This is a genomic window from Legionella cherrii, assembly GCF_900635815.1.
In the GTDB taxonomy this organism is placed as follows: domain Bacteria; phylum Pseudomonadota; class Gammaproteobacteria; order Legionellales; family Legionellaceae; genus Legionella; species Legionella cherrii.
The window spans coordinates 2881418-2939088 of record NZ_LR134173.1; the positions used below are offsets into that span (position 1 = coordinate 2881418).

Below are 57671 nucleotides of genomic sequence, written 5' to 3' on the forward strand. Positions count from 1 at the left end.
AAAATCAGGCATGTGTAAATTGAATGTTAATTCTTTTGTATAATAAAAGGGGTTAGGTATATCGACCTCAATGGTCGCACCATTTGGGATTCGTGCTCCACTAGGAACATTTACGGTAACACTTGTACCATCGCTTCCCGCTGCACTTACCCCGGACACAATCACATTTCCTTGGGCCACTGCATAAACTCGCCCATCGGCTCCTTTCATTGGGGTCATCAATAAGGTGCCGCCTAATAAGCTTTTTGAATCACCAATAGAAGACACATTAACATCCATAGCTTGTCCCTTTTTCATAAAAGAGGACAAACTCGCAGTCACCATGACTGCGGCCATATTTTTTGAATTAAGCTTAGTTCCCGGTTGGATGTTTACACCTAATTGAGTGAGCAGGTTTGCAAAAGTATCTTCAGTATATCGTGTTCCGTTTTTATCTCCAGTACCATTTAAACCGACCACCAAACCATAACCAACTAATTGGTTGGTGCGTACACCAGCCAAAGTAGCAATATCTTTAATTCGTTCACCATAAACCTGATTTGCAATCAAGTTTATCGCCAACATCCATGTAATTATCAGCAATCGCCGCATTACAATTTTCCTTGTTAATTGATAACGGTTAAAAGCACCCTTCATGAGTCGCGCTGCTTTACCCCGGCTTTATCACTTGACCATTCCTGCTTAGGCAGGAATGGGATGATTTTTTCTACAAAGCCCTTTATCTCAGCTTAAGTTGGGAATAATGGACCCCACATAAACCGCGCCAGCCAGCCCTGTGCGTTTGTATTATTCACTTGGCCTGTGCCACCATAGGCAATACGCGCATTTGCTAAACGGTCTGAGGTGATGGAGTTATCCGCTCTGATATCCTGAGGACGAATAATTCCTGATAATCGCACATATTCTTCCCCTTGATCGATTTTAACCCACTTTTCACCCTGTACAACCATATTACCATTTGCCAACACTTGGGATACTGTAACTGAAATACTTCCCGCCAATTTATTATTCTGTACCGCTTGTGCAGAACCATTGAATTGTCGTTGATTGTTCAAGTCAAAATCCATGCTGTAGCCACTGCCAAAAGAAATAGGCCGTCCTAAAAAAAGTTTGTTCTTTACTACGTTGGTATCTGTTTTCATCTGCTGCAGTGTTGCGTTTTTTGATGCGTTAGTACTTTCAACTAAAAATACTGTAATTATATCCCCTTCGTGTCGCGCTCTTGGTGTTTCAAAGAGAGGTAAGGCAGTTTCCGCGCTATAAATCGCACCCGACTCTTTCCTTAATTCTTTGGGGTCAGGTGTTGTAGGATATGTAGGCGCAAACTCAGGATCCTTACCACGCTGAGGAGGATTTAAAAGTTCACACCCACTCAAAAGAATCGCAAAGGAACCTGCGACAAGCAAATTAAATAATTTCATCAATGAAATCTTCTTAAACAGTTTGATTTAAGTATTGCAGCATGTTATCCACAGTCTGGATCCCCTTTGCCGTAATCTCATAGCTTCTTTGTGCTTGAATCATATTGACTAGCTCTTCAACCACATTCACATTCGATGCTTCTAGAGAACCTTGTAACAAGGTACCAACACCTGAATTTCCGGGATTATTCAATGTTGCTGCACCGCTTGAAGCCGTCTCTGTAAACAGGTTTTGTCCTATAGGTTGAAGTCCTGCTGGGTTAGTAAAATTCGCTAATTGAATGGTTCCAAGAACCGTTGGAGTATTACTTCCAACTACTGTGGCACTCACCACCCCTTCCGTACTAATCGTTACACCTAAAGTCTGTGCAGGAATATTTATTGCGGGTTGCAATGGATACCCATTCATATCAACGAGCTGTCCTGTACTGTCCACTGTAAAAGTACCATCACGGGTATATGCTTGAGTACCGTCAGGCATCAATATCGTAAAGAAACCTTGACCTTGTATCATCAGGTCGTAGGGATTACGTGTATTTTGCGCACTTCCCTGTTCAAATATTTTTTCAGTAGCAGCTAAATGAACACCTGACCCTGCATTAATACCTGTTGGAATTAAAGAGTTCTCGGAAGATTGAGCACCCGCCTGGCTTGTATTTTGATACAGTAAATCCTGGAATATTGCTCTATCTTTTTTAAAGCCAGTTGTATTGACGTTTGCCAAGTTATTAGCAATCGTAGAAATATTTTTTTCTTGGGCTTCCAAGCCTGATTTACTTACCCATAATGCTGGTTCCATGGAGATCCCTCCGCAATTATTCTTACTTGTATACTAAAATGGCGTTATTCGTGCAATACTTGTGCCAATTTTAAAAAATTGTCTTCGACCGTAGACATTACTTTCATGTGTGCATCGTACTCACGCCCCGAGGTAATCATTTCTACCATCTGATCAATCGCGTTAACGTTCGAGCCTTCAATAGCACCACTTCGAACCTGGACACTTGCGTCAGCAGCTGCGGCAGTTCCACCGTTTTTTAATTGGTAAAGACCCTCTGAGCTTTTAACAATATTATTTTTATCCAGAGTAACGAGCTTAATTCTATCTAATACCGCGGCGCTATTGGGATCGCCACCGAGTGGCACAATTGTGATCGTACCATCAGCACCGATGTTTATTTCCTGAGCTGGAGGAATTGAAATAGGTCCTCCATTACCCAAAACAGGATGCCCAGAAGCAGTTGTTAATAACCCATTGACATCCAGGCGTAAATTTCCAGCCTTTGTATACCCTTCTTTGCCCTGTCCATTACCCACTGCAAACCAACCATTACCCTCAATTGCAATATCAAGGTTTCGTCCAGTTGTCGTAATATCGCCAGGGCTCAGATCCAGTCCATTTTCCTTTTGTATCGTAAAGGCTGCGCCACTGTCCGATCCACCCATATTTGCATACATGGTTTGAGCTTGATACATATCCGCTTTAAATCCAGGAGTGTTTACATTCGCCAAATTATTGGCGATTATTTCCTGACGCTTAAAACCTATTCGTCCGCCACCTGCAGCATTATATAAGATAGGATCCATGAGTTACCTCCTAACGCATATTAATAATTGTCTGTGTAATCGCATCCCCTGCACGAATCGACTGCGCATTCGCCTGGAAATCACGTTGTGCACTAATTAAATCGACTAGTTCACTGGTCAAATCCACATTTGATTGCTCCAACATACCCGATTTAATGGCACCTAATCCACCTGTTGTGCCCACTCCGATCAAAGGCTGACCTGAAGCCGAAGTTTGTGCCCAAGAAACATTTCCTACATTCTGTAAGCCTGTAGGATCAGCAAAATTAGCTAATTGAATCTGCCCCATAGCCAAGGACTGGCCATTGCTATAAATACCTAGAATTAGTCCGCTATCATCTATATTCAAGCTCGCCAAACTTCCAGTTGTATAACCATTTGATGAGGTCGATTGAACAGCAAAGGGGCTACCAAACTGCGTACTGTTTGTTAAATCAATACTTAAACTTAATGGATCAGCCCCATTATTTAGGTTAAATGCCAATGGAATGAGGTTATTAGCTATGGGAGCGCCTCCTGGACTTGCAACGCCCACAAAAGTTCCATCTGTATTAAAATTCATCTCAAACAGGTTCGCGGTATTGCCAGTACCTGTAATAGGAGGAACATCTTGATTGTCGATTTGGAATGCAACATACCATTGATTTTGTGTCCCTGGAGGAGTTGCAGCATTAGGTTGTCCTGATGCCGCAGCAGAATCAGCTTTGATAAAATACATACTCAATACGTGAGAATTTCCTAAGCTGTCGTAAATAGTCAAGGAAGTAGGATTATTATATGAGCTACTAAGCGGTGTTGCGCCACCAGTCCAGTCAACTGCTGGAGCTGTACTTTGCGAGTTCAAATTAACCCCGGTGGTCACTTTACTGCTTGCCTGAGGACTTATATTTGCTGTATTTATCTGTAATTTCCCTGATGTTCCAGTAATATTTCCTTTTCCATCCGTAAGTAGCCCAGTAAGATATTGTCCATTAGCATTGGTAATATAATTTTGGTTGTCCAAACTAAACTGACCAGCACGTGTATAGACTGTCCCGCCTCCTGGATTCTCCAAAATAAAAAATCCAGAACCATTCACTGCCAAATCCAGACTGTTTGTACTATTGGTCAAATTTCCTGATGCAAACTGTTGTTGAACCGAGGTTAACATCACCCCACCACCGATTGATGTACTGCCTGCACCAAAGCTACCGTAACCACCAAATGAGTAAATATCACCAAAATCTGCGCGCGATCCTTTAAATCCTACTGTAGAAGAGTTTGCGATATTATTTCCTATAACGTCCAAATTACTTGTTGCTGCCTGAAGTCCACTTAGCGCTGCGTCAAAAATCATTTTAGCCTCCTGCTTTAAACTGATATTTGTCTTACCTGATCCAATGATATTGGTCCAACTCCTGCAACATTTAATTTTAAGCCTTCACCATTTTGCCCAAGGCTTACACTATCAACATTTGCAGAGGTCATTGTTTTTAAAGACACCTCTTTCCCTCCATAAACTGCATGGACATCTACCTTATATTTACCTTCTTTCACGCGATTATTGTCTCCGCCGGTGCCATCCCAGCTGAATTGAAAAAATCCAGGTGTAGGTTGGCCCAAGGGAATTGTCTTTATAAGCTCTCCAGTTTCTGAGTAAATAGAGGCACTCAAATTACTGAGTCCTGGTGGGATATCCACTGCTGCCTTTGAATCACCCTCTGCACCCAATTGAAGAGTATTACTATTGACTAAAACCTTACGACCAACCAAGGCTGAAGCTTGTAAAGCCTGATTTGATTGGAGCGATGTAGCCATCTGCTGTAATGATTCCTGCATTTTAGCAACCCCATCATTGGTACTAAACTGAGCCAACTGGGATAAAAACTCACCGTTTACCTGAGGTTGCATGGGATCCTGATTTTGAATTTGAGCTACCATTAAGCGTAGAAAATCCTGTTGTCCCAGACTATTCTTTGCTGAAGAATCAATTTGATTATAAGGTAGATTCGATGTGTTCGTCCCATTAACCGAATTTGTTGTCATTCCTTTCCCTCCCTTTATTCACCCAGCTTTAAGGTACGCTGCATAAGCTGTTTTGTTGTATTAAGCAATTCAACATCCATTTGATATGACCTTGAAGCTGAAATTACGTTTGCCATTTCTTCAACATAATTTACATTCGGTGTATAAACAAAACCTTGTTTATCCGCTAAGGGATTATCAGGCGCATAACGCTTAATAGGGTCCGAAGTAGTCTCATAAGTACCTTTAAGCTGAACGCCTCCCGATATTTGTTCTCCCATCCATTGATTCGCATGTTCCTGAACTGCTTTGAAAATAGGATATTTTGCTTTATATACATCATTAGGATTACCTGACTCTACGTTAGCATTACTCATGTTCTCAGCGCTAGTAGTCAAACGAGCTGTCTCAGCTGTTAATGCGGAACCTGCAATATTAAAAATCGCGCTTAATGTCATGATTATTCTCCTTTCAACGCCAGCATCATGGATTTAATTTTATTATCAAGGAAACTCAGGCTAGCCTGATAGTTAAGCGAGTTATGTGCAAATTCTGTGGTTTCTAAATCTTTATCTACCGTATTGCCATCTAATGACATTTGCGAAGTCACTCGATATTTCAAATTCGCTGAAAAATCGGCATTCGTATTAATATGCTCTGGGGAGGTAACCTGCATTTTTTGAGCTCCACCAGCCATACTGGCAGCTAAAAACTCATTGAAATCGATATCTTGAGCTTTATAATTGGGCGTATTGGCATTAGCCAAATTGTTTGCCAACTGCGAAGCTCTATGTTCGCGTGCTACTAAGGCTTTAGCGTGTATTCCAAAATATGTATCAAGATCTAACGCCATAGTTCCCCCTCTTAAAGTAAGTACAACTAGAAAAGCAAACATTGTGCCAATTTCAAATAAGTGAGAAAATAAACAGGTTATAACCCTGGGGAGCTCAACCATGTCAAAAGACAACACCCTTCCTGAACATGCGATACAACAAGTAAAAACCTATCTGCTGCAATTACAAAATACAATTTGTTCGAGACTTGAAAATTTAGATGGCCAAGCTCAATTTATTGAAGATGCTTGGGAGCGTCCTTCTGGAGGTGGTGGAATTACCCGTGTTTTGGCTCAAGGTTCCGTTTTTGCAAAAGCAGGTGTCAATTTTTCCCACGTCTCTGGAGAAAAACTCCCTGCTTCAGCGAGCGCACACCGTCCCGAATTAGCAGGAAGAAACTTTAATGCGCTTGGTGTCTCTTTGGTCATTCACCCTGATAATCCTTATGTACCCACTTCACATGCAAATGTTCGTTTTTTTCTTGCAGAAAAAGAAGGGGCTGACCCTGTTTGGTGGTTTGGTGGTGGATTTGATTTAACTCCCTATTATGGATTTGAAGAAGATTGCATCCATTGGCATCAAACTGCATTACGTGCCTGCCAACCTTTTGGCCAATCGATTTATCCTAAATTCAAACAATGGTGTGATGATTATTTTTTCATCAAACATCGAAATGAAGCGCGTGGTATTGGTGGTTTATTTTTTGACGATTATAATGAAATAAGTTTTGATCATAGTTTTTCCTTGATGCAAAGCATAGGCAATCACTACATTGAAGCTTACGCCCCTATAGTGGAACGTCGCAAATCCCATCCCTTTGGTGAAAGAGAAAAAGCATTTCAGAATTATCGAAGAGGACGCTATGTAGAATTCAATTTAGTCTATGACCGCGGTACTTTATTTGGATTACAGTCAAACGGCAGAACCGAATCCATTTTAATGTCCTTACCCCCTGAAGTCACGTGGGAATACAACTGGCAGCCTGTTGCACAGAGTGCGGAAGCGAAACTTTATACCGATTTTCTGCCAGCACGTGATTGGTTAGCAGAGACACAAAAATTGTAATTGGATTAGGATGGGCTAAACTGGCTACAATACTGAATTCAATATAGGTAGAGCCTTGGCCCAACCTGCATTTTATTGATTCAGCCTTGTTTGTTTCATTTTATTTTTTTCTATCACATTTATGGCAAAGCCACCCTTCTTATATAAATGCGAGCAAGGGCTGCAGCTATTGCGTTGAATAGGCTTAAAATTAAAAAAATTTGTGGAATTGCCGCGCTAAAATGCAAGAGACCAATGACCATAAATGTGCCCACAACCATAAATAACGAGTTATAAATATTATTGGTAGCAATAATTCGTGCTCTAGAGTGAGGTGGACTCATGACCTGTAAATAAGTATACAGCGGCACAAGAAATAAACCTGAACTAAAGGCTAACATAAATAAGTCAAAAGCAATGCGCCAATGATTAAAGTGTGTAAAGAAGGTATCTAGAGATAGTAACGTATTTTGCTCCGTTGCATGAGGTGAGGCCCAATACAGATCCATTGAAAAACAAGTAAAGGCAAACATAGCCCAAGGAACCATAGTAAGATTAATCCGGCCTTGAAAAATATAATTAACCGTAAGAGAACCGAATGCAATGCCTAATGAAAACAATGCCAGGAATAGTGCAAAAACAGTATTATTTGCTCCTAAAACATAATTCGTGTAGTCAGGTAGTTTGGTAAGGATTACTGTCCCTAACAACCAAAACCAAGATAAAATTAGAATACATAATAAAATACCAAAATGCTCTGTAGCCATCTTCAACATTTGATAAGTGGCACGCCAAATCTGAATATCAACCTTAATAGATTCCGATGTCGAAGGAGCCCTGGGTATCAACATACTTGAAGTTAACCCAGCAAGAGCAACAATCACAGTTAAAAAAACTGCCATGTAAGGTCTAGGATTATTTGCTCCAATGGATAAGGTACCCATGGTAGTTCCTACTAAAATAGCGATAAAGGTACTCGCATCAATAAGACCTGTTGCACCTAATAAATCATTTTTGGGTAAATGATCGGGTAGAATGGCGTATTTTATGGGTCCAAAAAATGTTGAGTGAATGCCTAAACCCGTCAGGGTTATCATCATCAAGGAAATATTGCCAAAATATAGAGAAAAGCTACCAACAATCATTAAAAATAATTCTAATATTTTAATCACCCTGGTCACTAATGTTTTATCGTATTTATCCGCTAATTGTCCAGCAGTGGCTGAAAAAAGAAAAAAAGGCGTTATAAATAAAGCACCTGCTATTGCTTGATAAAATTCAGATTGAGCTTGGTCATGGGTTAAGTGATAGCTAATCAAAGTGAGCATCGCTAATTTGAATGCATTATCGTTAAAAGCGCCAAAAAACTGGGTAAGAAAAAAAGGCAAGAAAATTCGCTTTTTCAAAAGGTAAAAAACACCAAGGCCCATCAACATAACTCCAAAGTTTAAACGATAACCGTTCATTAATATTCATCATTAGGGATGCATACTACACTGAACGGTTATTTAATTCTGCATCTATGTTATCAACAAACAATTTGCAAGTCTGGACGACTCGTTTTTAATGCTGAGGGAAGAAGATCGTTATGCTTTAATATTAAGTCTTCAAGATGACTATGAGCTTCTGCCTCACGTACGAGCTGAGACAGACCTGTCTCTGAGATTTTATTATCTGATAAATCTACATATTTTAAATTATTATTAGATTTTAATGATTGTGCAATAAGCTCAGCACCAGCATCACCAATTTTATTACTTCTGACGTTCAAATGAGTCAGAGATCGTGATTCAGTGATCATAGCGGAAATTTCTTCAGCACATCGTTCATTCAAGTTGTTATAGGATATATCCAAAATTTTCAACGAAGGATGCTCCAATACAAAATAACGCAATGCTTTCATGCCATCCAAACCAAAATCATTACAGCTTAATACCAACTCATTTAATTCAGTATTTGCATCTATTGCATTGAGTAAACGCTGCACACCAATATCTCGCAACCAATTTAAAGATAAATCCAAAACAGCCAGTTTTTTAGTGTTTAAAAAAAGAGAAAAAATCACTAGAAATTTTATCGCCTATCCAATTGTCTGTGAATTTGACTTTATTGAGCTCCTTACTGGGCAAAGATTCAAATAAATAAGCAATGCGATCAGTATCAATATGATTCGCTTCAAATGAAATCTCATTAACTTTTGATGATAATTTCAAGATATCATGTAATGCAAAATAATCTTTATCATTCAAGCAAGAGTGATCTACACTAATTTTTTTGATTGATTTACATTGTTTTGAACCTTTTGACTGCAGATACTTCATAAGGTGAGGAATCGCTAAATGATGTTGTAAATGAACAAGCTCTATTGCTTCTAACGTTCCGCCATCATGTTTCAGTCTAATCGTCATATTACTTCCTCTGTAAATTGAACCATGATTAAGTGTAGATGATTTTTTTCATTTGGATATCACGAACTAGAGAATTTATCATTCACTCCTCTTCCGGTCATCCCGAGTGCCACGAGGGCTCTCTCAATTGTCACGTAGTGCATCCCTCGCTAGGTTGGGGACGACGGAAAATAAACAAAATACGCCCTCTTAGGGCGAATGAGGTATTCCTTTAAGACAATCAAATTTGCGCGGCCAAGCGAGTTAACACATTTCCGGGCCCCACTTCTATAAAAACTGTTTCGCCTTGATTCTTTAAATAGCGAATTGTTTCAGTCCAGCGTACTGGATGAGTAATTTGCTTCACCAAATTATCTTTCACCATATTGTCGGTATAAGGTTCCGATGAGACATTAGCAATCACTTGCGATTGGAGCGGCGAAAACTGAAAAGGAGCAATAAATTTTGCAAACTCATCAGCAGCTGATTGCATATAACGTGAATGGAAAGCGCCACTAACTTTTAAGGGCACACACATCAACGCTTCACTGGCAAGTAGTTCGTTCGCTTTGGCAATATCGACAGCAGGTCCTGAAAGGACTATTTGTTTCGGCGAGTTAAAATTAGCAAAATCTACAGAATCCAATCCATTAACTCTAAGTAAAAACTTGATTCGATCCTCAGTTAAATTAATTACAGCAAGCATTCCTCCCCCACTAGCCTGGGCCATCAACTCGCCTCGTTTTTGCACCAGTTTTAACCCAGTGACAAAATCAAAAGCACCCGCAGCAAATAATGCAGCATATTCTCCTAGACTATGTCCAATGAGATATTCTGGCATTGGTTCTTCCTCTGCTCTGGCTAAAAAAGAAAGGGCTTCAATAACATATAACGCAGGTTGAGTGTATTCGGTATGACTTAATTGCTGCTTTGGATCCTCTAAACATAATTCTTTAATGGAATATCCTAGAACCTCATCAGCTTGTTTTATTTGTTCAGGGAAATATGAAAATAATTCAATTCCCATTCCTTTTGCCTGGGAACCTTGCCCAGGAAACATATAGATAGTCATAGCGCTCCTTTTCTCACATGAACATTCCAAATACAACCCATAATAATTAGAACTCTATATAAAGTCATTAAATAAATGCGCTAGAACGTTAACCCGAGCGTAACACAGGGATGACTTGATAGCACAATAAAATCAATCATCCCGATTATTAGTTATCCTAAATAAGTAATGTTTCGCCAAAGAATTGACAGGGTCAATTTTAGGGTGAAGAAAATCCCCCTGTACATCTCGAATCATTCCAAGCTTTTCCATAACGCGTTGGGAACGTAAATTATCAGGAACTGTAAAGGCAACTATTTCTTTTAAATTTAAAATATTAAACGCGTAATTCAAAACAGCTTTGGCTCCCTCAGTTGCATAACCCCTACCCCAAAAAGAAAATGCCAAACGCCATCCGATTTCTACACAGGGTGTAAAATGTGCTTCCCAAACTGGACTATTTAAACCAATAAACCCCATGAATTGGTGTGTACTTTTTTCTTCAACAGCCCATAAAGTAAAATGGGCTTCAGCGAGTTGAGTATTCATGCGTTCTATAAATGAAGTCACCATCTCCATAGTCCATAGATTGGGCATGAATTCCATCACTTTAGGATCTTGATTCATAGAAAAAAATGGAGCGATATCCTCATCGCTCCAAGCTCTTAACAATAGCCTAGGTGTCTCGATAGTTTTCATGGCAAATAAATTGTACCTTGTAAATAAAGATGACTCGTTCCATAAAGAAAAACACGCCCTTCTTTAACTTCACACTGCAGCTTGCCCTGGCGGTTACCTCCTTGCATCGCTTTGATATGTGATTTACCCAGTTGTTCACACCAATAAGGTGCAATAACACAATGTGCAGAACCCGTCACTGGATCTTCTGGAACATTACATCCAGGATAAAAACAGCGTGAATAAACATCAGTATTGTTACCTGGGGCAGTTAAAATTAAACCTCTATAATCCAAACGGGCTACAGCATCCAAATCAGGCTGTGCATCTCTCACGTCGCTTTCATTTTCATAAACAAACATTAAATCAAACTGACTTTTAAGGACTTTCTGAGGTTTTTTTAAATTTAACAGTTGCAGCTCGGGAGAAAGTTCAATTGGATAATAAGGTAATGCTGGAAAATCCATCATTAATCCATCCCCTTGTTTGCGTACAATTAGCCTCCCACTCTTGCAATTAAATTTTATTTCTTTCCCCTTAAATCCTAATTGATTAAAAATGACATGCGCCGTAGCAAGCGTAGCATGGCCACATAATGCAACTTCTTCGTTGGGCGTGAACCATCTAATATAAAATCCCTCTTCTTCAGGAACAAAAAAAGCCGTTTCTGATAAATTATTTTCTGCAGCGATTTTTTGCATTTCATTTTCTGTGAGCCAATTATCTAAAGGACAAACTGCTGCTGGATTACCTTCGAAAAGACTGGATGCAAATGCGTCCACTTGATACATAGGTAAATTTTTCATACATACCCCTAAAACGATGATTCAATAACAAGAACGGTATATATGAAGATCTTTGTAGGAAATTCAAGAGTAATGATAGATTTTCTTTTTTGGTTATGTCTTTAGAATGAATTTTTAGACAATAAAACCACTTGATTAGTTTACCACATCCTTAGATTATACGTTCAGGCTCAGTAAAAGAATATGCCAGAACAATAATTCTGAGGTTGCAGCTATAACCAAAATTTAATTGCATGAAAAGCAAACCCAGGTTGTAGGAAATCCTTAGCCCAGGTTAAACTTAACACGCAGCGATAGCTGAGAATATTTGATTCGTTACTTTACTTATTCAGTAATAATTGTAACGTCTTGTGCCTTCAACCCTTTCGGTCCTTTATCAAGCACAAAGGAAACTGGATCATTTTCATGAAGAGTTTTGAATCCAACACCTTGGATATCTTTATAATGAACAAAAATGTCATCGCCATTTTCATTAATAATAAATCCAAATCCTTTTTTCTCATTGAACCATTTTACATGGCCCGTTTCTCTTTGCGACATTAGCTATCCCCTTTGTCTTAAGCTTTACTATCCAACTATTACAGATGTTTATTTTCAGTGTAAAAAATACTCATGATTAAAACACTGAGTTATAATAAACATTTACTCATGTAGGAAATAATTCACTACATATAGATTAGCATAGCAGTTTTTTATTGATTGTTAAGGATTTTTTAAAAAAAAATCGCGATCTTTAAATTTTTTTTCTCTACTGGAACTACATAATGAATCAGATGAAATCAGCTTTTATAAAATTAGCACTTGATTGCCAAGTATTAAAATTTGGTGAATTTACTTTAAAGTCAGGTCGGAGCAGTCCTTACTTTTTTAATGCAGGATTATTTTATCAAGGGAACGCTTTACGGCAGTTGGGACAATTTTATGCAAAGACGCTAACCGAACAAAAGGCTCAATTTGATCATTTGTTTGGACCAGCCTATAAAGGGTTACCTCTTGCTACCGCTACAGCAATAGCCCTAGCAGAATTCGGTCAAGAAACTACCGTTACTTTTAACCGTAAAGAGGTAAAAGATCATGGTGAAGGAGGTCAATTAATTGGTGCTCCATTAACTGGAAGAACGATTATCGTTGATGATGTCATTACTGCAGGTACTGCTTTTAGAGAGTCTCAAATTTTAATTAAAGAAAATGGAGGGCAATTAACTGGGGTTATCATAGCACTCGATCGCTGCGAACGAGGAGTATCTCAAAACTCAGCATTGGCTGAAATTAAAGCTCAAGGTATTGACGTTTATTCCATCATCACCTTATTTGATTTAATCGACTACTTAAAAAGTGTCAATCAAAACGAGCAGGTTAAAAAGCTTGAGGATTATCAAGCACTTTATGGTGTTAACCTATAAAATTTTGCGCATCAATCAACATAGTACATCGCTTTTCGATAACCTGAGTGGAGTGCAACAACATTGGTATTCCCTTCTCCTCAATAGGCAAGAAGGTGTCCATTAGGGCGGATAAGGGTATTCATTCTTTACCCGCTCCCTAGGCGCTCCATTGTAGGGCCAAGGCCCAACCAACATCTGTTAGTCTATCAATTGAGTTCATCGGCTTTACATTTATTTTTGGAGCCTGGATTCCGTGCAGCCCCCCCTCATTGCTCGGGGTGATGATCCCCAAAACCCGTGTCCGTATTGCTGCATCCAGGCTGAGGTTATGTTGAGTTCATCAAAGATTGATTCGTGCCATCATTTTTTATTGACAGTATTAAAAATAGACATTATTATCGAGTTAATGTTCTACTACATTAATACATTAACATGAAAACACATACTACGATAAAACATTCTGCTCTCCCTGATTTAATGCATGCCCTCAGCTTGCTTGAGAATAAAGAAGAAGCGTTACAGTTTTTTACTGACCTATGCACCCCAGCTGAATTGGAAGCAATGGCAGATCGTTGGCAGGTCGTTCCTCTATTGCGACAAGGTATCCCCTATCGCACCATTCATGAACAAACGGGGGTCAGTGTAACCACAATAACCCGTGTGGCGCGCTGTTTAAGTTTTGGTACAGGCGGTTATGAATTAATCGCGAAGAGATTGGAGTCATCGTGAAAAATCGTTTACGTTTAGCCTTGCAGAAGAAGGGGCGCTTATCAGAAGAATCTCTAAGTCTTTTACAGAGATGCGGTTTAAAATTTCGTATCAAACCGAATAGCTTGCTCACCCATGTTGATAACTTTCCTATTGATTTACTTTTTGTACGTGATGATGACATCCCTACCTTGGTATTCGATGGCCTATGTGATGGCGGCATCGTTGGTGAAAATGTCTTATTTGAAGCAGCTCTTGCGAATCCAACCAAATCATACAAAATTTCAGCCGCATTAGGCACTTGTACTTGCCGCTTATCTATAGCTGTCCCTGAATCCACAGATTATCGAGGACCGGGGAGTTTAGATGGTAAGCGAATTGCTACCAGCTATCCAAATTTGCTCAACCAATATTTGCGGAATAAAAAAATATGTGCGGAAAGCCTTGTATTATCAGGCTCCATTGAAGTTGCTCCACGCATGGGTATGGCCGATGCGATTTGTGACCTGGTTTCAAGCGGGCAAACCTTGGAAGATAACAAGCTCTATGAAGTGGATACCGTACTTTCCAGCCAAGCGGTATTGATTCAAAGTGATGAGAAGCCTTCCTGTATGTTTCAAGACTTGTTTGACATGCTCTCGCGAAGAATTCAATCCGTACAACAGGCACAAGAAAGAAAATACATTGTTTTTCATGCCCCAAAATCAGCCCTCGAAGCCATTGCAGAAAAACTACCTGGCGCTGAGTCACCCACCATTCTGCCTTTACCCGGAACTATGAATAAAGTGGCCGTTCATGTTGTTTCTAGTGAACGCGTATTTTGGAACACTTTAGAAACCATTCAAACCCTCGGAGCCAGTTCTATATTGGTGTTACCTATAGAAAAAATGTTGGAGTAATATGATGTTATCGATTAAAAATTGGCAATCCCTCTCGCAGACGGAAAAAAAACACTATCTTACTCGTCCCTTGCAAGCATCTTCCGCAAAAGACAAAGTGCAAGAGATTATTAAACAGGTGCGTACCTTTGGAGATGATGCATTATTTGCATTCACAGAACAGTTTGATGGCGCTCGTTTGCAAAGCCTACAAATTCCCAGACAGAAAATTGAAAATTCGTGCATCAGTAAGAAATCACTGACAGCCATCACTGAAGCCATAAAGACAATTACTCTGTATCACCAATCCCTTTTACCAGAAAACAAAAAAATTTGTACTGCTCATGGTGTGACAATTGACACCACCTATAGACCCATTCAACGGGTTGGTCTGTATATACCTGGTGGTAATAATACGCCGTTAGTTTCTTCATTATTAATGCAAGCTGTACCTGCAGTCGTAGCTGGATGTCCTATAAAAATATTATGCACACCACCTGATGCATCAGGTTCAATCAATGAACATCTTCTTGTAGCAGCACGTTTATGTGGCATAGATACTATTTATACCCTTGGGGGGGCACAAGCAATCGCAGCTATGGCTTATGGTACAGAAACAGTTACAAAAGTAGACAAAATTTTTGGGCCAGGTAATCGTTATGTTACTGAAGCCAAAACTCTAGTTGCCTCAGATCCATATGGTGCCGCTATAGATATGCCCGCCGGACCATCCGAAGTCATGATTATTGCAGACAATCAAGCAAATCCAGCATTTATCGCTGCTGATTTGCTGGCGCAAGCAGAGCATGGTGTCGATTCCCAAGTCATTTTGGTTTGTGACACGCTTCAATGTGCAGAACAAGTGAACCAACAGCTGCAAGTTCAATTCAGTACTTTGTCAAGAGCGCAAATAATCCAGCAATCCATGGCGAATAGCATGATTATTGTCTGCGCAGAAAAAACAGAACAATTAAACATCATTAACTCCTATGCTCCAGAGCATTTGATTCTCAATCGAAAAGATGCCGAGTCTTGGATTGAGGAAATCAATTCTGTAGGCAGTATATTTCTAGGTCCCTGGGCTGCCGAAACCCTTGGGGATTACGTGACCGGATCAAACCATGTTCTTCCAACCTATGGTTTTGCCAGAAATCACAATGGTCTGAGTACCCTCGATTTTTTAACTTGTTTTAACGTGCAATCGATTAGCACCGAGGGAATTAGGGAGTTAGGGCCCTCGGCAATTGCACTGGCACAGATTGAAGGATTGGATGCCCATGCCAAAGCAGTGGAAATTAGACTTGCTTCATTGGAGAAATAAATGTCCGTACTCAACTTAATACGCTCTGAATTGTTAAACAAAGAACCCTATGTTCTTGGCAGTGCTCCAATTAAATACCGACTCCACGCAAACGAGCTTCCTTGGTCTGCATTAAGTACGGATATCGACTTAAATTTTTATCCAGAAAAAGCTTTACAAGACCAGCTGCAAGAGCAATTAGCAAAACGCTATCAAGTTAATATAAATCAAATGGTACTTACTCGAGGCTCAGATGATGGCATTGACTTAATCAGTCGTTTGTTTTTAAGTGCAGGCCAAGACGCTTGCATGCAATTTCCACCTACCTTTTCCATGTATTCCTTTTATGCATCATTACAAGATGCCCAGCTTATCGAGTGTCCGTTAGATCCTCTGTGTCAGTTTAAAATCTCACTGGAAGATATCGGCAAGAGTTGGCAAAAAAATTGTAAAATTATCTTTTTGTGTAACCCGAATAATCCAACTGCTCACCGAGTCGATCTGGATTTTATCGCACAGCTATGTGCGGAGTACAAAAATCGCTCCGTCATCGTGGTTGATGAGGCATATATCGAATTTACTCAGGCACCAAGTGCAACTCGTTTAATTCCTGAATATGACAACTTAATTGTTTTGCGTACTTTGTCGAAAGCCTATGGTCTTGCCAACCTTCGTTTGGGCATTGTATTAGCACAAGAACAGCTAATCCAACGCTTGAATAAAATTATGCCTCCCTTTCCCCTTTCAAGTGTTGTGATTGATTTAGCACTGCGCGCATTGGAAAATTCTGATTGGTTTTTAGAAGCAATTGATAGGATAAGTACTTCGCGAACAAAATTGATCCAGAAATTACAATTTTGCTCTGTGATTGAGAAAGTGTATCCAACAGAAACGAACTTTATTCTTATTAAAACAAAACATACAACCCAATTAGTCTCATGGCTTATCAAACAAGGCATGGTGATCAAAAGTTTTTCACCTCAATCCTCGTTGCACGATCATTTACGAATCACTGTAGGTGATGAGCCACAAAATCAGCTGTTGCTGAATGCTCTATCTTCTTTTCAAAATAATGGCTTAGGATATTAAAATGCAAAAAATCTTATTTATTGATCGTGATGGTACCTTAATCGAAGAACCTTTTGATTTTCAAGTAGACTCATTGGATAAAATTAAGCTCACTCCCTATGTTATTCCAGCATTACTGCGACTACAAAATCAAGGTTTTCGCTTGGTGATGGTGAGCAATCAAAATGGTCTAGGTACCCCTGCTTTTCCTGAAGATGATTTTATGATTTGTCATGAATTTACTCTGGATCTTTTCTCTTCACAGGGCATATTTTTTGATGAAATTTTTATTTGTCCTCACATGCCCGAAGACAATTGTTTCTGCCGGAAACCTAAAACAGGATTGCTGGATCAATTTTTTAAAGAAAAAACAATTGATCATTCATGTTCATGGGTTATTGGTGACAGAGAAACTGATCGACAACTGGCTGACAATCTAGGTATCAAATTTTTGCCAGTATCTAAAGAGCATGGATGGGATCAAATTACTCAAACAATTCTTAATCACAAAAAAACCGCAGTGATTCAAAGAAAGACAAAAGAAACCGAGATTAAATTGAACCTAACATTGGATGTCGATCAAAGTAGTCCAATCAATACACCATTGCCCTTTTTTAACCACATGCTGGAGCAGGTAGCCAAACATGGTGGATTTAATCTTGAATTATATGCCAATGGCGACATCGACGTGGATGATCACCATTTAATCGAAGATACAGCCATTGCTTTAGGCGAAGGACTAAAAAAAGCGCTTGGGGATAAATGGGGCATTAACCGTTATGGCTTTACTTTACCGATGGATGAAGCTTTAGCCACAATAGCTATAGATATAAGTGGCAGAAGTTTTTGCGATTTTAAAGGCCAATTTACTCGGGAATTTGTTGGCGGCATGGCAACAGAAATGGTTCCTCATTTCTTTAATTCCTTAGCCGCAGCCCTCGGTGCAACCATTCATGTCGAAGTTAAAGGTCAAAATCACCACCACATGATCGAAGCGTGCTTCAAATCTTTAGGGAGAGCACTAGGCCAAGCCTGTGTGCAAACAAATAACGCCCTTCCATCAACCAAGGGACTATTATGATTGCTGTGATTGATGTCAGTGGAACCAATCTAACCTCTTTAGGTAATGCATTAAAGAGATTAGGGTTTAATTATCAATTAACCCACGATCCAAAGGAAATACGCAGTGCAAGCCATGTGATTTTACCCGGAGTAGGAACCGCAGCTTATGGTATGAATGCCTTGCGCCAGTATGACTTGATTGATGTGGTGACCTCACTGGAACAACCACTACTTGGTATTTGTCTGGGTATGCAATTATTGTTCGAACACAGTGAAGAAAATGATGTTTGCTGCCTGGGGATGCTTCCAGGAAAAGTACGTCGTTTGCACCACCAGGATGGCTATCCAGTTCCTCACATGGGCTGGAATCAATTGCAATGGTGCACTGAGACCTTTTTAAAACAAGGACTAAAAGAACAGGATTATGTATATTTCGTTCATAGCTACGCCCTTGGTGAGAGTGAGTATGCTTTGGCATATTGTGAATACGGCCAACCATTCACGGCAATAATTCAAAAAAATAATATTTGGGGTATGCAATTTCATCCAGAAAAATCTGCAGAAACTGGCATGATTTTACTCAATAATTTTTGTAACTATTAGACTTTTTTTGAATACTCGCTACAGAGGAGAAATGCAAGAAGACTCGGAGTACTGAACCGAGTGTACAATAAGTACATGAGGATTCAAGCATCGTATCGACCTAGCAATTCACCTCCGTAGTAGAGTTTCCGATGAAGTCATCAAAATATGGAGGCTTTATGATCCTTATCCCTGCAATTGACATCCAAGCGGGTCGATGTGTTCGTTTACGGCAAGGACAATTTGATCAAGTCACTCAATTCGATGCACTGCCTATAGAACGCGCCACCTATTTCGCTCAATTAGGGGCGAAACGTTTGCATGTAGTTGATTTGGATGGTGCACAAACCGGAACAATGCAACATCTTGCTTTAATCCGTGCCATGCAAGACACAGGAATCCCCGTACAAGCAGGTGGTGGAATACGCTCTTTAGAACAAGCAACGTTATGCTTTTCATCGGGGATTTCTAATCTGGTTATAGGCAGTATTGCCCTAAACAATCCCGAACTGACAATGCAAATTATCAACGTAATAAATCCCCAACACATTATACTGGCCTTAGATGTGCGCATGCATGATGGAATTCCTATACCTGCAATTCATGGTTGGCAAACTACCACCGCTCATAATCTATGGGATGTGGTTTCCTTTTACCAAAGATTAGGGATTAAACAAATACTCTGCACTGATATCGCTTGTGATGGCATGATGCAAGGACCCAATTTTGAACTTTATAAAGAAGCCGTCTTACGTTTTCCACAAATTGAATGGCAAGCTTCTGGAGGCATCCGCAATGCAGAGGATATCCATCAATTAGATGCATTAGGGGTGAGTGCAGCAATTCTGGGATTAACCCTGTACCAAGGCAATTTTGACCTGGAGTCGATGTTATAGCCTGGGGCTACAAAGCATCCAGAGTACATAATTAATTAATGTGAGTACAAAGTTATGTTAACCAAACGAATTATTCCATGCCTTGATGTCCGCGATAATCAAGTGGTCAAAGGCATCAAATTTCGCGATCATCGCATTGTTGGGAATATCCTTGAGCTTGCAGCAGAGTATTCTGCAGCCGGTGCTGATGAGCTTGTATTTTATGATATTACTGCAAGCGCTGAGCAACGTTCCGTTTGTCCCGATTGGGTGAACCAAGTCGCTGGAACAATTAATATTCCATTTACCGTGGCTGGTGGAATTCGCTCTCTTAATCAGGCAAAATCAGTATTAAATTCTGGGGCCGATAAAATATCCATTAATAGCCCAGCATTGGAAAAGCCTGACTTAATCAATGAATTAAGTCGAAATTTTGGAAGTCAATGCGTTGTCATAGGAATTGATAGTCAATGGATAGATGATGATTATTATGTCTATCAATATACAGGTGATGAAAAAAAAACCCTTAACTCCAAACGAAAAACCAAAGAATGGATTAAGGAAGTACAAGATCGAGGTGCAGGAGAAATTGTATTAAATTGTATGCAATCCGATGGGGTACGCCAGGGCTATGATTTATACCAATTAAAAATGATGCGCCCCTTGTGTCAGGTACCATTCATTGCATCAGGTGGTGCCGGGGCGCTGGATGATTTTACTCAAGTATTTCTCGAGTCTCGAGTAGATGGGGCTTTAGCTGCCAGCATTTTTCATGACAAAATTTTGACAATAAACGAAATAAAATTAGCACTAATAAAACAAAATATTGAGGTACGATTATGATTCACATGGAAATTAATTCTTTAGATTGGAAAAAAATGAATGGTTTATTACCAGCGATTATCCAAAATGCAGAAAACGGTAGTGTTCTAATGTTAGGTTATATGAACCAAGAGGCTTTAATCGCTACACTCACCACCGGCCAATTAAATCTGTACAGCAGAAGTAGAAAACGCTTATGGCGCAAAGGAGAAAGCTCCGGTAATAGCATGTCCATACAACATATCAGTGTAGATTGTGACAGTGACAGCCTCTTAATTCAGGTATTACCTAAAGGACCGGCCTGTCATTTAGGTTATACGAGTTGTTTTCAACCTACACATAATACCAATTTAGGATTTATAGATGAGTTAATTGAACTGATTAATGAGCGTGCAGACTCCAAAAATGAAAACAGCTATACCGCACAATTATTAGATTCCGGACTCTCTCGATGCGCCCAAAAAGTAGGTGAAGAAGCAGTAGAAACCGTGATTGCGGCTGTAAATAATAATCGGGAAGAATTGGTTAATGAATGCGCTGACTTAATTTTCCATTTATTTGTTTTATTAAAAGCATGTGAATTAAGTTTTTATGATGTATTGCAGTGTTTGCGTGACAGAGACCGAAGTGTTCATACTTAGCCTTAGTAGCCTATCTCGTCATCCCGAGCATAGTGAGGGATGACGACACAATTCACGGGTGGCGGCTAAGCCTAGACCCAAACTGCAAATTCGATCAAACTACGGCCAACAAGACCGCTGTGAGATAATTCCCTTCTGGAAATGAAGTTAAAGTCGGATGACAACTTGCTGGACCATAAACACCTAAAATACGAGCTTGTTTCCCAACCGCTCCAGCTTGGGCACCGACCAAAGAACAAAATTCCTGGGATGAAAGTGCTGAAGAACAATTACATGTCATTAATAATGAACCCTCTTTCATATATTTAAATACTTCACGGTGCAAAAATCGATAATAATTTTTAGCCCGTTCCACATGTTGTCTTGATGGAACCAATTTAGGAGGATCGAGAATAACGAGATCATAATCTCCTGCTTTTGTTAAATAGTCACGCGCATCTGCCTCAATAAACTCAATCTGAGTCACACCATTTAACACAGCATTTTTCTGCGCTTGCGCGATTGCCTGAGCAGAACTATCCACCGCGGTCACTTTTGAGGCTCCAGAGCGAGCAGCATGTAAGGCAAAACCACCACTATAACAGTAAAGATCTAATACGTTCTTTCCTTTTGATAATTGAGCAATACGCTGATGATTCTCCCTTTGATCAAGAAACAAGCCTGTTTTTTGTGCTTGAGCAAACTCAACCTCATAAACAACCCCAGCCTCAAGAACCTTTGTATTATAATGCTTCTCTTGCTCAGTAATTTGTTTCCATCCGTCTTGTCCTAATGGCTTACTTTGTGGCATCCAAACAATCTGATCTGTAGGAAATAAATTGTGTAAAGCGTGCATGATTACTTCCCGATTGAGTTCAACCCAATACGCAGAGCTCGCAACAGCACAAATCTGATTAAATCGATCAATAGTTAATCCGGAAAGACCATCTGCTTCACTATTAAACAAACGATAAGCAGTGGTTTCTTCATTAGGCAGATTTAAACATTCTCTAACCTGTTTTGCCTGCATTAGACGATGTGCAATCAAGGAAGGTAAATTGCTTTTATCTATGGATTCATTTGCTAGGGCTAATACTCTGACTCTATAGAGAGAATGCTCATTATAAACACCTACACCAATAAGCTCTTCATCTGCATTGTAAATATCAACTAAATGTCCTGTTACTAATTTTCCCTGAGCTTTAGCAATGGCCTTGGGGAATATCCATGGATGACCGCGTAGCACTGTATTTTGTTTTGCCTTAAGCAAAATAACTTTTGCATTCATTTTTCTATTTCCCAAAGAACAAAAATCGGCTAATCTACACAAAGAACGATAGACCTGCAATAGTTCATAAATTTTAGGGTCTGTTTATAATTCGCTAGATTGAGTCTAAATGGCGTCATTTTAGAGCACCGTAGCCTGCTCCTAGGCCATCCCGAGCGCCGCGAGGGATCTCCTACCGTAATACCGTGCTACATCGTGGAGATCCCTCGCTGTGTTGGGGGTAGTAAAATTGTAAACAGCCTCCTATAAAGCTTAAAAGCAGTACCCGCTCAACTTAACTAAAAATAAGAATTAGGGACAGTGATGCCACAGACTATAAAAAAACGTTTTATCCCCCTTTTTACGACCTATGTTCTAACAATTAACACATTTTGGTAATCGATATGGAAAATACGCAAAAATTCTCTTATGGACTCACTCTAGGAGCTTTAGGAGTTGTGTTTGGTGACATAGGTACCAGTCCATTATATGCCTTAAAAGTCACGCTGGATAATCTCCCTATTACTCAATCCAACATTATGGGAGTTCTTTCACTTATTTTCTGGTGTTTGATTATTATTATTTCATTCAAATACTTAATTATGATTTTTCGAGCAGATAATGATGGAGAAGGAGGAATTCTTGCCCTTTTGGCGCTAATGAAGCATAAAAGCACTCGATATGTCCCCTTATTTTACATTATTGCAATTTTTGGTGCGGGATTACTTTTAGGAGATGGCATGCTGACCCCTGCCATATCTGTAGTCAGTGCCGTTGAAGGTCTCAGTACTCTCTCAGACTCATTTACACCCTATATTTTGCCCATAGCCGGAGTAATTCTGATCTTACTTTTCATGTTGCAAGCAAGAGGAACAGGAAGTATAGGAAATTTATTTGGTCCATTTATACTGCTCTGGTTTATAACCATCGCTGTGCTTGGAATAATACAAATAGTAAAAGCCCCAATAGTGTTGACGGCAATCAATCCTTACCATGCTTTTGTATTGATACACGATACAGGATTTAAAGGATATTTATTACTCGGAGGAATTTTTCTAGTAGTTACAGGCGGAGAAGCACTTTATGCCGATATCGGTCACTTTGGAAAAAATCCCATTCGTGCCAGTTGGTTTGCCGTTGTTCTTCCCTGCTTGATCTTAAATTACTTTGGCCAAGGAGCCAACTTACTCTTACACCCGCAAGCGATTGGCAATCCTTTTTATATGATTGCACCCCAATGGTTTTATATTCCATTAATCATTCTTGCGACTATTGCAACGGTAATTGCTTCGCAAGCTGTTATTTCAGCTACATTTTCTTTAACAAAACAAGCCGTTTTGCTGGGTCTATGTCCTCGTATCCCTATAGTACAAACATCCAAGGAATTCTCTGGACAAATTTATGTCCCTCAAATTAATTTTATCCTGTTTATTGGGACAATCACTTTTTGTGTTGCCTTTAAAACATCAGATAATTTAGCCCATGCTTATGGAATCGCCGTAAATGCATACATGCTGTTGATTGATGCAATGGTTGCTTATGCTGCAATATCGATTTGGAAATGGTCAAAATTTAAAGTCACACTAATATTTGGATTATTTCTCACCATAGACTTTGCATTTCTCGGATCAAATTTACATAAGTTTTTGACCGGAGGCTGGGTTCCGGTCACCTTTGCCTTACTGATAGCAACCATTATGTACACCTGGAAATTTGGCTTGGAATATTTGCGTGAAAATTATTACATGAATAAAGATGATATTTCCAAGATTATTCGGCAATTGGAATACAAAAGCTTGAATCAGCTTACCGATTTGACCGCCATTTTTATTACTGATGTTTATGATAAAAGCGGAGGGAGCTTCCTTCACTTCCTCAAGTTAAGCCGTGCAGTTCCAGAACGTGTCCTGATTGTTAATTATATCGTGGACAACATCCCTTATGTCCATTACAGCCAACGTTATGAAATTACCTGCTTGCATGAGAAGATCTTCAATCTCACCTTGCATTATGGATTCATGGAAACGATTTCAATACCCAGGGCCCTAGAACGAGCTTCTAACAAGAATCTGTTCCCATTCAAGCTCAATGTTGATCGCGCTACTTATATGGTGGAAATTCCCAATATTACTGCATCAAAATCAAAAAAATCATTAACCTTCTATTGGCAAGAGAAACTATTTGCTTTTTTAATACGCAATTATTCAGCCAATTTAAATATCGACTTTTATAAACTACCATACAACAGAACAATGGCCATCGGTACCTATTATATTATGTAATCTCAGGAGTTTTTTATGTGGTTTAACAATGCACTAATTTATCAATATGAATTGGACGACGCGAGTGATTTAGCAGCGTCCTTGGCTGAAAACATTCTAAAACCTTGCCCCCCTCACGCTCGCTTTGTGTACGGATGGCTTCCGGCTTTTGCAGATGAGATGGTTCAAGAAGTTGCTGGAAGCTCTCTGATTTGCATGGGCAAAGAAGAGCGATTGCTCCCTCGTGGGGTGATCAATAAAATGTTGGCTGAGAAAGTGCAAATGCTCGAAACACAACAAGGCCGTCCAGTAAAACGCGCTGAAAAAGCACAAATGGCTGAAGACATCGAATTTGAATTATTGCCTAAGTCCTTTTGCATTCAGAAAAAAATGTTTGCCATCCTTGACAGTGTCAGCAAAAGAATAATAGTTAATGCTTCCAGTAATAACCAGGCCGCACAACTTACCTCTCTTTTACGTAAATCAGTAGCGGGTATCTCGATTGAACCCATTACCCACACAGAGAATCTTGCCGTGCGTTTTGCGGAATGGATTCACTCCCCTAGCACCCTTCCTAGTCATTTTCAATTAGCGTCTGATTGCATCCTATTTTCTCTGGATGATGAGAAAAAACGGGTGCATTGCAAGGGTTATGAGCTACCAGCTGAGGAAGTCTTAACATTATTATCGCAAGGTATGGGCACTGCTGAAATTTCGTTAATCTGGAAAGAACGAATTCAATTGACTCTAACGCATGATTTTAGCTTTAAAAAGCTTAAGTGCCTTGATTTTCTTCTCGATGATTTTAATGAAGTGAAACAGCTTGATGAAGACTATCAACAACGCGATGCAGCGCTTGCTTTATTATCCGGTGAGCTACGTGAACTGACCCATGATCTTTTAGCTGCACTCGCAGCAAAAGAAAAAGAACCTGAATTAGAGGTGATCGCATAGGAATGTCGATAAGGGAGCATTTAATAACGCTCCCTTTGGAATCGAGTCTTATTAAGATACTTTAAGCTTTGGTTATTTCAGTAGCAATAAATTAAAAAATCTCAAAACCGTCAAAGAATTATACCGAGACAGCAAAAAAAAGCCCGGATCACCTAATTATCCGGGCTATAAAGCCTTCAACCCTCTGATTTAGAAATTAAACAATTCTGTCCATTTTGGTTGTGTGATAAGTTGACTTGTAAACAGTAAACGCTTCGTCCGCCGCCTTTTTGAAGCCTAAAGCCATATTTGCATGATACATAACCACTAAAGCTTGTTTTGCGCTCGGCGCTTGAGGATAATTTTTAACGACATAGCTTGCTCTATTTATTGCTGCGACATACATCTTACGTTTAAAATAAAATGTTGCAACATTTAACTCATGTTGTGCAAACATATTTCGTAAATAGATCATGCGCTGCAAAGCATTTGCTTTATATTTACTGTCAGGGAATTTTTGAATCAAAATACCAAAATCTGAATAAGCTTGGGTTTGTGTTCCAGGATCTCTCCATGACTCATCCAGAGGCAGGAATTTTGCAAAAACCCCACGGGTTTGTTGAAAATTAGCCATTCCACGCATGTAATAAGCATAATCCACATTTTTGGCACGTGGGTAAAGATGAATAAATCGCTCTGCAGTAGCTGCAGATGAAGGATAATCTTCATTTTTATAATAAGCATAAATCAGTTCCATTTGTGAGTGCTCCGTATAATCACTAAATGGATACATAGTTTCTATCGCTTCAAGATGTTTTATTGCTGTCGCATATTCCTTTTTACGTAAGTCCTTCTGGGCTTCAGTATAAAGTTGCTCTGCTGTCATCCCTTTATAGGGATTATTATCTTCATCATCTTTTCCCCACCATGTCTTGCATGCAGATAAAGATACAATAAGACCTATTAGGAACAACATTTGAATTCGTTTCATAAACTACACCTAACCTATTTATAAATATATATCTGTTGCATCCACAACAGTCACAAAATTTTGGAACATTATACCTAGGACTATATAATTTGCGAACATTCTTACGCTTTTTTTGAAGCATGATCGCACTAAATGTAGCCTTATAAAAAAAGTGCTCTATAATCGCTAATAATTTTAAAAAAATATTTGCAAATCCAAAGTCGTTAGGATAGTATTCTCGCCTGGAGAGATGGCAGAGCGGTCGAATGCGGCGGTCTTGAAAACCGTTGAAGGGCAACCTTCCCAGGGTTCGAATCCCTGTCTCTCCGCCAAGTAGAACTCATTAATTAATCCTTCTCTAAATATCTTAAATTTCCCTGCTTACTGTCTGTTACAAGACATTTTTTAAAAATGATTTACGATTAGAAATCCATAGATTCCTATTCAAATCGCAATTCATTTCAAAAAAACTATTGATGAATGGATTAATTAATTTGAGACCCAGTATACTTGGATGCATCCTTAAATCCAGGTGTATGACAACTTCTAAAGTAGATTAAAACGCTTGCTATTGAAATTATTTAGGTCGTTGGTATAGTAACACTATCTAACGTTAATGGAGCGTTGCATGCTAAGGAATACACTGAAAGGTTTTGGCAGTATCACAAAGCTGTTGCATTGGTTAATCGTTATTCTTATCGCTACTCAATTTTATTTGGTTTGGTCTCTTAGTGACAACTCGCCACTGATGCCCCGCTACATAATGCTTCATAAATCTATAGGAGTAACTATTTTAATACTCGGAATATTATTTATTATTTGGCATATTCTAAATATCAAACCCCAGCCAGCAGAAAATCAACCTCGTTGGCAACATGTAATTTCTAAAATAGTACACCATACTCTTTTTATTCTTATAATACTTATACCCATCGTAGGCTACCTATTAACGTGCTCTGATGGTAAACCGATCAGCTTTTTTGGTTGGTTCACTATACCCTGCCTTATTCCTGCGAATGAGCAACTGGGTAATGTAATGTTCTCAACCCATGAAACACTTGCCTTTATAATTCTGGCTCTTGTCGGGCTTCATTTTCTTGCGGCCCTTTACCATCATTTCATTCGCAAAGATGATGTATTAAAGCGCATGCTTCCTTTTACATCGAAGAATAAACACTAGAAAAGCTTCGATTAAGATTTGACTGAGTAAAATTTTCTTTACTCAGTCAAGAACGCTTAATTCAATTACATATATTGTGGATTATAAGCAGGAGCGGATGGGGAAGTATATTGAGGTCTATCCGTTTGATAGTACTGAGAAGGTTGCTGAACTGGTTGATAGAAAGTTGGAACATAAACCACCTCAGGAAGACGACAATCAAAATGTAGCCCGCCAATGTCCACTTCACTCAGCTCGCCTTTACGTAATTTTCTTAATTGAGTAAGCAACTGCTGCGTTTCATTATCACGACTGAAAAAAGAAGGTATAGCCTTTTCTTTACCGACTACATTTTCCATTTCGGCACGTAGTGCGATCATAGCGCATTTTACTGCTATAGGATCCAAGTGTTTTTTATCACGTAAATATTCTTCGTCTGAAGCCGTTAATCTAAATCGATCGGGATCGTTGGGATCCATAGCCTCTTTGTTTGCTGATTTATTGCCAGAATCATAGAGAAGACTCATTGCAAAACAACCAATACCCGCACCGATGATGCTAAGAAGTACTGTGCCCGTAATGACTAAACCCACTGGATTGAAACCAGCAGCTATCGCGAGCGCAATCAATGGTGCAGCGCCAAAATTAAGAGTTAACAACGCTGAACCAGCACCAAAGGCAATAGAAAGAGCGAACATTAATGCTCCCTTCAACCATCCTTCACCATACCAAAAGCGATCGATGCTGTCTGCAAATTCATAAAACATATAAGTCAAAGCAATAAAAGCTAAAACAGCAGCAATTGCAGCTAAAGCGATCACAAGCAAAGCGATGATCAATTTACCCATATCGTCGTTTGAAGCGGAACTATTGCCATGATGATTTGAAGAACCGAAACAAGAACTCCCTCCATGATGATGATGAGAATCATGTATTATGGATCGAATCAGTAGATAGTTTAAAAGCGCAGAATCGTTAGAATTGTAATTGTTATAGGTGGTAATTTTATATTTAATCTTCGGATTATACGCAGGCATTTGAGGATTAAACTGACGTTGCTCTTGAGGAGAAATTCCTAGAGGCAGGGCACGAAAGATTGTATTAAATGCATGGTATGCTTTGGCTTTTTCAGAATAATCTAGAAGATGTAATGGGCTTGTGCTTAGGTCTGACTCAATGGCAAATTGTACCGCATAATACATTTCAGCGTACATCGTATTGATATCTAACCTTCGATCCTTACAATTCTGATAATGATTTAATAAATGTCCATATAATATCTTTAATTTGTGATCAGTAAACTTAGTACTTAAATCAGGCATAGCATTTACTCCTATTAATTGGGTTTATAGGCAAACGCTCTATCCTGATCCTAAGACATTAATTTTAAAATAAAAAATCAAAAAACCATGAAGCTCAAGCTAACACGTTTGTCTATAAACCTAGTGCCTTACAATTTGTGCTCGATTAATTAAACTTTTTACATACAAGTCATAATCCATCATGCCGTAGCTTGCTTCAATTTGTTGAACTAAGCTATCTTGTTGCTCCCTGTCTAACGTACTTAATTTACCATCATGAATCTGTTTCAATCGTACTACGACATAATCACCATTTGGCATTACAAGACCATTACGGCTTTCTGGTCGTAATAAATTAAATGCCATATCATTTATATCTGTATCAACCTTATCATTATCGCGAGTAGATTTAATTACGGACTTCCATGATAGGTTATTGTTACGAATCAGTTCTTGTTGTTTCTTATCCTCGACTGGGTTTAATAAACTCATGCCCATTTCTTTTGCCTTAGATTCAGCAATTTTTTTAATTAATATTTTGCTGATTTGATCCTGAACCGCTTCTAAAGGCTGTTCTTTTTCCGCCCAATGTTGGTCAACCCTTATTACTACAACTGAATCATTATCAATTTGTATTGGCTCACTATTGTTTCCTAAATCAAGCACATCATGACTAAATGCTGTGTTAATTACTTGTTTGTTTTTTGCAATAGTATCTACACCACCAGATCTTGAGAAAGGTTGTGTTTTTTCAATTTTGAGATTTAATGCATCAGCTACGGGTTGGAGTGAATCGGGGGACTGATAACTTAAATCCGATAATTGCTCCAAAGCTTGAGTATATTTAGTTTGAGCAGCTTCGGCAATGAGCTGCTCTTTAATAGATGATTCTACTTCAGAAAAAGGTTTTGTTGAAACGGGTTTATAAGCAATGAGTTTAAAAATTTCATATCCATGCTTTGTTTTTTCAGGCGGAGAAATCTGTCCTGGCTTAGTTAAATTAGATAAAATTTTATTGTAATTATTTTGTCCACTCGCGGTAATCCAGGGAAGAATGCCTTTGTCGGCTACCGAAAGTTTATCATCTGACATCGTTGAAACCAGATGTTCAAATTGTTCTGGATTTTTTTGTAATAACTGATAAGCATCATTTGCTTTTTTCTGAATTTTTTCAGAATCAGATTGACTCGCATCCTCCGGGACAGCAAATAAGATATGGGCTACTTGCCAACGTGCAGGGATCAAATAACTGCTTTGATTTTCTTCATAATAACGTTTTGCATCGTCATCAGACAGTTTAATTTTATCCTTAATATCATGCATCGAGAGAGTAACATAATCCAAATTTACTTTTTCTGGAGTCATGAATTCTTTTTTATGTTTATTATAATAATTCACAACCTCTTCTGAAGAAACGTGAGCATCCTTTTCATAACTTGAGGCCGGAATTGTTAAATAGTCATAGTCCCTGCTTTGCATGTACAAACTCACAAAGCGATCAATTTCATCAGGTAAAGCAAAAGAACTTCCCATAAAAGCAAATCGTTGCTGATTTAATAACATGCCTTGTTTTACTTCATTTTGAAAACTTGATTGAGTGAATAAAGCAGCGTTAAGAGCTTGTTGATATTTTTGAGCTGAAAAATGGCCGTCTTCTTGGAATTGAGGAATACTCAAAATTGCTGCATTGGCTTGATTTAAGCTTACATCGAAGCCATTTTTACGTGCAGCTTGCACCAACACTTCATTAGTAATCATTTGATCGAGCACTTGATTTTGTAATTTTTTCTCATCAGCGGCGGTCATTTGCTCAACATCCTGCATAGAACGGGCACGTCTATAATTATTTTCAAATGATTGAAGTGTTAAAGGCTGACCATTGACGGTTACCTTAGAATTAGTCGTTTGACGCGATTGCAGATAATAATCCACACCAAAAAGTGTAAACGTAATACCGATCAAGATAACTACTAGCCAAGCTACAACACCCTGTATACGTTCATTTAACTTTTGTAACATGTCCCGAGTTCCATAATTATTTAATTAAAGCTTTATTCAATTTAGCGAGAACCGATTAGAGCCCAGGCTGAAAAAAATCAACATAAAAACAAAAAACTCACCTATTCAACAAAAATTTTCTTTCTGAAATCACTAGAAAATTAATTGCAGTCAATACCTTACCTTATATCTTCACCTGCTTTTCTTAGATAAAAAGCAGATATTAGGAGAAAATATGAGTTCTAAAGCAAATATTTCTTTCCAGATAAAAAAAACGCGCCTTTCGGCGCGTTAATCTGGCGGAGTGGACGGGGCTCGAACCCGCGACCCCCGGCGTGACAGGCCGGTATTCTGACCAACTGAACTACCACTCCATTTCTTGGTGGGTGCTGTAGGGATCGAACCTACGACCCTCGCCTTGTAAGGGCGATGCTCTCCCAGCTGAGCTAAGCACCCTGAAAACTTATGCTTCTTGCACCGCTTCTTTCAGGTTTTTACCCGCTTTAAACTTGGCTACTCGTGACGCTTTAATCTGAATAATTTTGCCAGTTTGTGGGTTTCTACCAGTACGTGCTGAACGATTGCCTGTAGAAAAAGATCCGAAACCAGGTATTACTACTTGATCACCGCTTCTTAATGCATCAGTAATAGTACTAGTAAAAGTCTCGAGAACTCTGCTGGCGTCAGCTTTTGTCAAACCCGAACCACTTGCTATAGCATCAACTAATTCGCTCTTATTCATTGCTTCCCCTATACAGTTAATCTTCCATACTTCAAGCTAATTTAATTAAACTCATCAAATTAACCGGTCAAGTAGTTACTTCCTTGCAGTGCCCGCTAGTGGCGGGCTACGAAACGAAATATACATCTAATTAATGGGTATGTAAATCATTATTTTTAATTTTTTTTGATCTTTTACCCACTAAAGCCTCAGATTGTACATTTGTTGGCTGATTGACCCAAGGACTGCGTTGTAAAGCCAGTTCTAAAACCTGTTCTATGGTCTTAACTGGATGTATTGTTAGCTTACGCAAAACATTATCTGGTATCTCTTCCAGGTCTTTTACATTTTCCTCGGGAATAATGACATGCTTAATTCCGCCTCGATGAGCTGCCAATAATTTCTCTTTAAGACCACCAATTGGCAATACCTGCCCTCTCAACGTTATTTCCCCTGTCATCGCTACATCTGCTTTAACAGGAATATGAGTCACTACAGAAACCAAAACAGTACACATACCAATACCAGCACTTGGACCATCCTTGGGAGTAGCCCCTTCAGGAACGTGGACATGGAAGTCATTCTTATCATAAAAATCATCGGGCAAGCCAAAATTTTGAGCTCGACTTCGTACAACAGTCATCGCAGCATGGATAGACTCCTGCATGACCTCACCCAACTGACCTGTATGCGTGACCTTCCCTTTACCGGGCATCATTGATGCTTCAATTGTTAGCAGCTCTCCGCCCACACTTGTCCAAGCTAAGCCTGTAACCTGCCCCACTTGATCAAACTCTTCTGCTAAGCCATATCGAAACTTTTTCACACCCAAATATTTTTCGATATTACTTGTAGTTACAGTCATTTTTTTAACTTTTTTATTCGAGAGGATTTCTTTTACGACTTTCCTACAAATACTCGCAATATCTCGTTCTAAATTACGTACGCCTGCTTCACGAGTATAGTGGCGAATCACTTCTCGAATTGCGCCTTCACTAATATGTATTTCTTGATTACTTAAACCATTCAAGACGACTTGTTTTGGAACCAGATATTTATCAGCAATACTGACTTTCTCATCCTCTGTATAACCTGCAAGCCGAATCACTTCCATTCTATCTAATAAGGGAGCAGGAATTTCCAAAGAATTTGCTGTCGCAATGAACATCACATCACTCAAATCATAATCTACTTCAAGATAATGATCGTTGAACGTATGGTTCTGCTCTGGATCAAGTACTTCGAGCAATGCTGCAGCAGGATCTCCACGGAAATCCATAGCCATTTTATCGACTTCGTCCAACATAATGAGAGGATTTTTTACTCCAGCCTTACATAATTTCTGAATAATTTTTCCTGGCATAGATCCAATATAAGTTCTTCTGTGGCCGCGAATTTCAGCTTCATCCCTTACGCCACCCAAAGCAATACGAATAAAGGTACGACCTGTAGCATTCGCAATGGATTGTCCTAGTGAAGTTTTACCCACTCCTGGAGGTCCAACGAGACAAAGAATTGGGCCTTTTAAGCGTTTAACTCTCTGTTGAACCGCCAGATATTCAATGATGCGTTCTTTAACCCGCTCTAGACCATAATGTTCTTTATCTAATAGTTTCTCTGCTTTGAGTAAATCAAATTGAATTTTAGTTCTCTTTTTCCAGGGTACTGCAAGCATCCAATCAAGATAGTTGCGGATCACCGTAGCCTCAGCAGACATGGGCGACATCATTTTCAATTTATGAAGTTCAGCGAGTGATTTTTCTTTTGCTTCTTTCGGCATTCCGGCTTTATTAATTGAATTTTCCAATTGTTCAATTTCATTTCCTTCTTCGCCTAACTCACCCAGCTCTTTTTGGATTGCTTTCATTTGCTCATTGAGATAATACTCGCGCTGACTTTTCTCCATTTGTCGCTTCACTCGACCTCTCACACGCTTTTCAACATGTAACAAGTCAATTTCGTTTTCAATAGCAGACATTAAACGCTCAAGGCGAGTACCTACATCTAAAGTTTCCAGTAACTCCTGCTTGTCATCGACCTTCAGCGTTAAATGAGCAGCTATAGTATCAGCCAAACGCCCTGGTTCTTCTATTCCAGCAAGCGGAGACAAAACTTCAGGTGGAATTTTTTTATTAAGTTTAATGTATTGCTCAAACTGCGACATTAAAGAACGCATCAATATACCAATATCGGGTTCTTGTACCGCAGCATTTGCATCTTCTAATAATTCAAGCTCAGCCTCTAGATATCCTTTAGCCTGATTATATTCTTTTGCCCTGGCACGCTTTTCCCCTTCTACTAAAACTTTTACGGTTCCATCCGGTAATTTTAATAACTGCAAAACACTGGATAATGTACCGACCTGGAAAATGTCAGCCTCACCCGGATCGTCATTGGATGATTTTTTCTGTGCTACTAAAAAGATTTGCTTACTATCAACCATAGCCGCTTCTAAGGCTTTAATTGATTTTCCTCTTCCAACAAAAAGAGGAATAACCATATGAGGGTAGACCACTACGTCTCTTAATGGTAATACAGGTATATTTGACAGTTTTTCTGCCTCATTCGAAGTCTCTATAATTTCAGTGGACATAATGAACCCTTATTCAAACGAAAAACTTTATTTAAAATTTACGCGACTACTAATTATAATTTAAAAGGAAGGGAGAGTTATTGCAAGAAAACAAAGCGTTATAATTAAGAAAGTTGTCTAAAGAACATCTCTCCCACACTAAGTGCAGGAGAGGAGTAGAAACACTACTCTTGACCACCTGCTGCACTCTTCATCCCTTCTTGCTCATAAATAAGAATTGGTTTTGATGCGCTATTTACAGCACTCTCATCAACTACAACCTTAATTACTCCTTCAAGAGAAGGTAATTCATACATGGTGTCTAATAGAATATTTTCAAGTATAGCACGTAAACCTCGTGCACCCATTTTGCGTTCCAGAGCTTTTTTGGAAATAGCAATCAATGCTTCTTCTCTAAATTCAAGCTCTACACCTTCCATTTTAAATAGAGACTGGAATTGTTTCGTCAAAGCATTTTTAGGATTAGTTAAAATATCAATAAGAGCTGATTCATCCAGTTCTTGCAAAGTAGCAACGACAGGTAATCGACCTACAAACTCAGGTATTAATCCATATTTAATCAAATCATCTGACTCTAACTGGTTCAATACTTTCGATATTTCATCACTGTTTTCTTTTTTATTTTTTAATTGAGCAGAGAATCCAATGCCTGACTTATCACTTCGCTCTCTGATTACCTTTTCCAAGCCAGCAAAAGCACCACCGCAAATAAATAAAATATTGGAAGTATCCACTTGTAAAAATTCTTGTTGTGGATGTTTACGTCCGCCTTGGGGTGGAACAGAGGCGATGGTCCCTTCAATGAGTTTTAAAAGAGCTTGTTGCACGCCCTCACCAGAAACATCGCGTGTAATCGAAGGATTATCTGACTTACGTGATATTTTATCAATTTCATCGATATACACGATACCATGTTGTGCTTTATCCACGTCATAATCACATTTTTGTAAAAGCTTCTGGATAATATTTTCAACGTCTTCACCGACATAACCCGCCTCAGTCAATGTAGTTGCATCTGCCATAGCAAATGGAACATTGAGGATTCGAGCTAATGTTTGGGCTAAAAGTGTTTTTCCGCTACCAGTTGGACCTATAAGTAAGATATTACTTTTACCAAGTTCCACTCCGTCTTCACTTTTATGTTGTAATCGCTTGTAGTGATTGTAAACAGCTACGGACAAGACTTTTTTTGCATGCGATTGTCCTATGACGTACTCATCCAAAAAGTTTGAGATTTCTTTGGGTGATGGTAAACGTACTTCAGCTTCTTCATGAGCTTCGTGTGTTTCTTCACGAATAATATCATTACAGAGCTCTACACATTCATCACAGACAAATACAGAAGGACCAGCAATCAATTTTTTTACTTCATGTTGGCTCTTTCCACAAAAAGAACAATACAAAACTTTATCGCCACTTCCGTTACCGGATTTACTCATAACCAAACCCCTTCTTACAACGATTATCGGAAAAAAAGATAATATATGTAAAATATTAGTCAATCAGAAAAAGATATGCCACTGTTTTTCATGTAACTACTTTTTTTAAAAACAAAAAGAAATACGAAAAAAAGCAATAATGAATCAATATAAAAGAACCCTAATCGCATTCCTAGCCTGGGTGCAGCGAAGCGGAACCCGGTAAATCTGAACCTAAAACCCAGGTTCCGCTTCACTGCACCTGGGTTATGATACATTATAGTTCAGTTCTTTGAATTTAAAGTTATAGTTACTCTGTTTTATTCACTGACTCTCGATCATAAAGCACTCTATCAACTAAGCCGTACTCAACAGCTTGTGTGGCACTCATAAAATTATCACGTTCGGTATCACGCATAATCTGATCAGGTGTCTTTTTAGTATGATGTGCCATAATTGTATTTAAACGTTCTCTTACGGCTAAGGTCTCGCGCGCATGAATTTCAATATCAGTAGCTTGGCCTCGATAACCACCTAAAGGTTGATGAATCATTACTCGTGAGTTTGGCAAACAGAATCTCTTACCTTCAGCTCCTGCACAAAGTAACAAGGCAGCAGCGCTTGCTGCTTGCCCTATACACAAAGTACTCACATCAGGTTTAATAAACTGGATGGTATCGTAAATTGCTAAGCCAGCGGTTACTACACCTCCAGGAGAATTAATATAGAGAGAAATATCTTTTTCAGGGTTTTCAGACTCAAGAAACAACAATTGAGCAACTACCAAATTAGCCATATGGTCTTCAACTTCACCTAAAAGAAAGATAATACGTTCTTTTAATAATCTTGAATAAATATCATACGAACGCTCACCACGTGAGGTCTGTTCAATAACCATTGGGACTAATCCACTGGCATTGCGAATTATGTTATCTGAATATCCCGACATACAATTACTCTCCTTTTTTCTCAGTTGCTTCAGTTGCAGGCTTAGGATTCATGATTGAATCATAATCTTTGTTCTTATATTTAATTTTTGCATCTTCAGCAATTTTATCTGCAACCATTTCTTCCATAACAATCGCTTCAATTTCAGCCATATGCTCTTTGCTGCTTTGATACCAAGAACGCAACTCATCAGGATTCTCATAAGCACTGGCAAATCGTTCAATTACCGCATTCACTTTATCTTTATCTGCAACAATTTGATGTTTTTTAACATATTCAGAAAAGAGCAGACCAAGATGAACACGACGTTTTGCTTGTTCTTCAAACAGTTCACGAGGAAAATCAGGTATCTTTTCATTCTCATGATGTTCATGTCCAAAAAGACGATGATACATATCATGTTTCAAATGTTCGATTTCTTTGTCAATTAAAGCTAATGGCAATTCAATAACATTAACTTCCATTAATTTATCAAACAGCTTTTCTCTATTCATCATACTGACGCGACGCTCTAACTCACGAGCCATATTCTCTTTAATGTCTTTTTTCAATGCGTCAATGCCACCTTCTTTGATGTTAAATTTTTCAGCAAAGGCTTCGTTGAGTTCAGGCAGTTTTCCTTCCATCACATTGTGAAGTGTAATTTTGAAAACAGCTTCTTTTCCTGCTAATTCTTTATGTCCATAATCTTCAGGGAAGGTTACTGTAATATCAAAAGATTTATCCTTCTTATTACCAATAATTCCATCTTCAAAGCCAGGGATCATGGATCCTGAACCAATTACTAACTCATGTCCTTTGGCGCTACCGCCTTCAAACAGTTTATCATCAAGGTATCCTTCAAAATCGATAACTACTTTGTCGCCTTTTTTGACAGCACGGGATACATCATGCCATTCTTTATTTTGCTCACGAAGTTTATCCAACATGTCTTCAACATCTTTATCTGTAACTTCTGAACGAGCCAGCTCAACAGCCGCTTGATTTAATTCTACAATTTCAAATACAGGCATTACTTCAAATATTGCAGAATATCTGAAGTCTTTTCCTTTCTCTAGTTGCTCAGGTTCAACAGAGGGATAGCCTGCAGGAACTAATTCATTTTTTTGTAATGCTTCAAACAAAGTAGATTGCACCATATCTCGAGCGACTTCTTCACGAACACTTTGTGAATAGCGACTGACAACAACTTGGAAGGGTACTTTACCAGGACGAAAACCATCAATCTTAACTTTGCGAGCAAGATTCTTGAGACGTAAGCTCACTTCTTCCTCAACTTTCTCTGAAGGTACAGAAACTGTTACCTTACGTTCCAAACCTTTTAGGGTCTCAACAGAAACTTGCATTAATATCACCTCTTGGAATTTATAATGATAAATGGTGCGAAAGGAGAGACTCGAACTCTCACGGGTCGCCCCGCTGGAACCTAAATCCAGTGCGTCTACCAATTCCGCCACTTTCGCAAATCAGGTTGGATTATCAATCAGTAATTCGGTCTTGTAAAGACTCAGATAAAATCTTTAGCGATAAACCTTTTGTTTCTCTCAAATGGGGTGAACGATGGGACTCGAACCCACGACAACCGGGATCACAACCCGGGGCTCTACCAACTGAGCTACGCTCACCATAAATCTTTTATACCAGAAATTCTTTTGAACAAGATCTGGGCTGGCACGCCCGGCAGGATTCGAACCTGCTACCCTCGGCTTAGAAGGCCGATGCTCTATCCAGATGAGCTACGGGCGCATCTTGGTCGGGGTAGAGGGATTCGAACCCCCGACATCCTGCTCCCAAAGCAGGCGCGCTACCAGACTGCGCTATACCCCGTTTAACCCGTCCCCAAGGACAGAGCGCAGATAATACTAGGTGCTTTCATCAAGGTCAATATCTTAAATCATTTAATTTCAGTTAATTTTAAATTATTGCTGTAGATGTTTATTTACCTTGACCAAGTCGTAATTTTTTCAATCATCTAGCTTTACATACAATCACTTAAGTCAACTACTCGAATCTTTATTACTTTTCAGCTAGCATTGGAGATACTTTTGATCTCACTTTGAATCTATGAAATTTAAACTGCTGCCTCTCTTTGACAACATGAATTACCTGCACAAAAATCATGAACATGTTGTGCTGCCTGATATTCAATTTCAAAATGATTTTAATTACGCTTTAAACTTTTTGAAAAGCTATACAGGCAGTCAAGGTACCTTCAATAGTTACCGCAGAGAAACTGAACGATTATTGCAATGGTCCTGGTTAATTAAAAACAAAACAATCAATGAATTAAAACGTGATGATATCGAAGACTACATTCATTTTTGCCAAAACCCACCTAAATCCTGGATTAGTTTAAAAAAAGTACCGCGATTTATTGAACAAAACGGTACACGTATTCCCAATGAAGAATGGAGACCTTTTGTAGTTACCTTAAGTAAATCAGCAATAAAAAATGGGCATAAACCCCAAATTGAACAATTCAATTTGTCTCAAGGAGCCATCCAAGAAATATTCGCCATTTTAAGTACCTTGTTTAATTTCTTAATTGCTGAAGAATATCTGGTTTCTAATCCAGTCGCCCTGATTCGCCAAAAAAGTAAATTTATTCGTAAACGGCAACATAATGCCCCTATCCGCAGATTGAGTTTAGTTCAGTGGAGTGCCGTGTTAGATGCAGCCGAGTCTCTAGCCGAAGAATCCCCCCTGAAACATGAACGCACTCGTTTTATGTTGAGCCTATTATTTGGTATGTATCTACGTATCTCCGAATTGGCAGCAAGTGACCGTTGGATCCCCAGTATGAATGACTTTGCCAAGGACAGTAACGGCCATTGGTGGTTCACCACAGTTGGTAAAGGAAATAAGGAGCGGCAAATCGCTGTCAGCGAAGCGATGCTCGAAAGTTTGATGCGATGGCGTTGTTTCTTGGGATTATCACCCCTCCCTACTCCTGCTGATAATAGCCCACTCATCCCCAAAATCCGCGGAAATGGTCCCATGAGTGATACGGCGCCGATACGAAGAATTATTCAACGCTGTTTTGACTTAGCCGGAGAACAACTTCGGATGAAAGGTCACAGAGAAGAAGCAGATAATTTGGCTGCAGCAACAGTTCACTGGCTAAGGCATACTGGTATTTCTGAAGATGTTAAAATTCGTCCTCGTGAACATGTACGGGATGATGCTGGCCACAGTTCAAGTGCAACCACAGATCGTTATATTGATATTGAAAAACAGGCTCGCTATCAATCTGCCAGGAAAAAAACTATTGAGCCAGAACCCAGTTAAGCGGATTTATGTTAGAATTGAGGTAAATTCGTAGCTTTGTTGCCCGGATTATCGCAGTGTAGTCCGTATACTTTGCCGTCATCCCGAGCATAGCGAGGGATCTCCGCGTTGCAGCGCAGGCTTATGATAGGAGCTCTCTCGCTTTAATCGCGATGATGAGAACTCATAATTTGTGTATAACCCACTCTATTTATGGCTAAAGATTTATCATGCTTACTCTTCGTCAAATTACTCTCAGTCGTGGCAATAAAGTTTTATTAGATAAAGTCAATGTCACATTATATGAAAAGCAAAAAATTGGTCTTATTGGCCATAATGGCTGTGGCAAATCAACATTATTTGATTTTTTATTAAGGAAATTGCAACCTGATACCGGCGATTTTTTAATTAATCCTCAACTCACGATCAGTCATTTATCACAGCAATTACCTGATAGTGATGAAAAAGCACTGGATTTTGTACTAGGTGGTGATGAGCAATATATGAAGTTGCTCCAACGCTTGAGCGATGCAGAAGCGACAGGCAATGATGCCGAAGTATTAGCCTGCCATGAGGAATTAAGCCATAGCGGAGGCTACAGTAAACCCGCTCAAGCAGCGACCATTATGTCTGGCCTGGGTTTTAGAGGGGAGCAACAACACGCGTCGGTAAATAGTTTTTCCGGGGGATGGCGCATGCGTTTAAGCCTCGCACGCTGCTTGATGAACCCGGCTGATTTACTTTTACTGGATGAACCGACCAACCATTTAGACATGGAAGCAATATTTTGGTTGGAGCGCTTTTTAAAACAAAGCCCAAGCACCATCATCCTTATTTCTCATGATCGTGAATTTCTGGATGCCTTTGTTACTCATATTCTGCATATCGAGAAGCAAAATCTAACTCTATATAGTGGTGATTACAGTTGTTTTGAAAAAACACATGCACAACAATTGGCGTTACAACAAGCCATGTATGAAAAACAACAAACCAAAATTAATCATATGATGTCCTTTGTCAATCGATTTAGAGCGAAAGCGACTAAAGCAAAACAAGCACAAGGACGTCTCAAAGCCATAGAAAGAATGGAAATTATTGCAGCAGCACAGGCTGATTCCCCCTTTTCTTTTGATTTTTTTCCATGTCCCCGAGCAGGAAATCCATTAATTCAATGCAATATGGTTGATGCCGGATATCAATCTGAAAAACCGATATTAAAACGAATCAATTTCTCACTCAATCCAGGTGACAGAATAGCCTTATTAGGGCCCAATGGCGAAGGAAAATCGACGCTAATCAAGACATTAACGGGGTCTTTAACCCCTTTGAATGGTACAATCCACCGCTCTGCCCATTTAAAGATCGGCTATTACGCACAACACCAATTAGAACAGCTGGATTATAATTTAAGTCCTGTGGAAACGATTCAAGTTCTATCACCAGAAGCACGTGAACAAACCATTCGCGATTTTTTAGGTGGATTTAACTTTACTGGTGATATGGCAGTTCAACCTATAAATCATTTTTCCGGAGGCGAAAAAGCACGTTTGGCTTTAGCAAAACTTGTTTGGCTCAAACCCAATCTACTTTTGCTTGATGAGCCTACAAACCATTTGGATCTGGGAATGCGCTCAGCCATTGAGCTGGCGTTGCAAAGCTATGAAGGTGCATTAATTCTTATTTCCCATGATCGTCATATGCTCAAAACCAGCGTCGATAATTTCTATCTGGTTTACCAGCAAAAAGTGCAAGCTTTTGATGGAGACTTGGATGATTATTATTCCTGGTTACAAACTAAAGACTCAGTTAAAGTAAATAGCGTTACTTCAACTGCAATTGATTACAAAGAAAAGAAAACGTTACAAAACCGTCTAAAAAAACTGGAACAATTGATTGAACAATATCAAAGTGAACTTAGTAAATTAGATACTCAACTTGGTGATGCCAGTCTTTATGAGGACAGCACCCAACAGAATAAGCTCAATCAATTAGTGCAAAAACGCAGTGTTATTCACTCCTCTTTAAATCAGGCTGAAGAAGAATGGTTAGAAATTAGTACCAGTCTAGAAGATATAGTTTAACCCAGTTGGGTAGGACGCTGCTACTCCCGGTCAATCTGAAGCCCTCTCTCCCGAGTCTTGCATCAGAACACCCCGTGCCACAGCGGGGAGATTCTTAGGGGTAAACTCCTCAGGATAACGGGAATTTGTTCGGGATGACGAGATTTGCTCGGGATGACAGCAGCATCTCAAACTACTTAGCTAAACGCAATAACTCTAACATTGACTTCGCAGCCAGCTGCTCTGCTTTTCGTCGATTAGAACCTTGACCAAAAGTTTTTTGCTTTGCTCCGTTAACCGTACAGGTGATATAAAAAACTTGATTGTGTTCATCACCCTCTACCTTAGTTAAGGTATATTCTGGGAGTGCAATTTTTTCTGCTTGTAGATATTCTTGTAATTGAGTTTTAGCATCTTTTAAACAATCATTTAAATTAGGGTCCTCAAGCCGAGAATGATATAACTTTAATATGACCTCTTTTGCGGATTCGATGCCGCCATCAAGAAAAATTGCTGCAAAAACGGCTTCCATAGCATCGGATAGAATTGAAGCACGACGAAAACCGCCGCTTTTAAGCTCGCCTTGACCTAAAAAAAGAAATTCGCCAAGATCAATTTCTTTAGCTAGTTCGACCAACATTTCGCCTCGAACTAAAAATGAACGTAAACGACTTAATTGTCCTTCACTCTGCATAGGAAATCGTTGAAATAGTTCATTAGCAATTACAAAACTTAAAATTGAATCGCCTAGAAATTCAAAACGCTCATAGTTTTCACTGCCAACACTACAGTGCGTCAAAGCTTGCTTAAGATAAGCAAGGTTTTTGAATTGATAATTTAATCGCCGGCATAGCCTCTCTAAATCAACTTTCACTGCCTGTTACAACCTCTTCTGTATGATCAAAATCAAATAATAAGCTCATATTGTATACTAAAGGCTTAATCACCTGATATTTTAATTTCACTCTAAATTTATTAGCCCCCAAGGGTTCGATAGATAATTGATTTTCCTTTAGACTTTCTACCCCATTAATATCCAGGCGTTTATCCAAAGTACTCTTCAGGACATTGACATCCGCAACGGGATCTCCTGTTAATGTAGATGGAGGTATCGTATTTAATCCTTTGACCGATTTGAGAACAGAGTAATACTGCAAGTAAACAGGAATAATACGCATTATTACCACAGCAGCCATAACAAGTACAACCACAGTAAACAACGTCCCTATAAAAGTCATTCCATGTTGTTTTCGCATTTGTTATTCCTTTTATCTGTTCTAATTAAAATCAATATCTCGACTCAAGAACCATGCAAACTATTACTTAGGGTATCAATTTCCCTATTTTAGACCAACGAACATTATCCGTCTTGCTATTCCAGCTCATCCAAACTAAAAATGCTTTGCCTCGCAAATAGGATTCGGGTACAAATCCCCAGAATCGGCTATCCGCACTGTCATCGCGATTATCGCCCATCATGAAATAACTTCCCTCGGGCACTACAATATCAAAATCTACAGCAGGAACATCAGCTCTAATGAAAATATCATGAAGGGTTCCGTTCAAATCTTCTTTATATTTGGCTACCGCTTTTCCAGAACTCTCATCAATGGTGTACTCAACAAAAGTTTGTTTTGCTTCCTTCCCGTTAATGGTTAATACCTTATTATGGTAACTCACTTTATCCCCGGGAACTCCTATTACCCTTTTAATATAATCATAAGAAGGGTCTGGTGGCCAACGAAATACAGCAACCTGCCCTGTTTTAGGATCAGAAATTGGAATAATTTTCTTTTCCCAAACCGGAAGCCTTAATCCATAAATAAACTTATTGACGGCTACAAAATCGCCAACAAGCAATGTCGGTTCTAATGAACCTGAAGGAATACGAAAGGGTTCAATAATGAATGAACGTAAGATTAAGACGATGAAAAAAACTGGAAAAAATGATCGCGAATATTCAATGATACGATTGGGCTTTTGATCCTGAGCACGCTTTTTTGCCCAAAAGAGTACATCTAATAGGTAAATCAACCCACTGATAAAAGATAGGACAACGAGTATTAAAGCAAAATTCATAAATTTATATCCTAATCAAACTTAATTTATATGTTCCAATAACCATACACCAATTTTAAAGCTTGTTGAAAAGTCAAATTTGCACCAAATGTGGCTTTTCAGTGAACCGTGGTAAATAGTTATTATTTCTTTTTATCTGTTTGAAACACAGCCATAAACGCTTCTTGAGGTATTTCAACATGCCCCACTTGCTTCATACGTTTTTTACCGGCTTTTTGTTTTTCCAATAATTTTCGTTTTCGTGTCACATCACCACCATAACATTTTGCAGTAACGTTCTTCCGTAACGCTTTTACTGTTTGCCTGGCAATAATATGACTGCCTAATGCCGCTTGTATCGCCACATCAAACATTTGCCTTGGAATTAAATCACGCATTTTTTCAGCAATTAATTTTCCACGACTATGTGATGAGGAACGATGGACAATGACTGAAAGTGCATCCACGCGTTCACTATTAATCAATATATCCATTTTAACTAAATCAGCTTCCTGAAAACGCAAGAAATTATAATCCAATGAAGCATACCCACGGCTCACTGATTTTAATCGATCGAAAAAGTCAGAAACTACCTCACTCATGGGAATATCATAAGTTACAGAAACTTGACGGCCACTGTAGGTCATATTGACCTGAACACCACGTCGCTCTATACACAAATTAATAATGGAACCGAGATAATCTTGAGGAACAAGTATATTGGCTCTTACAATGGGCTCATACATTTCTTTAATTTGGGGAAGCGGTGGAAGATGAGATGGATTATCAATAAGCATCGTCTCACCTTTTTGCGTCACAATTTGATAAACGACTGTAGGTGCGGTAGAGATAAGATCAAGATTATATTCTCGCTCCAGACGCTCCTGAACAATTTCCATATGCAGCATACCTAAGAAGCCACATCGGAAACCAAAACCTAATGCTTCAGAAGATTCAGGTTCATAAAATAGAGACGCATCATTAAGACTTAATTTAGCCAAAGCTTCTCGGAATGCCTCAAAATCATCGGCACTTATAGGAAACAGCCCCGCATAAACTTGTGGTTTCACGCGTTGAAAACCAGGAAGTGGTTTCTCCGCAGAATTTTTTTCCAGAGTAAGTGTATCGCCTACTGGAGCGCCTTGAATTTCTTTGATTCCGGCAACGACATAACCCACTTCGCCGGCATTGAGCATTTCCAGCTTAGTACGTTTAGGAGTAAAGATACCTACTTGATCAACCTCATAAGATCGACCTGTAGACATAACTCTCATCTTGTCTCCTTTACGTATTGAACCATTGACAATACGCACTAAAGAAACAACTCCAAGATAGCTATCAAACCATGAATCAATAATTAAAGCTTGTAAAGGCGCGTCGATATCGCCTTCTGGTGGTGGGATACGAGTTACTAATGCTTCCAGCACATCTTCCACACCAAGCCCGCTTTTTGCACTAGCCCTTATTGCATCGTGTGCATCTACACCAATAATATCTTCAATTTCTGAGATAACACGCTCTGGTTCAGCTTGCGGTAAATCAATTTTATTCAGTACCGGCAAAACCGCTAATGATTGATCAATGGCAGTATAACAAACAGCAACAGTTTGTGCTTCTACACCTTGGGCGGCATCTACAACAAGAATTGCCCCTTCACAAGCGGCCAGAGAACGAGATACTTCATAGCTGAAATCCACATGTCCTGGCGTATCAATGAAGTTCAACAGATAGCTATTGCCATCTTTCGCAGTGTAGTTTAAAGAGACACATTGAGCTTTAATCGTAATCCCCCTTTCTCGCTCTATATCCATCGAGTCAAGAACTTGAGCACTCATTTCACGCTCTGTTAAACCACCACAAATTTGGATAAACCGATCCGCCAAGGTTGATTTACCATGGTCAATATGGGCAATAATCGAAAAATTACGAATTCGCTTTAAATCACTCAACTGAAATACCCTTTTTTGCAAATAGCGCATTCTAGCTTAAATAAGCGCAGCCTTAAAGTATTTGCTAATGCACTGCATTTTTAATAAGATTTATCATTTCGTTTTTCTATTATCCAGGGTGCGCTATGCGACGAGTATCAAGTTTGGGGTTTATAGCAATAATATTGCTACTTTTTTCGTTCTCAACTTATTCAGATACCGCATTTACACAAAGAAAAGATGTACAACTCTTTATCAAAAGTATGGTTAAGGAGTATCACTTTAATGCTAAAGAGCTTACAGCCACCATGAATCAGGTAGTAATTCGCCCCGATATCATTGAGTCAATGGAAAAACCCTATGAAAAGAAGAATTGGGATGTGTATCGGGATTTGTTTCTCACTCCTGCGCGTCTAAAAGGCGGGTTAGACTATTGGGCAGCGAATAAACAGGCATTGGACAAAGCCCAGAAAAATACGGCGTTCCTCCAGAAATTATTATTGCAATTTTGGGTGTGGAAACCTTATATGGAGAAAAACAAGGAGAACATCGAGTTCTCGATGCCTTAGCAACACTGGCTTTTAATTATCCAAAACGCGCGCCTTATTTCACTAAAGAATTAAAAGAATACTTACTTCTTTGTCGCGAACATGGAGTTCCTGCAACCCAATTCAAAGGCTCCTACGCTGGCGCCATTGGCCAACCCCAATTCATGCCCAGTAGTTATCGTAACTTTGCTGTTGATTTTAATAATACAGGAAAACGAGATATTGTAACGAATAACGCGGATTCAATTGGGAGTATTGCGAATTATTTCTACCATCATGGCTGGCGGCCCAATGATGGGGTTGCCCAACATGCCACAGTGGTAGGTACTCGTTATAAACGAATTCAAGTCAATCCTAAAAAAGCTAACTATTACTACTCACAATTGATTGCAAATGGGGTTAGACCGGTCACCGCAGCACATAACCATCCTTCTCGTGCCGCCTTGATTGAACTGGTTACTGCTCAAGGAAATGAATATTGGATCGCCTATCCCAATTTCTTTGTGATAACCCGATACAATTCAAGCCCCCAGTATGCGCTTGTAGTTTATCTACTGTCACAGCAATTGAAACAACAATGGACTGCCATGAATATAAAAAAACATAGAGCTTATGCCTAGGAATGGATACACTTTTTCTCTTTGCAAAACATCTTGATGAAGCAGGTTGTTTATGCCTCAAAATAAATGCAGATGGAGCATTAATTGCTCCCCCTGCACAACGTAGCTTTGCCGAAATTAAGCCGCTACAAACAGAATGTAACACTTTAGTTATTGAAACATGTGAACAGGTCAGTCTTCTTAATCTTGAGTTTTCATGGCTTCCAGAAAGAAAGGCAAGAACAGCAATCCCTTATGCTTTAGAAGAAAAGCTAGCACAACCCGTAGATGAGCTTCATTTTGCCTTTGATAAAGCACGATATCAAAATAATCAGTACCTTATTACTGTGATCAGTAAACAACGAATTCGATATCTGATGCAATTCCTCAATGAACAAGGAATAGAATTTTCTGGAATTACTGTAGATTGGTTTGCCCTGGAACCACAAGAATTATGCATTTGTGAAAGCACATTATTGATTAATACCGATGATTTTAAAGGGGCTCTTTCTGGAGAGCTAGCTCATATCTTTCTAAAAAAGCATCCGCAACATCAACCCTTGCATTTTACAGACAGCGCCATTCAAAGTGATTCATCATTACCTATAAAACAGGAAACATCCTATACGTGGATTGCCCAAAGAATACTCAGAACAAAATTAATGAACCTCTGCCAAGGGGAAATGCAGCACGGAAATAAAGCAGATCTACTAAAAAAGGGATATCTGGCCGCCGGTGCTCTTTTTTGTGTTTGGCTAATCTCCCTACTCGTAACGAATGGGATCAAATTGCATTTACTCAATAAAGAAACCCAAAAAATTGATGCGCAAATTGAAGTCATTTATCGTGAATTTTTTCCTGATGCAAAACAAGTTATTAGTCCTAAATTTCGCATCACACAGCTATTAAAAAGCAATAATACGGAAGAGCAAAATCGCTTTTGGTTCTTACTCAATCAATTTTCCAAAGTCATGAAAAATGATCACAATACTCTGGAACAATTACGTTATCAAAATAAGACTTTATCAGTCACCTTGGTGAGCACGGACTTCGCCAGTTTAGAAGAATTGGAAAATGAATTAAAAAAACTGCAACTTAAAGTGAAACAAACCCAAGCATCAACTCGTGAACAACAAGTTGTCGCAACTTTGGAGTTAATGTGAAAGCCTATTTAAGTACACTTAATGAACGAGAAAAATGGATGTTAATTGGAACAGCATTGTGCCTTATTCTTTATGTGTATTATTTGTTTTTATACAGCCCATTGAGCCAACGAGTTGACCAAAAATCAAAACAACTTATTGAAAAAACAGCTACCCTCCAGTGGATGAAAAAAATAAAACAACTAAGTCAAACAAAACAAACGAAAAAGCAAATAGTCGATAACAGCCAATTATTGACAACACTGGCCACGCAACTAAAAAACGATACTAACTTGAAGTTTCCTTATCAATTACAACAAACTGGCTCAGGAGATATCCAAATTACTTTTGACTCAGTTGCTTTTAATTTATTTATTACCTGGTTGGAAAAAATAAATCAACGCTATGCCATTACAGTAAAACAGTTTGAAGCAGACCGATCGAAAACGCCAGGCGTCACTCGTTTAATGATCCTGCTTAGTTCGGCTTCAAAAACTTAGCCTACTGAAGTCTGGATGAAACCCTGCGCAAACTTCGTCATCCCGAGTGCAACGAGGAATGACGAAAAGGGTTCTAGGTTAAGAGTGATTCAAGTATTTCATAAAAATAAGGATATTCCATGTCAAATTCATCAGCTAAAATTGTTCGTTTTCACGAAACTGGAGGCCCAGAGGTATTAAGGCTTGAAGAGGTATCATTGCCAGAACCAGGAAAAGGTGAAGTTCGCTTGCGTGTTCATGCAATTGGTTTAAATCGAGCTGAAATCATGTTTCGCACGGGGCACTATTTAGTACAACCACATTTCCCATCAAAAATTGGCTATGAGGCCTCGGGTGTGGTTGAAGCCGTTGGACCGGATGTAGATAAAAAAATAATTGGTAAGACATACAGCACAGTCCCTTGTTTTGATCTAGGCAAGTATGGAGTATACGGAGAAGTGGCAATAGTCCCTGCTTATGCGCTTGCGGCTTATCCTGAGAAACTTTCCTATGCGGAAGGAACTTCCATTTGGATGCAATACATGACGGCTTATGGCGCTCTGATCCATTATGGACAGCTCGCTAAAAATGATTTTGTTTTAATTACTGCAGCAAGCAGTAGTGTAGGAATAGCTGCCATCCAAATAGCACGAGCTCAGGGAGCCATTAGTATTGTTACCACACGAACCGCTAAGAAAAAAGCTGAATTACTCTCTTTAGGTGCAGATCATGTCATTGTAACTGATGAAGATAATCTTCCTGCCCGTGTCAATGAAATAACCAAAGGTAGAGGAGTAAAAATTGTTTTTGATCCAATCGCTGGTAAGGGCATTGAGGTTCTAGCAGAAACACTCTCCCCAGGCGGAACCCTTTTTGTGTACGGTAACTTGTCTCTAGAGCAGATTACTCCATTCCCTCTTTTCATCGCCTTAAATAAGGGAATTTCCGTTCGGGGTTATACACTTTTTGAAATTAGTACTCTACCCGAGGCTCGCCAAAAAGCCCAACAATATATTTTTGATCATATTCAAGATGGATCATTGCAGCCTCGAATTGCCCAAACTTTCTCTTTGGAGCATATAGTCGACGCGCATAGATACATGGAGTCCAATGAACAAATAGGTAAAATTATAGTAACTGCTTAATCGCAGTAATCGATCTGAGTATCATATAATGGTTACTCTCGAGAAGTAGGTTTGAGCGCAAGTGGTGCTCAAACCAACCCTCCCCTGTTAGCAATTGAGTACTTACCTCTATTGTTGTTGCACACTGCTCCAATTAATCACTGAAGCACTGCTTTTCAGTTCTGGGGGTAAAGAATTTAAGGCTTTTTGTGCCTCTTCAGGAGTACCGAAGGTTCCATATACTCCTCTATATCGCGTTTTACCATCTCGCTCATATTTTACTTGAGCCATCCGATCTTTTTTAGGTGCTTTATACAAGACTTGTGCCACTTGAGATGCCTTGTCCCCTTCAGTCAATTCAATTGTATATCCTTTAGGATTTTGACTATTAACCCAAGTCTCATCTCTGTCTTTAAAAGAAACTGGAGAATGTAACTCGCCCACATGATATGAATTAGGAACATTTACTTGCTGCTTTTGTTGATATCCATAATCATAATTCGTCATATTGTAACTATTTATATTATAAGGCCGTTGAGTGATATCTACATATGAATATGCTGGATATGAGATGTATTCATCTTTAGTACAGGAAGACATAGCAAAAGCACAAACTACTATGAGCGCTAAGTTGATTTTCTTATCCATAGTCATTCCCCTAATTTTTAGTTCTTATTATTTACTTCCTGACTACTATATCTACATAACTAGAAAAAACTTTAGAAATTTGTGTTGTTAAAGAACAAATTATGTCTTACAGTAATTATTTTTTTATTTAGACGGCAAAAACTTATGTGGACACATCGACGTTCTGGACAAACAAATCAACGAGGAAATCTGGATCATCGAGATCCTTACGAACGGGACCGTACACGTGTGATTCACTGTCCAGCCTTCAGACGATTACAAAGAAAAACACAAATTTTAGGGACTGATGAAGGTGATTTCCACCGTACTCGCCTAACCCACTCTCTGGAAGTCGATTCCATTGGACGCAGTATCGTACACAACCTCTTAATGAACCAAGAAAAACATATTGTTTTGGCAGGCTTACTACCTAATGATGATCTGATCTCTGTTATTTGTCTGCTTCATGATATTGGTCATCCCCCTTTCGGACATGGTGGTGAGGTAGCTCTTAATTATATGATGCGCAATTATGGTGGGTTTGAAGCAAATGGACAAACTCTACGACTGCTCACTAAGGTTGAAAGTAGTTATGGAGCCTACGGTCTTGATTTAACCCGACGTGCATTGTTGGGTATTTTAAAATACCCAGTGAAACGTTCTACTGTCGTCGCTCCGAGACAACCTCCTGTTCATGAATCCATTCATAAAACCATCAAAATTAATGACTGGTTACCACCTAAAGCTTATTTTGATTGTGAACAGCCTGAGATTGATTGGTTATTATCCCCTTTTTCGGATAATGACAAAGAATTATTCCAATCTTTATCACAAAAACCACACGGTACGAAAACAGGAAAATCTGCCTACCATAGTTTTGATTGTTCCATAATGGATATAGCCGATGATATCGCTTATGGGGTTCATGATCTTGAAGACGCCATTCATTTGCGTCTTATCAATTCTTCTCATCTGGATACGTCGGAGTTTAGACAGTTATTAGACAATACTCTATTAAGCAAACGTAAAAATGAGTTAATCAACTCACTTTTTTCTCAAGATCTTTATTTAAGAAAACAAACTATAGGAGAAATGGTTAATTATTTTATAACATCAACCCAAATCATAACGGTTAACGAACAATTTGAGAATAATTTACTCAAATATAATTTGGCACTTACTCCCGAAGCAAATGCCTTGCTAAATTATCTAAAACAATGTATCTACAATAATGTAATTGATTCCCAAGAAGCCCGTACTTTTGAATATGGAGGTCAAACGGTCGTACTTAGACTCTTTGATGCCATTAGTTCAAATCCTGGTAGTTTATTGGATAACAAAAATCGAGTTTTGTTTAAACAAGCTGAAGATGAAACGATTGCCTATCGAATTGTTTGTGATTATTTGGCCAATATGACAGATGAATATGCTTACAGAATGCATGAACGTTTGTTTGGGTTTAATACAAGAACTATTTTTGAGCGACTTTAAGGACTACTTTGACTTAACTTCTCTTGTTATCAAAGTATATAAAAGATCGTATACAGGTTAAGGGAGTACCTTTTCGAAATGGCGTCATACATAGCCCGTATTAGCATAAAGCCTAATACGGGTTATCACCTGAATCTCGGATTACGACTTATCGAATCCAGGCTACACATCCTAAAACTTAAAAGTATAAGTGTGCTCTTTAGCGATGAGCTTAGAAACTGCCTCATTATCCGTAGTAATATGTGGCACAGTAACGCTTATACTGGGTTTATCAAAACATCCACCATGATCTATATTAATGCTTCCTTTATTGATTTTAGGCATGTTGACGCAGGAATCATTTTTCTTACCAAAAAAGCCATCAAATTTTAATTTCATTTATATTACTCCCAAAATAATTGGAGGCAAATTATATTTCAAATTGATTAAGGAAGTATTAACATGAAATAATTTCACTCAAAGCCAAGTAATTCATGCGATGCCTTTCAGTCAAACCACGAGTACATTTATAAGCGTTTAACTGGGGCATTTTCAGATTAATAAAAGGAGGTATTTGGGGAAATATTTAAAAACTTAAAATGAAACTAAAGATTAAATTTTTTTTTTCGGGTATTTAGATTCGGTGAATAACTAGAAAATCCATGAACTATTAAGTAAACATGGCGTCCCCAAGGGGGTTCGAACCCCTGTTACCGCCGTGAAAGGGCAGTGTCCTAGGCCGCTAGACGATGGGGACCTGGATCTTTTTACAATTTAAAAACTTCAAATGCCAATAATGGCGTCCCCAAGGGGGTTCGAACCCCTGTTACCGCCGTGAAAGGGCAGTGTCCTAGGCCGCTAGACGATGGGGACCTTGAACGTTTTTCCCATCAACATCAAAGATGTTGATGGTGGAGCTAGGCGGGATCGAACCGCCGACCTCTTGCATGCCATGCAAGCGCTCTCCCAGCTGAGCTATAACCCCTAAAATTAGGTTCGCAGTTTAATGAGCTCCCCATGATCTGTCAAGTATATTTTACATTTTTCATGAAGAAGTTTCTTTTTCAATCGATGAAGAGATGAAATAACTATTTAACAGGCTAAGGACCAAGCCCCAATAACCTGTCTTAACAAAGGAATAAAAAGTGAGTCATTCATAGAAAACTCATTATTTTTTACAAACTTTTTTGTTTTATCTGCTCCTCAGTCGGTAGTTTAATTCCATTGATTAACCCCATTAGGGATAGCAAATAGATGACTACATATGAGATATCAAACTGCCATTTTTTTAAACCATGTTTTGCTGAACTTGGAAAAGCATGATGTCCATTATGCCAACCCTCGCCATATGCAAGGAGAGCAAGAACCCAGTTATTTTTACTGTTATCATTTGTATCAAAGTCTTTTTTACCCCAAAGATGACAAATAGAATTTATGGACCAGGTAACATGTTGTTGGAGAAAAACTCTGAAAAAACCACAAACAATTATTCCTTCAAAAAAATAGTACCACCCTCTATACATCAGCCCATTAAGAACTCCTGGAATAAGTAATCCAGATAGAGCAATTAAGGTATAGTGTTTATTGATGAATCGTAAATCTTGATCTAATAATAAATCACCAATGTAGTATCGCCAGTTTTCTAAAGTATGGAATGGCATCCACCCCATATGCGCATAATAGAAGCCATATAATGACTTTTTCTTTTCTGGGATGGGTGAATGGGGATCAAATTCAGTCTCTGTGTATTTATGATGTCTTCGATGAGCTGCAATCCAGAAGAATGGTGTGCCTTCGTAAGCCATACATCCAAAGCAAGTCAACACAATTTTTAACCACCGATTTGCTTTAAATGAATGATGGGTTAATAATCGATGAAAACCAACCGTTATCCCTAACACAGTACAGCTGTAGCAAATCAAAAGTAGTACTAATGTGCCCCAATGTATGTGAAATAATATTCCTGAAGCAATGCTTGATATGGTCACTAGCACTGGAATCCAGACTATGGCTAAACTGGACCATTTTTCGGAACGCGCTAAAGGACGGTACAAATGTAATTCTTTCATTTCTATCTCACTATTGAAAACTCCAGTTTATGCATCATTTTTTACACTATTAAATTGAGTCAGACCTGCCCTAAATGCCCTTTAGAAAAAAATTCAAATAGTCCAGACTCTATCGCGGACATCATCCTCTTTACCCACAATGCTCCAAAATAAAAATTGTCTTTAAAGTAAATATCAAGACCAAAGAGTGTCAGGGGGAAATTAAAGCTTCGCAGTGAAGGAGACAATTGACTGCCAGAGAAACACCGAAGGACGAAAAAAAATTGCTCTAAAGGAGCACGAAGATACGCTACTACAATTGAGTCGACTAGATGGCGTATTTCATGAATATAACGCTCAGTCAATGAGGGATTATCTCTTGGTTTTAAATCGATTTCCATTCCATTACAATGAATATATTTCCTAACGAACACATCAGGAAAGAACATTTAAACACCATTAAGCACATTTTTTAATCAAATCAAGCTTAAGTATAGCATGTGTTTGTAAATAGTGAAGTTGAACTGCATTAGGCTTTTGCTTAGATAAATTTTTTTGTAGGATACGTCTTTTCAATGCTTCTACTTTTTAACAGGAATTGCCACCTAGTGAAAAGTTTATTTACATATCGACCCATATTTATTCTTTATTTCTCATTGTAATACAATTTGTTATGAGCGAGTTAAAAATACATTCATTTCATTTTTGACACTTAATCTCCTGTTAAGAATAACGATGTATTATCTATTTTTTTGATTCTAGAAGGAGCTATTTTGTGCGTCAATATTCAGAAAATAAAAACCTGCAATCTTTACTAGAAAATTTAATTACTTCATATGAAACAGAAGTTAATTATAATCCCTTAGAAATTGAGCTTGAAGCACAAGAACTCACAGAAAAGGACGTCGATGCGTTAAAAACATTTGTTAGCGATGATCGCAAGCGTCTCTTTATTTTTAAAATTAAAGAAAATGAACCCGTAACAAAGCAACTCGCCCTTCATGCACGTCGTACAGTATTAAATAAAACAGCTGAAACGATTCTTAAAAATTCATCCAACGTTCCAAAGATAAACCCTTTAAAATATGCATTGAATTCCAAGTCACCTGCGGTTCGGCCGCGCATCCAAATTCAAAAAAGCATTCTTTTACCTAAACCCCCTAGTTCACAAAAAGATGTTCACATAGAACAGAGCGAACATGTAGTAAGCCCAGATCTGCATCTAGTATCAATTGATCACCTCGAGCTTCCCGAGTTGGTCAAACAACTTAGAGCCTTAGGCATCGAGAGTCTACAAGAATCAGCTATTCCCATAATAAAAGAACATCACTATGCTTTTAGGGATGGTATTATACCAAACAATCCTCCCAAAGGGTTTTATATAGACAAAAGCAAAAAAGCATTTTGTTATACTGATACCCCAAGAAAACATCCTTCTCCTTTAGCACCGGTACTAAAAAAACAAGACTCTTTAGTTTTGCCTTCACTTGAAGAAGCAACGGCACTTTTACCTCAGCTTTCTCAACAAATAATTTCAGTTCTTTTAGACAACCCATACTCACCTAATCAAAAGAATACTTTTTTATCATTGCTTCCTGCATACGAAAATGAAATCAAAGCCTTGCTTCAATTGCGACAAAATGATGAGTTCATCATTCCGTTTCTTTGTAAACAATATGTATTGGGAGGGGAAGCACATTCCATTCTTTTAATTAGACTAATTACTGCTTGTTTGAATAAAAAAATCAATCTTGAGTTTCTCGAAACTCCTGAGGTGCAAAATGCTCTTTTGAGCACTCGAGGAATTAAAAATCTTCAAAAATTAGCCCAGCTTCCTGCAGAACAAAAAGAATGGTGGAATACCCTGGTTGCTGCACATTTAAAATATGATAAAAATAGTTTTGATTTTAATGTCTTTTTTGAAGCCTATACACAAATATTCCTTCCTCGGATTGCAGAAAAAAATCTAACACTGCCTAACCCCTGCCCCATCAAACATGATGGCCATATACTCGTTACATTAAATAGAGTGCTGGATGTTATAGAGCACGCTAAAAATCCACAGGAACAATGTCTTTCTTTGTCGAATCTCAATTGGAGCTCAACAGGCGTACATTATGCCATGCTGCAAAAAAAAGATGCCGAGCAATTGAAACAAGTTGCTGCGTGTATGCAAATTGAGACCCCTGAGGATTGTGTTACCGATCCGGAACGTATTTATTTGCAACTCATCAATGAAGATCTCCAACTTAAGCCTTGGCTATTTCGATATATGGGACAGCATTGGAAAACAGAAATTAGATTATCTGATATCCAGGCCCAACTTTTAGAAATTGAAAAACTCGCCTCTTGGACCTCTGCTCAAAAAAATCAATTAACTTTTATTTTAACTTGTGCTTTTTCCAATAAAGACCCTCTGAATGTTGCCCAATGGAGAGACACTTTAAGTCTTTGCATTAGTGCATTACAACCCTTGGAACAAAATGATCGTACTGATTTATTGCAGGAATTTTCTCGAGCTTTTAAATTTAAGCCTAACTTGTCATTCGCTCAAATTAATACCTTAATGAGCCAATGTATTGAATTCAAAACTGCATTCCCTGGTAAAAGAATCAAAGATGATTTCATTACCCCACTGGTTTCATGCCTGGAAAATGAAGGGATGGAACTATTCACTACATTGCAAGAACGTATTCAAAAAACAGATCCAGCACCTGAAACCAACCAATTTTCTCTATCAGCTATTGCATCGTTTACAGAAATGCTGCAAAAAAACCGTCAGACCTTACCCCGGAACTCATTAAATTATTGGCAAAGCTCAATGAAGCCAATTTTGCTCAAGAACAAATTGATCTTTTATTATTAGCAATAAAGGCTATACAGGATACAAAAGGTCCAGAATTTCATAGAGCGGTACTCAGTACATTAAGTCAAATCAACATCTCAAAGTCACAAGAATTACCTAAAATCGATAGGATTCAGTCTCTTTTGGAGACTTTTGTCAATTCAGAAGAAATAGTCATCCCTGCTGAATGTAACACTCCAGAAAAACAAGAAGAATGGTTAAAGGCACTCATCGTTGATAAAAATCTTTTACCAGGTTGTGTGCTTGGTAATGGAGATATATCCAAACTCGATGATTTAATTGTCGATGCTTTAGCTGATGCAATTAAAAAACGAAGTGCCGTATTTAAAGTCGACCTGTTGAAGAGCGAACTACAAAAGAATTTACAAAGCCGCATAGTTCCTCAACAATTACGCGATAAATTAGATAAAACATTGATGCCACTTTTTGATACGGTAAATGATTTATTTTCTGAGTTACAAAAACCGAATCCTCAATTCTCCGAAGCTCTTGAGAAATTTAAAACATTTGAAGAAGAAAAACCTAAGTTGCTTGAGGAAACATATGGTCTTAGCATTTTGGGTATCGAGGTAAAAACTCAAGGCGAATATATTTTAAGTTTCCTGCTCACCGGGGAAAGAAAAGAGACTGATAAGACCACTGGGTCAGGTTTTGCTGCTGTTTTAGGGCCAGTTCATAACTTACTTGTTTCTCAAATGAGAGCCTTCTTTGAAAATCCCAAGCACAAGCAGAGTGTAAAAGACCTGGATTTGAACACTTGTCTTGGTTGGATGGC

54 protein-coding genes, 10 tRNA genes and 1 pseudogene (2 of these 65 running past the window's edge) are annotated in these 57671 nt (G+C 38.8%); 24 read left to right on the forward strand and 41 right to left on the reverse strand.

Features of this window, described 5'->3' with window-relative positions:
* From EL022_RS12235 to flgB, 8 genes are all read right to left on the reverse strand, one after another.
* Positions 1 to 591, reverse strand: partial view of a flagellar basal body P-ring protein FlgI gene (locus tag EL022_RS12235; RefSeq protein WP_035900426.1) — the 5' portion only. The gene continues 513 nt to the left of window position 1, outside the view; 591 of the gene's 1104 nt are visible here — the first part of the coding sequence; its start codon is at positions 589 to 591; its stop codon lies beyond the left edge, outside the window.
* A 137-nt stretch (positions 592 to 728) separates the two neighbouring features.
* Complete coding sequence (locus EL022_RS12240) at positions 729 to 1421, reverse strand: flagellar basal body L-ring protein FlgH (protein WP_028380295.1); 693 nt, start codon at positions 1419 to 1421, stop codon at positions 729 to 731.
* A gap of 13 nt (positions 1422 to 1434) precedes the next feature.
* Positions 1435 to 2220: a flagellar basal-body rod protein FlgG gene (flgG, locus tag EL022_RS12245; RefSeq protein WP_028380294.1), complete on the reverse strand. Its 786-nt coding sequence runs from the start codon at positions 2218 to 2220 to the stop codon at positions 1435 to 1437.
* A gap of 44 nt (positions 2221 to 2264) precedes the next feature.
* Positions 2265 to 3008 (reverse strand): flagellar basal-body rod protein FlgF, encoded by a 744-nt coding sequence (flgF, locus tag EL022_RS12250; protein WP_028380293.1) that lies wholly within the window; start codon positions 3006 to 3008, stop codon positions 2265 to 2267.
* Between the two features lie 10 nt (positions 3009 to 3018).
* Positions 3019 to 4344, reverse strand: a complete 1326-nt coding sequence (gene flgE / locus EL022_RS12255) for a flagellar hook protein FlgE (protein WP_028380292.1) — start codon at positions 4342 to 4344, stop codon at positions 3019 to 3021.
* Positions 4345 to 4358: 14 nt separating this feature from the next.
* On the reverse strand, positions 4359 to 5033 hold the full coding sequence (locus EL022_RS12260) for a flagellar hook assembly protein FlgD (RefSeq protein ID WP_028380291.1): 675 nt from the start codon (positions 5031 to 5033) through the stop codon (positions 4359 to 4361).
* A 14-nt stretch (positions 5034 to 5047) separates the two neighbouring features.
* The gene (flgC, locus tag EL022_RS12265) at positions 5048 to 5470 is read right to left on the reverse strand and encodes a flagellar basal body rod protein FlgC (RefSeq protein WP_058387777.1); all 423 of its coding nucleotides are present in this window, start codon (positions 5468 to 5470) and stop codon (positions 5048 to 5050) included.
* A 2-nt stretch (positions 5471 to 5472) separates the two neighbouring features.
* The gene (gene flgB, locus EL022_RS12270) at positions 5473 to 5865 is read right to left on the reverse strand and encodes a flagellar basal body rod protein FlgB (RefSeq protein WP_028380289.1); all 393 of its coding nucleotides are present in this window, start codon (positions 5863 to 5865) and stop codon (positions 5473 to 5475) included.
* A 100-nt stretch (positions 5866 to 5965) separates the two neighbouring features.
* Between flgB and hemF the strand changes: the two genes are divergently transcribed.
* On the forward strand, positions 5966 to 6910 hold the full coding sequence (gene hemF / locus EL022_RS12275; protein ID WP_028380288.1) for an oxygen-dependent coproporphyrinogen oxidase: 945 nt from the start codon (positions 5966 to 5968) through the stop codon (positions 6908 to 6910).
* Positions 6911 to 7029: 119 nt separating this feature from the next.
* On the opposite strand, the gene EL022_RS12280 is transcribed toward hemF, so the two are convergent.
* The 7 genes from EL022_RS12280 to EL022_RS12305 form a co-directional block, all read right to left on the reverse strand.
* Complete coding sequence (locus tag EL022_RS12280) at positions 7030 to 8319, reverse strand: MFS transporter (protein ID WP_028380287.1); 1290 nt, start codon at positions 8317 to 8319, stop codon at positions 7030 to 7032.
* A gap of 98 nt (positions 8320 to 8417) precedes the next feature.
* Positions 8418 to 8954, reverse strand: coding sequence for a leucine-rich repeat domain-containing protein (locus tag EL022_RS16425; RefSeq protein WP_241972172.1), 537 nt, complete (start codon positions 8952 to 8954; stop codon positions 8418 to 8420).
* Complete coding sequence (locus tag EL022_RS16430; protein WP_241972173.1) at positions 8926 to 9297, reverse strand: hypothetical protein; 372 nt, start codon at positions 9295 to 9297, stop codon at positions 8926 to 8928. The genes EL022_RS16425 and EL022_RS16430 overlap by 29 nt, the downstream gene beginning before the upstream one ends.
* 220 nt (positions 9298 to 9517) lie before the next feature.
* Positions 9518 to 10348 (reverse strand): ACP S-malonyltransferase, encoded by an 831-nt coding sequence (gene fabD, locus EL022_RS12290; RefSeq protein WP_028380285.1) that lies wholly within the window; start codon positions 10346 to 10348, stop codon positions 9518 to 9520.
* A gap of 132 nt (positions 10349 to 10480) precedes the next feature.
* A complete protein-coding gene (locus tag EL022_RS12295) occupies positions 10481 to 11026 on the reverse strand; it encodes a GNAT family N-acetyltransferase (RefSeq protein WP_028380284.1) in 546 nt (181 codons plus the stop codon).
* On the reverse strand, positions 11023 to 11811 hold the full coding sequence (locus EL022_RS12300) for a PhzF family phenazine biosynthesis protein (RefSeq protein ID WP_028380283.1): 789 nt from the start codon (positions 11809 to 11811) through the stop codon (positions 11023 to 11025). Before EL022_RS12300 ends, EL022_RS12295 begins: the two co-directional genes overlap by 4 nt.
* Before the next feature lie 324 nt (positions 11812 to 12135).
* The gene (locus tag EL022_RS12305) at positions 12136 to 12351 is read right to left on the reverse strand and encodes a cold-shock protein (protein ID WP_003631957.1); all 216 of its coding nucleotides are present in this window, start codon (positions 12349 to 12351) and stop codon (positions 12136 to 12138) included.
* 224 nt (positions 12352 to 12575) lie between these two features.
* Here EL022_RS12305 and pyrE point away from each other — a divergent pair, with 224 nt between their 5' ends.
* From pyrE to hisIE, 10 genes are all read left to right on the forward strand, one after another.
* Positions 12576 to 13214 (forward strand): orotate phosphoribosyltransferase, encoded by a 639-nt coding sequence (pyrE, locus tag EL022_RS12310; protein ID WP_028380282.1) that lies wholly within the window; start codon positions 12576 to 12578, stop codon positions 13212 to 13214.
* Between the two features lie 414 nt (positions 13215 to 13628).
* On the forward strand, positions 13629 to 13925 hold the full coding sequence (locus EL022_RS12315; protein WP_028380281.1) for a YerC/YecD family TrpR-related protein: 297 nt from the start codon (positions 13629 to 13631) through the stop codon (positions 13923 to 13925).
* Complete coding sequence (gene hisG, locus EL022_RS12320; RefSeq protein WP_028380280.1) at positions 13922 to 14803, forward strand: ATP phosphoribosyltransferase; 882 nt, start codon at positions 13922 to 13924, stop codon at positions 14801 to 14803. The genes EL022_RS12315 and hisG overlap by 4 nt, the downstream gene beginning before the upstream one ends.
* Positions 14804 to 14807: 4 nt before the next feature.
* Complete coding sequence (gene hisD, locus EL022_RS12325; RefSeq protein WP_028380279.1) at positions 14808 to 16103, forward strand: histidinol dehydrogenase; 1296 nt, start codon at positions 14808 to 14810, stop codon at positions 16101 to 16103.
* The gene (hisC, locus tag EL022_RS12330) at positions 16104 to 17171 is read left to right on the forward strand and encodes a histidinol-phosphate transaminase (protein ID WP_028380278.1); all 1068 of its coding nucleotides are present in this window, start codon (positions 16104 to 16106) and stop codon (positions 17169 to 17171) included.
* A gap of 1 nt (position 17172) precedes the next feature.
* The gene (gene hisB, locus EL022_RS12335; RefSeq protein WP_028380277.1) at positions 17173 to 18231 is read left to right on the forward strand and encodes a bifunctional histidinol-phosphatase/imidazoleglycerol-phosphate dehydratase HisB; all 1059 of its coding nucleotides are present in this window, start codon (positions 17173 to 17175) and stop codon (positions 18229 to 18231) included.
* On the forward strand, positions 18228 to 18815 hold the full coding sequence (gene hisH, locus EL022_RS12340) for an imidazole glycerol phosphate synthase subunit HisH (RefSeq protein WP_028380276.1): 588 nt from the start codon (positions 18228 to 18230) through the stop codon (positions 18813 to 18815). Before hisB ends, hisH begins: the two co-directional genes overlap by 4 nt.
* A gap of 158 nt (positions 18816 to 18973) precedes the next feature.
* A complete protein-coding gene (locus EL022_RS12345) occupies positions 18974 to 19690 on the forward strand; it encodes a 1-(5-phosphoribosyl)-5-[(5-phosphoribosylamino)methylideneamino] imidazole-4-carboxamide isomerase (protein WP_028380275.1) in 717 nt (238 codons plus the stop codon).
* A 54-nt stretch (positions 19691 to 19744) separates the two neighbouring features.
* A complete protein-coding gene (gene hisF / locus EL022_RS12350) occupies positions 19745 to 20512 on the forward strand; it encodes an imidazole glycerol phosphate synthase subunit HisF (protein ID WP_028380274.1) in 768 nt (255 codons plus the stop codon).
* Positions 20509 to 21132: a bifunctional phosphoribosyl-AMP cyclohydrolase/phosphoribosyl-ATP diphosphatase HisIE gene (gene hisIE, locus EL022_RS12355; RefSeq protein ID WP_028380273.1), complete on the forward strand. Its 624-nt coding sequence runs from the start codon at positions 20509 to 20511 to the stop codon at positions 21130 to 21132. Before hisF ends, hisIE begins: the two co-directional genes overlap by 4 nt.
* A 94-nt stretch (positions 21133 to 21226) precedes the next feature.
* Here the strand turns inward: hisIE and EL022_RS12360 are convergent, their stop codons facing one another.
* Entirely contained in the window at positions 21227 to 22399 is a 1173-nt protein-coding gene (locus tag EL022_RS12360; RefSeq protein WP_028380272.1) for a class I SAM-dependent rRNA methyltransferase, read from the reverse strand.
* A 383-nt stretch (positions 22400 to 22782) separates the two neighbouring features.
* Between EL022_RS12360 and EL022_RS12365 the strand changes: the two genes are divergently transcribed.
* Together EL022_RS12365 and EL022_RS12370 are read left to right on the forward strand one after the other, a co-directional pair.
* Positions 22783 to 24660 carry a potassium transporter Kup gene (locus tag EL022_RS12365; protein WP_028380271.1) on the forward strand — a complete coding sequence of 626 codons (1878 nt, stop codon included), beginning with the start codon at positions 22783 to 22785 and terminating at the stop codon, positions 24658 to 24660.
* Between the two features lie 15 nt (positions 24661 to 24675).
* Positions 24676 to 25593, forward strand: coding sequence for a recombination-associated protein RdgC (locus tag EL022_RS12370; protein ID WP_028380270.1), 918 nt, complete (start codon positions 24676 to 24678; stop codon positions 25591 to 25593).
* Between the two features lie 196 nt (positions 25594 to 25789).
* On the opposite strand, the gene EL022_RS12375 is transcribed toward EL022_RS12370, so the two are convergent.
* Positions 25790 to 26563 carry an outer membrane protein assembly factor BamD gene (locus tag EL022_RS12375; protein WP_028380269.1) on the reverse strand — a complete coding sequence of 258 codons (774 nt, stop codon included), beginning with the start codon at positions 26561 to 26563 and terminating at the stop codon, positions 25790 to 25792.
* A gap of 223 nt (positions 26564 to 26786) precedes the next feature.
* On the opposite strand from EL022_RS12375, the gene EL022_RS12380 reads away from it, so the two are divergent.
* A tRNA-Ser gene (locus EL022_RS12380) sits at positions 26787 to 26874 on the forward strand.
* A gap of 296 nt (positions 26875 to 27170) precedes the next feature.
* Positions 27171 to 27722 carry a cytochrome b gene (locus EL022_RS12385; protein WP_028380268.1) on the forward strand — a complete coding sequence of 184 codons (552 nt, stop codon included), beginning with the start codon at positions 27171 to 27173 and terminating at the stop codon, positions 27720 to 27722.
* A gap of 65 nt (positions 27723 to 27787) precedes the next feature.
* On the opposite strand, the gene EL022_RS12390 is transcribed toward EL022_RS12385, so the two are convergent.
* The 13 genes from EL022_RS12390 to EL022_RS12450 all read right to left on the reverse strand — a co-directional run bounded on the left by EL022_RS12390 (position 27788) and on the right by EL022_RS12450 (position 38507).
* On the reverse strand, positions 27788 to 29023 hold the full coding sequence (locus tag EL022_RS12390; protein WP_028380267.1) for a hypothetical protein: 1236 nt from the start codon (positions 29021 to 29023) through the stop codon (positions 27788 to 27790).
* A gap of 120 nt (positions 29024 to 29143) precedes the next feature.
* The gene (locus EL022_RS12395; RefSeq protein ID WP_028380266.1) at positions 29144 to 31021 is read right to left on the reverse strand and encodes a SurA N-terminal domain-containing protein; all 1878 of its coding nucleotides are present in this window, start codon (positions 31019 to 31021) and stop codon (positions 29144 to 29146) included.
* Positions 31022 to 31297: 276 nt separating this feature from the next.
* Positions 31298 to 31374, reverse strand: a tRNA-Asp gene (locus EL022_RS12400).
* Positions 31375 to 31380: 6 nt separating this feature from the next.
* A tRNA-Val gene (locus tag EL022_RS12405) sits at positions 31381 to 31456 on the reverse strand.
* 7 nt (positions 31457 to 31463) lie between these two features.
* Positions 31464 to 31742, reverse strand: a complete 279-nt coding sequence (locus EL022_RS12410; RefSeq protein ID WP_010653977.1) for an HU family DNA-binding protein — start codon at positions 31740 to 31742, stop codon at positions 31464 to 31466.
* Between the two features lie 130 nt (positions 31743 to 31872).
* Entirely contained in the window at positions 31873 to 34314 is a 2442-nt protein-coding gene (gene lon / locus EL022_RS12415; protein ID WP_028380265.1) for an endopeptidase La, read from the reverse strand.
* A 164-nt stretch (positions 34315 to 34478) separates the two neighbouring features.
* Positions 34479 to 35753 (reverse strand): ATP-dependent Clp protease ATP-binding subunit ClpX, encoded by a 1275-nt coding sequence (gene clpX, locus EL022_RS12420; protein ID WP_028380264.1) that lies wholly within the window; start codon positions 35751 to 35753, stop codon positions 34479 to 34481.
* 289 nt (positions 35754 to 36042) lie between these two features.
* A complete protein-coding gene (gene clpP / locus EL022_RS12425) occupies positions 36043 to 36681 on the reverse strand; it encodes an ATP-dependent Clp endopeptidase proteolytic subunit ClpP (protein ID WP_028380263.1) in 639 nt (212 codons plus the stop codon).
* A gap of 4 nt (positions 36682 to 36685) precedes the next feature.
* Complete coding sequence (gene tig / locus EL022_RS12430) at positions 36686 to 38026, reverse strand: trigger factor (protein ID WP_028380262.1); 1341 nt, start codon at positions 38024 to 38026, stop codon at positions 36686 to 36688.
* Positions 38027 to 38058: 32 nt separating this feature from the next.
* Positions 38059 to 38143: transfer RNA gene (locus EL022_RS12435), tRNA-Leu, on the reverse strand.
* A gap of 86 nt (positions 38144 to 38229) precedes the next feature.
* Positions 38230 to 38305: transfer RNA gene (locus tag EL022_RS12440), tRNA-His, on the reverse strand.
* Between the two features lie 44 nt (positions 38306 to 38349).
* Positions 38350 to 38426, reverse strand: a tRNA-Arg gene (locus EL022_RS12445).
* Between the two features lie 4 nt (positions 38427 to 38430).
* Positions 38431 to 38507 (reverse strand) — tRNA-Pro (locus EL022_RS12450).
* A gap of 237 nt (positions 38508 to 38744) precedes the next feature.
* Between EL022_RS12450 and EL022_RS12455 the strand changes: the two genes are divergently transcribed.
* Positions 38745 to 39968, forward strand: a complete 1224-nt coding sequence (locus tag EL022_RS12455; protein ID WP_028380261.1) for a tyrosine-type recombinase/integrase — start codon at positions 38745 to 38747, stop codon at positions 39966 to 39968.
* A gap of 209 nt (positions 39969 to 40177) precedes the next feature.
* Positions 40178 to 42028: an ABC-F family ATP-binding cassette domain-containing protein gene (locus EL022_RS12460; protein WP_028380260.1), complete on the forward strand. Its 1851-nt coding sequence runs from the start codon at positions 40178 to 40180 to the stop codon at positions 42026 to 42028.
* A gap of 172 nt (positions 42029 to 42200) precedes the next feature.
* Here EL022_RS12460 and rnc read toward each other — a convergent pair whose 3' ends face one another.
* The 4 genes from rnc to lepA all read right to left on the reverse strand — a co-directional run bounded on the left by rnc (position 42201) and on the right by lepA (position 46044).
* Entirely contained in the window at positions 42201 to 42881 is a 681-nt protein-coding gene (gene rnc / locus EL022_RS12465; RefSeq protein ID WP_028380259.1) for a ribonuclease III, read from the reverse strand.
* Positions 42871 to 43263 carry a DUF4845 domain-containing protein gene (locus EL022_RS12470; protein ID WP_028380258.1) on the reverse strand — a complete coding sequence of 131 codons (393 nt, stop codon included), beginning with the start codon at positions 43261 to 43263 and terminating at the stop codon, positions 42871 to 42873. The genes rnc and EL022_RS12470 overlap by 11 nt, the downstream gene beginning before the upstream one ends.
* 67 nt (positions 43264 to 43330) lie before the next feature.
* On the reverse strand, positions 43331 to 44086 hold the full coding sequence (gene lepB, locus EL022_RS12475; protein WP_028380257.1) for a signal peptidase I: 756 nt from the start codon (positions 44084 to 44086) through the stop codon (positions 43331 to 43333).
* A gap of 122 nt (positions 44087 to 44208) precedes the next feature.
* Positions 44209 to 46044 (reverse strand): translation elongation factor 4, encoded by a 1836-nt coding sequence (gene lepA / locus EL022_RS12480; RefSeq protein WP_126325209.1) that lies wholly within the window; start codon positions 46042 to 46044, stop codon positions 44209 to 44211.
* Between the two features lie 95 nt (positions 46045 to 46139).
* On the opposite strand from lepA, the pseudogene mltB reads away from it, so the two are divergent.
* From mltB to EL022_RS12500, 4 genes and pseudogenes are all read left to right on the forward strand, one after another.
* Positions 46140 to 47161 (forward strand): annotated as a pseudogene (gene mltB, locus EL022_RS12485) (lytic murein transglycosylase B).
* Between the two features lie 2 nt (positions 47162 to 47163).
* Positions 47164 to 48303, forward strand: a complete 1140-nt coding sequence (gene gspL / locus EL022_RS12490; protein WP_028380254.1) for a type II secretion system protein GspL — start codon at positions 47164 to 47166, stop codon at positions 48301 to 48303.
* On the forward strand, positions 48300 to 48782 hold the full coding sequence (gene lspM, locus EL022_RS12495; RefSeq protein WP_028380253.1) for a GspM family type II secretion system protein LspM: 483 nt from the start codon (positions 48300 to 48302) through the stop codon (positions 48780 to 48782). Before gspL ends, lspM begins: the two co-directional genes overlap by 4 nt.
* A gap of 119 nt (positions 48783 to 48901) precedes the next feature.
* Positions 48902 to 49906: a zinc-dependent alcohol dehydrogenase family protein gene (locus EL022_RS12500; protein ID WP_028380252.1), complete on the forward strand. Its 1005-nt coding sequence runs from the start codon at positions 48902 to 48904 to the stop codon at positions 49904 to 49906.
* A 108-nt stretch (positions 49907 to 50014) separates the two neighbouring features.
* On the opposite strand, the gene EL022_RS12505 is transcribed toward EL022_RS12500, so the two are convergent.
* Complete coding sequence (locus EL022_RS12505) at positions 50015 to 50533, reverse strand: SPOR domain-containing protein (protein WP_028380251.1); 519 nt, start codon at positions 50531 to 50533, stop codon at positions 50015 to 50017.
* A gap of 144 nt (positions 50534 to 50677) precedes the next feature.
* Between EL022_RS12505 and EL022_RS12510 the strand changes: the two genes are divergently transcribed.
* A complete protein-coding gene (locus EL022_RS12510) occupies positions 50678 to 52003 on the forward strand; it encodes an anti-phage deoxyguanosine triphosphatase (RefSeq protein WP_028380250.1) in 1326 nt (441 codons plus the stop codon).
* Positions 52004 to 52174: 171 nt separating this feature from the next.
* Here EL022_RS12510 and EL022_RS12515 read toward each other — a convergent pair whose 3' ends face one another.
* The 6 genes from EL022_RS12515 to EL022_RS12540 form a co-directional block, all read right to left on the reverse strand.
* Complete coding sequence (locus EL022_RS12515; protein WP_051544407.1) at positions 52175 to 52381, reverse strand: hypothetical protein; 207 nt, start codon at positions 52379 to 52381, stop codon at positions 52175 to 52177.
* A 282-nt stretch (positions 52382 to 52663) separates the two neighbouring features.
* Positions 52664 to 52739: transfer RNA gene (locus tag EL022_RS12520), tRNA-Glu, on the reverse strand.
* A 40-nt stretch (positions 52740 to 52779) separates the two neighbouring features.
* Positions 52780 to 52855, reverse strand: a tRNA-Glu gene (locus EL022_RS12525).
* A 36-nt stretch (positions 52856 to 52891) separates the two neighbouring features.
* A tRNA-Ala gene (locus tag EL022_RS12530) sits at positions 52892 to 52967 on the reverse strand.
* A 190-nt stretch (positions 52968 to 53157) separates the two neighbouring features.
* Positions 53158 to 54051 (reverse strand): acyl-CoA desaturase, encoded by an 894-nt coding sequence (locus EL022_RS12535; RefSeq protein WP_035900423.1) that lies wholly within the window; start codon positions 54049 to 54051, stop codon positions 53158 to 53160.
* A gap of 59 nt (positions 54052 to 54110) precedes the next feature.
* Complete coding sequence (locus EL022_RS12540; RefSeq protein WP_028380248.1) at positions 54111 to 54479, reverse strand: hypothetical protein; 369 nt, start codon at positions 54477 to 54479, stop codon at positions 54111 to 54113.
* A 326-nt stretch (positions 54480 to 54805) separates the two neighbouring features.
* Between EL022_RS12540 and EL022_RS16435 the strand changes: the two genes are divergently transcribed.
* On the forward strand, positions 54806 to 56896 hold the full coding sequence (locus EL022_RS16435) for a hypothetical protein (protein ID WP_241972174.1): 2091 nt from the start codon (positions 54806 to 54808) through the stop codon (positions 56894 to 56896).
* Positions 56839 to 57671, forward strand: the start of a protein-coding gene (locus tag EL022_RS12545) for a hypothetical protein (protein ID WP_241972175.1). Its footprint extends 5896 nt past the window's final position; only the first 833 of its 6729 coding nucleotides appear in the window; its start codon is at positions 56839 to 56841; the stop codon falls past the right edge of the window. The genes EL022_RS16435 and EL022_RS12545 overlap by 58 nt, the downstream gene beginning before the upstream one ends.

Coding starts and splice junctions, on each gene's coding strand:
- EL022_RS12240 (WP_028380295.1), bottom strand. CDS start 1,421: ATGAAATTATTTAATTTGCTTGTCGCAGGTTCCTTTGCGATTCTTTTG.
- flgG (WP_028380294.1), bottom strand. CDS start 2,220: ATGGAACCAGCATTATGGGTAAGTAAATCAGGCTTGGAAGCCCAAGAA.
- flgF (WP_028380293.1), bottom strand. CDS start 3,008: ATGGATCCTATCTTATATAATGCTGCAGGTGGCGGACGAATAGGTTTT.
- flgE (WP_028380292.1), bottom strand. CDS start 4,344: ATGATTTTTGACGCAGCGCTAAGTGGACTTCAGGCAGCAACAAGTAAT.
- EL022_RS12260 (WP_028380291.1), bottom strand. CDS start 5,033: ATGACAACAAATTCGGTTAATGGGACGAACACATCGAATCTACCTTAT.
- flgC (WP_058387777.1), bottom strand. CDS start 5,470: ATGACATTAAGCGCGATTTTTAATATTGCAGGTTCCGCATTAACAGCT.
- flgB (WP_028380289.1), bottom strand. CDS start 5,865: ATGGCGTTAGATCTTGATACATATTTTGGAATACACGCTAAAGCCTTA.
- hemF (WP_028380288.1), top strand. CDS start 5,966: ATGTCAAAAGACAACACCCTTCCTGAACATGCGATACAACAAGTAAAA.
- EL022_RS12280 (WP_028380287.1), bottom strand. CDS start 8,319: ATGGGCCTTGGTGTTTTTTACCTTTTGAAAAAGCGAATTTTCTTGCCT.
- EL022_RS16430 (WP_241972173.1), bottom strand. CDS start 9,297: ATGACGATTAGACTGAAACATGATGGCGGAACGTTAGAAGCAATAGAG.
- fabD (WP_028380285.1), bottom strand. CDS start 10,348: ATGACTATCTATATGTTTCCTGGGCAAGGTTCCCAGGCAAAAGGAATG.
- EL022_RS12295 (WP_028380284.1), bottom strand. CDS start 11,026: ATGAAAACTATCGAGACACCTAGGCTATTGTTAAGAGCTTGGAGCGAT.
- EL022_RS12300 (WP_028380283.1), bottom strand. CDS start 11,811: ATGAAAAATTTACCTATGTATCAAGTGGACGCATTTGCATCCAGTCTT.
- EL022_RS12305 (WP_003631957.1), bottom strand. CDS start 12,351: ATGTCGCAAAGAGAAACGGGCCATGTAAAATGGTTCAATGAGAAAAAA.
- pyrE (WP_028380282.1), top strand. CDS start 12,576: ATGAATCAGATGAAATCAGCTTTTATAAAATTAGCACTTGATTGCCAA.
- EL022_RS12315 (WP_028380281.1), top strand. CDS start 13,629: ATGAAAACACATACTACGATAAAACATTCTGCTCTCCCTGATTTAATG.
- hisD (WP_028380279.1), top strand. CDS start 14,808: ATGTTATCGATTAAAAATTGGCAATCCCTCTCGCAGACGGAAAAAAAA.
- hisC (WP_028380278.1), top strand. CDS start 16,104: ATGTCCGTACTCAACTTAATACGCTCTGAATTGTTAAACAAAGAACCC.
- hisB (WP_028380277.1), top strand. CDS start 17,173: ATGCAAAAAATCTTATTTATTGATCGTGATGGTACCTTAATCGAAGAA.
- hisH (WP_028380276.1), top strand. CDS start 18,228: ATGATTGCTGTGATTGATGTCAGTGGAACCAATCTAACCTCTTTAGGT.
- EL022_RS12345 (WP_028380275.1), top strand. CDS start 18,974: ATGATCCTTATCCCTGCAATTGACATCCAAGCGGGTCGATGTGTTCGT.
- hisF (WP_028380274.1), top strand. CDS start 19,745: ATGTTAACCAAACGAATTATTCCATGCCTTGATGTCCGCGATAATCAA.
- hisIE (WP_028380273.1), top strand. CDS start 20,509: ATGATTCACATGGAAATTAATTCTTTAGATTGGAAAAAAATGAATGGT.
- EL022_RS12360 (WP_028380272.1), bottom strand. CDS start 22,399: ATGAATGCAAAAGTTATTTTGCTTAAGGCAAAACAAAATACAGTGCTA.
- EL022_RS12365 (WP_028380271.1), top strand. CDS start 22,783: ATGGAAAATACGCAAAAATTCTCTTATGGACTCACTCTAGGAGCTTTA.
- EL022_RS12370 (WP_028380270.1), top strand. CDS start 24,676: ATGTGGTTTAACAATGCACTAATTTATCAATATGAATTGGACGACGCG.
- EL022_RS12375 (WP_028380269.1), bottom strand. CDS start 26,563: ATGAAACGAATTCAAATGTTGTTCCTAATAGGTCTTATTGTATCTTTA.
- EL022_RS12385 (WP_028380268.1), top strand. CDS start 27,171: ATGCTAAGGAATACACTGAAAGGTTTTGGCAGTATCACAAAGCTGTTG.
- EL022_RS12390 (WP_028380267.1), bottom strand. CDS start 29,023: ATGCCTGATTTAAGTACTAAGTTTACTGATCACAAATTAAAGATATTA.
- EL022_RS12395 (WP_028380266.1), bottom strand. CDS start 31,021: ATGTTACAAAAGTTAAATGAACGTATACAGGGTGTTGTAGCTTGGCTA.
- EL022_RS12410 (WP_010653977.1), bottom strand. CDS start 31,742: ATGAATAAGAGCGAATTAGTTGATGCTATAGCAAGTGGTTCGGGTTTG.
- lon (WP_028380265.1), bottom strand. CDS start 34,314: ATGTCCACTGAAATTATAGAGACTTCGAATGAGGCAGAAAAACTGTCA.
- clpX (WP_028380264.1), bottom strand. CDS start 35,753: ATGAGTAAATCCGGTAACGGAAGTGGCGATAAAGTTTTGTATTGTTCT.
- clpP (WP_028380263.1), bottom strand. CDS start 36,681: ATGTCGGGATATTCAGATAACATAATTCGCAATGCCAGTGGATTAGTC.
- tig (WP_028380262.1), bottom strand. CDS start 38,026: ATGCAAGTTTCTGTTGAGACCCTAAAAGGTTTGGAACGTAAGGTAACA.
- EL022_RS12455 (WP_028380261.1), top strand. CDS start 38,745: ATGAAATTTAAACTGCTGCCTCTCTTTGACAACATGAATTACCTGCAC.
- EL022_RS12460 (WP_028380260.1), top strand. CDS start 40,178: ATGCTTACTCTTCGTCAAATTACTCTCAGTCGTGGCAATAAAGTTTTA.
- EL022_RS12470 (WP_028380258.1), bottom strand. CDS start 43,263: ATGCGAAAACAACATGGAATGACTTTTATAGGGACGTTGTTTACTGTG.
- lepB (WP_028380257.1), bottom strand. CDS start 44,086: ATGAATTTTGCTTTAATACTCGTTGTCCTATCTTTTATCAGTGGGTTG.
- lepA (WP_126325209.1), bottom strand. CDS start 46,044: ATGCGCTATTTGCAAAAAAGGGTATTTCAGTTGAGTGATTTAAAGCGA.
- gspL (WP_028380254.1), top strand. CDS start 47,164: ATGGATACACTTTTTCTCTTTGCAAAACATCTTGATGAAGCAGGTTGT.
- EL022_RS12500 (WP_028380252.1), top strand. CDS start 48,902: ATGTCAAATTCATCAGCTAAAATTGTTCGTTTTCACGAAACTGGAGGC.
- EL022_RS12505 (WP_028380251.1), bottom strand. CDS start 50,533: ATGGATAAGAAAATCAACTTAGCGCTCATAGTAGTTTGTGCTTTTGCT.
- EL022_RS12510 (WP_028380250.1), top strand. CDS start 50,678: ATGTGGACACATCGACGTTCTGGACAAACAAATCAACGAGGAAATCTG.
- EL022_RS12515 (WP_051544407.1), bottom strand. CDS start 52,381: ATGAAATTAAAATTTGATGGCTTTTTTGGTAAGAAAAATGATTCCTGC.
- EL022_RS12535 (WP_035900423.1), bottom strand. CDS start 54,051: ATGAAAGAATTACATTTGTACCGTCCTTTAGCGCGTTCCGAAAAATGG.
- EL022_RS12540 (WP_028380248.1), bottom strand. CDS start 54,479: ATGTTCTTTCCTGATGTGTTCGTTAGGAAATATATTCATTGTAATGGA.